The organism is Vibrio rhizosphaerae, assembly GCF_024347095.1.
GTDB lineage: Bacteria > Pseudomonadota > Gammaproteobacteria > Enterobacterales > Vibrionaceae > Vibrio > Vibrio rhizosphaerae.
The window spans coordinates 1,903,161-1,960,831 of record NZ_AP024903.1 but is presented as its reverse complement, the minus strand read 5'-3'; the positions used below and the strand labels follow the sequence as shown (position 1 = coordinate 1,960,831).

The 57,671-nt window shown below is 47.0% G+C and carries 46 protein-coding genes, 2 tRNA genes and 1 pseudogene (2 of these 49 cut by a window edge); 30 read left to right on the top strand and 19 right to left on the bottom strand.

Annotated features, from left to right (window positions below; translation table 11 throughout):
- Positions 1-784 carry the 5' portion of a homoserine O-acetyltransferase MetA gene (metA, locus tag OCV37_RS08340; protein WP_038179678.1) on the bottom strand. Its footprint begins 158 nt before the window's first position, so 784 of the gene's 942 nt are visible here — the first part of the coding sequence; the start codon lies at positions 782-784; its stop codon lies off the left edge, out of view.
- Positions 785-1,071: 287 nt separating this feature from the next.
- On the bottom strand, positions 1,072-1,302 hold the full coding sequence (locus tag OCV37_RS08335) for a hypothetical protein (RefSeq protein ID WP_038179680.1): 231 nt from the start codon (positions 1,300-1,302) through the stop codon (positions 1,072-1,074).
- Between the two features lie 510 nt (positions 1,303-1,812).
- Between OCV37_RS08335 and OCV37_RS08330 the strand changes: the two genes are divergently transcribed.
- Positions 1,813-2,790 (top strand): chemotaxis protein, encoded by a 978-nt coding sequence (locus tag OCV37_RS08330; protein WP_038179682.1) that lies wholly within the window; start codon positions 1,813-1,815, stop codon positions 2,788-2,790.
- A gap of 154 nt (positions 2,791-2,944) precedes the next feature.
- The gene (locus OCV37_RS08325; protein WP_038179683.1) at positions 2,945-3,613 is read left to right on the top strand and encodes a DUF2726 domain-containing protein; all 669 of its coding nucleotides are present in this window, start codon (positions 2,945-2,947) and stop codon (positions 3,611-3,613) included.
- 32 nt (positions 3,614-3,645) lie between these two features.
- Here OCV37_RS08325 and OCV37_RS08320 read toward each other — a convergent pair whose 3' ends face one another.
- Complete coding sequence (locus OCV37_RS08320) at positions 3,646-4,722, bottom strand: GGDEF domain-containing protein (protein ID WP_315973419.1); 1,077 nt, start codon at positions 4,720-4,722, stop codon at positions 3,646-3,648.
- Positions 4,723-4,977: 255 nt separating this feature from the next.
- Between OCV37_RS08320 and OCV37_RS08315 the strand changes: the two genes are divergently transcribed.
- The 4 genes from OCV37_RS08315 to OCV37_RS08300 all read left to right on the top strand — a co-directional run bounded on the left by OCV37_RS08315 (position 4,978) and on the right by OCV37_RS08300 (position 9,124).
- Positions 4,978-5,054, top strand: a tRNA-Val gene (locus tag OCV37_RS08315).
- Positions 5,055-5,075: 21 nt separating this feature from the next.
- A tRNA-Val gene (locus tag OCV37_RS08310) sits at positions 5,076-5,152 on the top strand.
- Positions 5,153-6,014: 862 nt separating this feature from the next.
- On the top strand, positions 6,015-7,547 hold the full coding sequence (locus OCV37_RS08305; RefSeq protein WP_038179684.1) for a sulfatase-like hydrolase/transferase: 1,533 nt from the start codon (positions 6,015-6,017) through the stop codon (positions 7,545-7,547).
- Between the two features lie 137 nt (positions 7,548-7,684).
- The gene (locus tag OCV37_RS08300) at positions 7,685-9,124 is read left to right on the top strand and encodes a sulfatase-like hydrolase/transferase (RefSeq protein WP_051680429.1); all 1,440 of its coding nucleotides are present in this window, start codon (positions 7,685-7,687) and stop codon (positions 9,122-9,124) included.
- Positions 9,125-9,234: 110 nt separating this feature from the next.
- On the opposite strand, the gene OCV37_RS08295 is transcribed toward OCV37_RS08300, so the two are convergent.
- The 4 genes from OCV37_RS08295 to malT all read right to left on the bottom strand — a co-directional run bounded on the left by OCV37_RS08295 (position 9,235) and on the right by malT (position 15,903).
- Complete coding sequence (locus OCV37_RS08295; RefSeq protein WP_169739356.1) at positions 9,235-10,119, bottom strand: LysR family transcriptional regulator; 885 nt, start codon at positions 10,117-10,119, stop codon at positions 9,235-9,237.
- Between the two features lie 176 nt (positions 10,120-10,295).
- Positions 10,296-11,222, bottom strand: coding sequence for a MalM family protein (locus OCV37_RS08290; RefSeq protein ID WP_038179686.1), 927 nt, complete (start codon positions 11,220-11,222; stop codon positions 10,296-10,298).
- A 160-nt stretch (positions 11,223-11,382) separates the two neighbouring features.
- Positions 11,383-12,717, bottom strand: coding sequence for a carbohydrate porin (locus tag OCV37_RS08285; RefSeq protein WP_038179687.1), 1,335 nt, complete (start codon positions 12,715-12,717; stop codon positions 11,383-11,385).
- Positions 12,718-13,194: 477 nt separating this feature from the next.
- Entirely contained in the window at positions 13,195-15,903 is a 2,709-nt protein-coding gene (malT, locus tag OCV37_RS08280) for an HTH-type transcriptional regulator MalT (protein WP_038179689.1), read from the bottom strand.
- Positions 15,904-16,185: 282 nt separating this feature from the next.
- Here malT and OCV37_RS08275 point away from each other — a divergent pair, with 282 nt between their 5' ends.
- Both OCV37_RS08275 and malQ read left to right on the top strand, forming a co-directional pair.
- A complete protein-coding gene (locus OCV37_RS08275; RefSeq protein ID WP_038179690.1) occupies positions 16,186-18,639 on the top strand; it encodes a glycogen/starch/alpha-glucan phosphorylase in 2,454 nt (817 codons plus the stop codon).
- Between the two features lie 162 nt (positions 18,640-18,801).
- Positions 18,802-21,012 carry a 4-alpha-glucanotransferase gene (malQ, locus tag OCV37_RS08270; RefSeq protein ID WP_038179693.1) on the top strand — a complete coding sequence of 737 codons (2,211 nt, stop codon included), beginning with the start codon at positions 18,802-18,804 and terminating at the stop codon, positions 21,010-21,012.
- Positions 21,013-21,095: 83 nt separating this feature from the next.
- Here the strand turns inward: malQ and malK are convergent, their stop codons facing one another.
- Positions 21,096-22,235 carry a maltose/maltodextrin ABC transporter ATP-binding protein MalK gene (gene malK, locus OCV37_RS08265; protein WP_038179695.1) on the bottom strand — a complete coding sequence of 380 codons (1,140 nt, stop codon included), beginning with the start codon at positions 22,233-22,235 and terminating at the stop codon, positions 21,096-21,098.
- A 469-nt stretch (positions 22,236-22,704) separates the two neighbouring features.
- On the opposite strand from malK, the gene malE reads away from it, so the two are divergent.
- From malE to malG, 3 genes are all read left to right on the top strand, one after another.
- Positions 22,705-23,901, top strand: a complete 1,197-nt coding sequence (gene malE / locus OCV37_RS08260; protein ID WP_038179699.1) for a maltose/maltodextrin ABC transporter substrate-binding protein MalE — start codon at positions 22,705-22,707, stop codon at positions 23,899-23,901.
- Positions 23,902-24,006: 105 nt separating this feature from the next.
- On the top strand, positions 24,007-25,572 hold the full coding sequence (gene malF, locus OCV37_RS08255; protein WP_038179701.1) for a maltose ABC transporter permease MalF: 1,566 nt from the start codon (positions 24,007-24,009) through the stop codon (positions 25,570-25,572).
- Positions 25,573-25,586: 14 nt separating this feature from the next.
- On the top strand, positions 25,587-26,477 hold the full coding sequence (gene malG / locus OCV37_RS08250) for a maltose ABC transporter permease MalG (protein ID WP_038179703.1): 891 nt from the start codon (positions 25,587-25,589) through the stop codon (positions 26,475-26,477).
- On the opposite strand, the gene OCV37_RS08245 is transcribed toward malG, so the two are convergent.
- The 3 genes from OCV37_RS08245 to OCV37_RS08235 form a co-directional block, all read right to left on the bottom strand.
- Complete coding sequence (locus tag OCV37_RS08245; RefSeq protein ID WP_051680434.1) at positions 26,439-27,179, bottom strand: aspartate/glutamate racemase family protein; 741 nt, start codon at positions 27,177-27,179, stop codon at positions 26,439-26,441. The genes malG and OCV37_RS08245 overlap by 39 nt on opposite strands.
- A gap of 255 nt (positions 27,180-27,434) precedes the next feature.
- Entirely contained in the window at positions 27,435-28,805 is a 1,371-nt protein-coding gene (gene eat, locus OCV37_RS08240) for an ethanolamine permease (protein WP_038179705.1), read from the bottom strand.
- Positions 28,806-29,225: 420 nt separating this feature from the next.
- Positions 29,226-29,756, bottom strand: coding sequence for a chorismate mutase (locus OCV37_RS08235; protein WP_038179706.1), 531 nt, complete (start codon positions 29,754-29,756; stop codon positions 29,226-29,228).
- Positions 29,757-30,800: 1,044 nt separating this feature from the next.
- Between OCV37_RS08235 and OCV37_RS08230 the strand changes: the two genes are divergently transcribed.
- The 12 genes from OCV37_RS08230 (at position 30,801) to cobU (ending at position 41,661) form a co-directional block, all read left to right on the top strand.
- Positions 30,801-31,085 carry a hypothetical protein gene (locus OCV37_RS08230; protein ID WP_157634913.1) on the top strand — a complete coding sequence of 95 codons (285 nt, stop codon included), beginning with the start codon at positions 30,801-30,803 and terminating at the stop codon, positions 31,083-31,085.
- Between the two features lie 153 nt (positions 31,086-31,238).
- Positions 31,239-31,835 carry a glutathione S-transferase family protein gene (locus tag OCV37_RS08225; protein WP_038179709.1) on the top strand — a complete coding sequence of 199 codons (597 nt, stop codon included), beginning with the start codon at positions 31,239-31,241 and terminating at the stop codon, positions 31,833-31,835.
- Between the two features lie 156 nt (positions 31,836-31,991).
- The gene (locus OCV37_RS08220) at positions 31,992-32,570 is read left to right on the top strand and encodes a hypothetical protein (RefSeq protein WP_038179711.1); all 579 of its coding nucleotides are present in this window, start codon (positions 31,992-31,994) and stop codon (positions 32,568-32,570) included.
- A 9-nt stretch (positions 32,571-32,579) separates the two neighbouring features.
- Positions 32,580-32,843 carry a hypothetical protein gene (locus OCV37_RS08215; RefSeq protein WP_038179713.1) on the top strand — a complete coding sequence of 88 codons (264 nt, stop codon included), beginning with the start codon at positions 32,580-32,582 and terminating at the stop codon, positions 32,841-32,843.
- 924 nt (positions 32,844-33,767) lie between these two features.
- The gene (locus OCV37_RS08210; RefSeq protein ID WP_038179715.1) at positions 33,768-35,267 is read left to right on the top strand and encodes an S-type pyocin domain-containing protein; all 1,500 of its coding nucleotides are present in this window, start codon (positions 33,768-33,770) and stop codon (positions 35,265-35,267) included.
- Between the two features lies 1 nt (position 35,268).
- Positions 35,269-35,505 carry a hypothetical protein gene (locus OCV37_RS08205; protein WP_038179717.1) on the top strand — a complete coding sequence of 79 codons (237 nt, stop codon included), beginning with the start codon at positions 35,269-35,271 and terminating at the stop codon, positions 35,503-35,505.
- A 211-nt stretch (positions 35,506-35,716) separates the two neighbouring features.
- On the top strand, positions 35,717-36,595 hold the full coding sequence (locus OCV37_RS08200; RefSeq protein ID WP_261888068.1) for a HEPN domain-containing protein: 879 nt from the start codon (positions 35,717-35,719) through the stop codon (positions 36,593-36,595).
- Between the two features lie 598 nt (positions 36,596-37,193).
- Positions 37,194-37,475 (top strand): type II toxin-antitoxin system Phd/YefM family antitoxin, encoded by a 282-nt coding sequence (locus OCV37_RS08195; protein ID WP_038179832.1) that lies wholly within the window; start codon positions 37,194-37,196, stop codon positions 37,473-37,475.
- Positions 37,472-37,762 (top strand): type II toxin-antitoxin system RelE/ParE family toxin, encoded by a 291-nt coding sequence (locus OCV37_RS08190; RefSeq protein ID WP_038179721.1) that lies wholly within the window; start codon positions 37,472-37,474, stop codon positions 37,760-37,762. The genes OCV37_RS08195 and OCV37_RS08190 overlap by 4 nt, the downstream gene beginning before the upstream one ends.
- An 893-nt stretch (positions 37,763-38,655) precedes the next feature.
- Entirely contained in the window at positions 38,656-39,630 is a 975-nt protein-coding gene (locus OCV37_RS08185) for a hypothetical protein (RefSeq protein ID WP_038179723.1), read from the top strand.
- A gap of 192 nt (positions 39,631-39,822) precedes the next feature.
- Positions 39,823-40,557 carry an SLATT domain-containing protein gene (locus OCV37_RS08180; RefSeq protein ID WP_038179833.1) on the top strand — a complete coding sequence of 245 codons (735 nt, stop codon included), beginning with the start codon at positions 39,823-39,825 and terminating at the stop codon, positions 40,555-40,557.
- Positions 40,558-41,106: 549 nt separating this feature from the next.
- Entirely contained in the window at positions 41,107-41,661 is a 555-nt protein-coding gene (cobU, locus tag OCV37_RS08175; RefSeq protein ID WP_038179725.1) for a bifunctional adenosylcobinamide kinase/adenosylcobinamide-phosphate guanylyltransferase, read from the top strand.
- Between the two features lie 3 nt (positions 41,662-41,664).
- Here the strand turns inward: cobU and cobD are convergent, their stop codons facing one another.
- From cobD to OCV37_RS08140, 7 genes and pseudogenes are all read right to left on the bottom strand, one after another.
- Positions 41,665-42,771, bottom strand: coding sequence for a threonine-phosphate decarboxylase CobD (gene cobD / locus OCV37_RS08170; protein ID WP_038179727.1), 1,107 nt, complete (start codon positions 42,769-42,771; stop codon positions 41,665-41,667).
- A gap of 68 nt (positions 42,772-42,839) precedes the next feature.
- Positions 42,840-43,544, bottom strand: coding sequence for an HAD family hydrolase (locus OCV37_RS08165; RefSeq protein WP_051680436.1), 705 nt, complete (start codon positions 43,542-43,544; stop codon positions 42,840-42,842).
- Between the two features lies 1 nt (position 43,545).
- Positions 43,546-44,565 (bottom strand): ABC transporter ATP-binding protein, encoded by a 1,020-nt coding sequence (locus OCV37_RS08160; RefSeq protein WP_038179729.1) that lies wholly within the window; start codon positions 44,563-44,565, stop codon positions 43,546-43,548.
- Positions 44,562-45,350 carry an ABC transporter permease gene (locus OCV37_RS08155; RefSeq protein ID WP_038179731.1) on the bottom strand — a complete coding sequence of 263 codons (789 nt, stop codon included), beginning with the start codon at positions 45,348-45,350 and terminating at the stop codon, positions 44,562-44,564. The genes OCV37_RS08160 and OCV37_RS08155 overlap by 4 nt, the downstream gene beginning before the upstream one ends.
- Before the next feature lie 40 nt (positions 45,351-45,390).
- Positions 45,391-46,227 (bottom strand): annotated as a pseudogene (locus OCV37_RS08150) (ABC transporter permease); the annotation flags it as partial.
- Positions 46,228-46,268: 41 nt separating this feature from the next.
- Complete coding sequence (locus tag OCV37_RS08145; protein ID WP_038179733.1) at positions 46,269-47,072, bottom strand: alkaline phosphatase family protein; 804 nt, start codon at positions 47,070-47,072, stop codon at positions 46,269-46,271.
- Between the two features lie 9 nt (positions 47,073-47,081).
- A complete protein-coding gene (locus OCV37_RS08140) occupies positions 47,082-48,092 on the bottom strand; it encodes an ABC transporter substrate-binding protein (RefSeq protein ID WP_370737063.1) in 1,011 nt (336 codons plus the stop codon).
- Between the two features lie 250 nt (positions 48,093-48,342).
- On the opposite strand from OCV37_RS08140, the gene OCV37_RS08135 reads away from it, so the two are divergent.
- The 3 genes from OCV37_RS08135 (at position 48,343) to glk (ending at position 51,069) form a co-directional block, all read left to right on the top strand.
- Entirely contained in the window at positions 48,343-49,059 is a 717-nt protein-coding gene (locus tag OCV37_RS08135; RefSeq protein WP_051680439.1) for a UTRA domain-containing protein, read from the top strand.
- Between the two features lie 315 nt (positions 49,060-49,374).
- Positions 49,375-49,803, top strand: a complete 429-nt coding sequence (locus OCV37_RS08130) for a VOC family protein (RefSeq protein ID WP_038179737.1) — start codon at positions 49,375-49,377, stop codon at positions 49,801-49,803.
- Positions 49,804-50,091: 288 nt separating this feature from the next.
- Entirely contained in the window at positions 50,092-51,069 is a 978-nt protein-coding gene (gene glk / locus OCV37_RS08125) for a glucokinase (RefSeq protein WP_038179739.1), read from the top strand.
- Between the two features lie 268 nt (positions 51,070-51,337).
- Here glk and OCV37_RS08120 read toward each other — a convergent pair whose 3' ends face one another.
- Positions 51,338-52,630 (bottom strand): hypothetical protein, encoded by a 1,293-nt coding sequence (locus tag OCV37_RS08120; protein WP_038179837.1) that lies wholly within the window; start codon positions 52,628-52,630, stop codon positions 51,338-51,340.
- A 581-nt stretch (positions 52,631-53,211) separates the two neighbouring features.
- Between OCV37_RS08120 and OCV37_RS08115 the strand changes: the two genes are divergently transcribed.
- The 4 genes from OCV37_RS08115 to OCV37_RS08100 form a co-directional block, all read left to right on the top strand.
- Positions 53,212-54,456, top strand: a complete 1,245-nt coding sequence (locus tag OCV37_RS08115) for a PqiA/YebS family transporter subunit (protein WP_038179741.1) — start codon at positions 53,212-53,214, stop codon at positions 54,454-54,456.
- Positions 54,453-56,117 (top strand): intermembrane transport protein PqiB, encoded by a 1,665-nt coding sequence (gene pqiB / locus OCV37_RS08110; RefSeq protein WP_038179742.1) that lies wholly within the window; start codon positions 54,453-54,455, stop codon positions 56,115-56,117. Before OCV37_RS08115 ends, pqiB begins: the two co-directional genes overlap by 4 nt.
- Positions 56,114-56,707, top strand: coding sequence for a PqiC family protein (locus OCV37_RS08105; protein ID WP_038179744.1), 594 nt, complete (start codon positions 56,114-56,116; stop codon positions 56,705-56,707). The genes pqiB and OCV37_RS08105 overlap by 4 nt, the downstream gene beginning before the upstream one ends.
- Before the next feature lie 560 nt (positions 56,708-57,267).
- Positions 57,268-57,671, top strand: partial view of a methyl-accepting chemotaxis protein gene (locus tag OCV37_RS08100; protein WP_038179747.1) — the 5' end (the start) only. 1,486 nt of this gene lie beyond the right edge of the window; 404 of the gene's 1,890 nt are visible here — the first part of the coding sequence; it begins with the start codon at positions 57,268-57,270; its stop codon lies beyond the right edge, outside the window.

Sequence of the window (57,671 nt, the reverse complement as noted above, 5' to 3'; positions counted from 1 at the left end):
TGACCGGAATTGTCGGTTCTAAGCCTTCACCCAGATCCCGAACGTACTCACTGTGTAATGTGAAGGCATCATATTCGGGATGACCCGTGACAAACACATGACGTTTATCCGGACTGGTTGCCAGATACATGCCGGCATCTTCAGAAGCAGCAAGGATATCAAGGCTGGTATTTTCCCGGATATAGTCAACCGGAAAATCTGCATATCTGGAATGCGGGGCGAGAAAAGAATCATCAAATCCGCGAATCAGCGGATGAAAGTCTTTCTGCAATGAATGCGTATAGACCCCGGAGAGTTTTTCTTTTCGCGTCAGCTTTGGCAATCCATAGAGGATATTCAGTCCGGCCTGAACCGCCCAGCAGACATATAAAGTCGAAGTGACATGATCTCTGGCCCATTGAATGATGGATTCCAGATGCTGCCAGTAGACCACATCTTCGAAAGCAACCAATCCTAGTGGTGCGCCCGTTACAATTAAGCCGTCGAAGTAACGGTCTTTCACCATCTCAAATTGCCGATAAAACATGTCTAAATGTTCTTCGGGCGTATTGCGGCTCGGACGATCATCGATCCGCAACAGTTCAACATCGACCTGTAGCGGGCTATTCGAGAGCAGCCGTAAGAATTGAGTTTCGGTTTCAATTTTCTTAGGCATCAGATTCAGTATCAGCACTTTGAGCGGTCTGATTTCTTGAGTAGAAGCTCGAGATTCATGCATGACGAAAATGTTCTCTCGAAAAAGAACATCCGTTGCAGGAAGTTGATCAGGAATCTTTATCGGCACAGTATCACTCTCACAATAAATCTATCTGGACGTCTATACATCTAAAGTTAACCGAATCGATCTCATATGTCGAGCAGAAATCAAGGATGCTTAACACGGATCTTTGAATGTTATTGGTGTTTGACTCCAAGTTGCCAGTTGACATTGCGTGATGGATACGCAACATCATAAAAACAGAGATGCCAACCGTCTCCCACAGATAAGTGCCAGCTGCGGAGCGGTTGGCCTATCTGTGGTGACAAGAAATGAGATGACAGACAATGGTCAGATTTATTGATGGAATTTGTTTACTTATGAAAACTGGGGCAGAAGAAATCAGCTCGCCATATCAGTTTGTGTCTGCCTTTCATCGATAATAGGACGTCTTTGCCTTTCATTTGAGGAAATGCAAGCAAAGGAGGCAAATCATCGACATCATTGGCTACGGCTTTATAAGCACGGATACAGGTAAAAGTTGAATCTAAATTGTCTACCAGCATCTCATGGGATAAACAAATACCTAGCTCATCGCGTCTCATTGTATGTTCCTTCTATTTTTGCTCTTCCAATCGTTTTCCAACGGGTACCACATACTGTTCGGATGACTTTTTATAATGATGCAATAGTTTCAACAATCCGTATAAAAAGTATACAATCTATCCGGCAATGCTCAGGGAATAAGTCACCTTTTCTCTGTGATCTTTGCCAAAATTTATGATGAAATTTCTAAAGTTATTTTCGTGATAGCAGCGCTTGTATCTGCCGTGCGTTTCAGTAAATTAGCTGATGATACTGACGCTGACTTAGCTGATGAATTTATTGTTATTTTTTTGAAACCCTGACAATATGAATGACGGAACATCTATGTGATCGGCGCTGCTCTGATGAAAGAGAAAGTTTTGTTTGAGATGAAACAATCAGATACTGGTCATATTCTTTCGTTTATTCACCGATAAAATAACGATAGTCGGGTAGATAAGATCTACAATAACAATGTTAAAGTTGCTGTTTTTACAGCCCGGATCAATCCAGAATAGAAGTAGAGTGGTATGAGTCAAACTAGTACGATCTTGACAGAAAGCGGCACCAATGAACTTGAGATTATCGAGTTTCATATAGAAAAACGTCTACCGAACGGAGGCACTAAAACTTGTTATTACGGCATTAACGTAGCAAAAGTCCGGGAGGTGATTCAGGTTCCGGAAACCACAGATTATCCGAATGCTCAGCCACATATGATTGGTGTATTTTCTTCCCGGGATATCCTCACGCCGTTGGTTGATTTGGCTGGTTGGCTCGGTATTCCGAAGTCACCGGATGTGGAGAGCAAATTTGTTATCGTGACGGATTTTAACCGGATGACAAATGGATTCTTAATCGACAGTGTCAGCAGAATTCACCGGATTTCGTGGAATGATGTTGAATCGCCAAGTCAGTTTCTTGAAGCCGGTGAGCAAGATTGTGTGGTAGCCGTCGTGCGCAAAGAAGGGCATCTGATTATGATTTTGGATTTTGAAAAAATCATTGCAGATATTAACCCTGAACTGAGTATGGAAAAGTATGATGTCAGAGTGGATAAAAGCATCGACCTGAATCAGAAAATGGTCAGTAAAAGAAATGCGAAGACTGTCATGGTCGTTGATGATTCTGCATTTATTCGTAGTCTGATTCAAGACACCCTGAGCTCTGCCGGTTATAACGTCATTGCCTGTAAAGATGGTGGTGAGGCCTTTGAAAAATTAATGAGTATTGAACAAGCCGCCGCGAAGGAAGGTGTTCAGGTTCGGGAGCTGATTGATGCAGTGGTGACAGACGTGGAAATGCCTCGTATGGACGGAATGCACTTGGTGAAACGACTGAGAGATAATAACTCATATCGTGATATTCCAATTGTCATGTTCTCGTCCCTGATGAGTGATGATAACCGTCATAAAGCATTGACATTGGGTGCCAATGACACGATTACCAAACCGGAAATCGGTAAACTCGTGGGCATGATGGATCAGTATATTTTTGAAACGGTATAACCAGACTCAGAACCGTATATCTCTCAGCTGTCGGCGATGATTGATCATTCGGATTGACCGGACACTCTGTTTTATCTGACGGGTTTGTGTGATCGATGGGGATGGCACATGCCTGCTCTGCACTAAAGCGCATCACTGGAGGTATTTCATTCCGATGCTGAACATCTTTATTATTGTTGCATTGTTAGTTTTATTCTTTCTTTTTGCGCAGCGTTACATCATTAAAAAAGATGACAGTCAAGAATATAGTTATCGACGATTCGGCCCGTTGCTCAACCCCGCAGAGAGTATATTTTATCGTGCATTAATTGAAGCGGTTGGGGAGCAGGGGATTGTCTTTGCCAAAGTGAACATGGCGCAGTTATTAGTTCCTACCGGACTGAAAAAGAAAAAAGACATTTTTATTGCCAGCCACAAGATTTCAAAACATAGTTTTCAGTTTGTCGTCTGTGATCCCAGAACATTTGAAGCCCGGGCTGTGATTGAACTCGATAATGGGAAATCATTGAGTAAGACGAAGATTGAACGTGAAAAACTGCTGTTGAGTGTCTGTCGCTCTGCCAATATTCCTTTGATTGGAGCAAACATCAAATATAGCTATCAGGTTAGTCGGTTACGGCGACTTCTGGCGGCTCATATTGATTTGATTGAAGCGGATAAAGAAGTTCGATTCTGTAAAAAATGTGGCAGCCCGATGGTTATTCGGGTCGCGACGCAGGGCGATTATAAGGGACGGCGATTCTTTACCTGTAGTCGCCAGCCACATTGTAACTATACTGAAAATTATAATGTGGTTTATGAAGATAACGATGAGAACGAGTAATCGGAGGCAGTAAGGCATGTAGCAACGCTACATTAAGCTGATTTGTAAACCTCATCGTTCAGCGAGGAGGAATCTGTCTGACAAATTCGTACCTGATTCTTCCCATTTTTCTTCGCTTTATAAAGCTCAATATCGGCCAGTTTCAGGATGTCAGAGAGGTTATCCCCGTTGCGGTAACGACAGATTCCGATACTTAACGTTAACTGTAAACGTTTGTCACCAAAGCTGAACAGGTGATTGCTGATGGTGTGGCGAAGCTTTTCACCGACTTTTTTGGCCTCATCCAAATCGACATCGAATAAGGTAATACAAAACTCTTCTCCGCCAATTCGAAAGAGATTCTCATCACCGACGATACGGCTAATGATCAAACTGGTTTCGATCAAAACCTTATCACCAATGTCATGACCAAACCGGTCGTTAATCTGTTTAAAGTAATCAATGTCAAGAATGAGCAGACTCAAATGTTGTTGCTCTTTTTTCGTCGTCGTAAAACGATAAAACGACGTTGACAGCGATAATCGGTTATGTGTGCCCGTCAACGAATCTCGGGAAGCAAGATACATCAGTGAATTTTCAATATCAGAACGATTGGATTCATAAAGATGTGACACAATCCAGATCCCGAGATAGCAGAGCACCAGATTAAACATGCTTTCTAACATGCTGTAGGTTGCATCCTGACTGAGCTTCATCATGATGATCGCAGATTGAATCACCAAAAACAGGCCGCTGGTATACATGCCGTGTTTGATACCGAGTAATAAGTACAATACGATCGGAGCAAGACAACTCCAGATGAACAGCCCCTGAGCGATTGGTTGAAAGTATGTGCCGGCTAACAGCATAAACATCAGATAGTAAGCATAATAAAGGATGTACTGCTTGGGATAGCGCTTCTGTTTGAGTTGGGTATAAATAAAGTAAGAATAGATCGACAGAATACACTCAGCGAAGGCCAGAAATAAATCGTTGCGATGAATGGCATGGAAGAGGGCAAAGAACAGTGCTATCAACGTTAAAAATAGACTGATACCGGAAAGAACGGACGTTCTGAGCAAGTATGATTTATTAGGTAATCGATCATCCATTTTAAGGGCGTTCTGCATATGTTCTAGCCAATTGAGATATGTTACGCAATCATTGTAATACTTCAACTAGTTTTTTGGGTAAATGTCACAAAATTGGACTCGTATTGCAGTTTGCCGCGACAGAAAAAAGGATGAAATTTCGATCAAGAATGATTCCGATTGCACAAAAAAGATTCATATTGGTGAACTTAAAGGCAATCGGTTCATTTTCAGGGAAATTTTTCTTGCACAACGTTCAGACTGTCGCTAATATCCACTCCGTTCTTGATTGATGCGTCCGTAGCTCAGTTGGTTAGAGTATCGCCTTGACATGGCGGGGGTCGGTGGTTCGAGTCCACTCGGACGCACCATATACAAGAAAACATCAAAATGCGTCTGTAGCTCAGTTGGTTAGAGTATCGCCTTGACATGGCGGGGGTCGGTGGTTCGAGTCCACTCAGACGCACCATATCTGCATTATCTTTCTTCAAAAATCTTCCTGTTATACTCATACCTCTCTGTTTTCAGCACCTGTTATCACATTATCACCTGTTATCACATTATCACCTGTCATGTATTTTTGCTTTCGCACTAAATCACGAAGATGCATCACATAAGTTTGCTCACCTAAAACAAGTTTGCTCACCCAAAGCGTAGCTCGTTGCGGTGACTGTCGTTACGCTGACGTAAAAGTGCCGCTGAAGGAATAACCGTCGGTCTCTAAAATTGAGATATTTATCACTCTGAATTTGAGACGATAGCATTTTTCCTTTGTTTACATCCCAGATACACCAAATGAACAATGATCAGTGAAGTCTGTTTTTGTAAATAAAAAACAACAAAATAAGGAGAAATAGAGAAAATATGACAGATAGTGGCGTTATTTTACTACGTTTTTAAGAAAAAAAAGTCTTCAATAGTGTTATTCAATGAAAAACATAGAATCATTCTATTTCTCTAACGATTACCTTTATTGATAATATGATTGTTAATATTACGGGATATTATCATTTGGTCTTTACCGATAGTGCCAGTCAGGATTCACTCAATTATCTTTTATTTGAAGTAATCCTGTGCATTTAAAGGGATTGTTACCTCAATAGGGCAATACTCAGATTGTGTTAAGCAATGTGATCAGGAATTTATTTAAATTCCGGTCAGGCTTGAACATTTTCGGGTGTTGCCTTTTTTTGTGCGTAAAAAATATTGATGATGATCCTGAAACGTATGTGCCATGGTTTAGTTAAAGTCATGGCATATACATGGTCAATTACATTTTATTCAATGTCGGCATAGTTCTTACTCGAAAATATGTGTCAATGGAGTTTTTCATGAAGAAAACAATATTAGCGACGTTAGTGACGAGCAGTATTTTTTGTCACTCGATCCCTGCAAATGCTACAGCAATATCCACGAATGAACCCGTGAAGAAGCCCAATGTTGTCGTATTATATCTGGATGATGCCGGGTTTTCTGATATCAGTGCCAATGGCGGAAAAGTAACGACTCCGAAGCTGGATGAATTTTCCCGGGCCGGTATCAATTTACAAAGCTTTTATACATCTTCATCGGTGAGTTCACCTTCCAGAGCCGGATTATTTACCGGTCGGCTTGGTAATCGGACGGGTATGTGGGGAAAACACATGCATGTATTGCTCGACTTCGATAAGGATGGATTGCCTCAGAGCGAAACGACACTTGCTGATATATTGGATGACAATGGGTACGACACCGCGCTGTTAGGGAAATGGCATTTGGGTGTCGGAGATCATAATCAGTTTACACCGACCCGACATGGTTTTGATGAATGGTATGGCATTCCCGGTTCTAATGATATGTTCTACAACAAATTTGATAATCAAAAGAACATTGGTGCTCTCCATTGTGGTACGCCTGAAGAACGCAAAGCCGCACTTAAAGAGCGTGCATCGAAGAAAGCTGATCTGATTGGCAATGATGGCCGTGGCAACCAATCTGCTTTTGATGTGCCTGTATATCACTCTTATAAAAATAACGGAAAATTTGATGATAATATCACAGGTATTATGAATCAAAGTGAGTTCACACAGGATATAACAAACAGAGCCGTCCATTATATCGAAGAGCATAAAGACAATCCGTTCTTCTTATTTGTCTCATATCCTCAAACCCATGTGCCTTTATTTACCTCTCCCAAATTTAAAGGGGTTACGGATACAGCATATGGGGATGTCATGAAAGAAATCGATGACTCCGCAGGTCGAATTCTCCGTCAATTACACCAGCAGGGATTAGATGAAGATACCATTGTTATTTTTACATCTGATAATGGACCCTGGCTCGGATATCAAAAGTATGGTGCTGCGGGATCCGCTTTACCTTACCGTGACGGAAAAGCAACAACCTATGAAGGGGGCGTGCGAGTTCCTGCGATTATTCGGTGGTCAGGCCATATCAAACCGGGTCATTCCAATGAGATGTTCTCTGCTTTAGATTTCTTACCGACATTAACCAAATTGACTCATTCCACTTTGCCCAATGTCAATCTGGATGGATTTGATATGTCTCAGATGCTATTGCAAGGTAAAGCATCTCCAAGGCAAGAGATGCCATATTACTATATGGGGGATTTACAAGCTTTTCGAATGGGAAAATGGAAAATTCATTTCATGACATCCTCACATATGGTTAAGAAAAAACTCGATAAACCAGAATTATATAATTTGGATGAAGATGTTGCAGAAAAAAATAATGTCGCAGATAAATATCCGGACATTGTTGCGAAACTAGCAGCGCAAGCAAATAAATATGATAAATCTATTGGTGGATGGGAAGAGCCTCTGTTTGATCTGGATGATCAATATAAAGGGAGCAACTGTAAGTAGTCTATGAATATTATAATCATATGATTTTTCTTGATGAGTTTTCTTATAGATAGGAATGAATCTATACGAGTCAATGATTATGAAATGAATCGGATTATTGATCGTGAAACTCAAATTTGAAATGAAAAGGAATAACCATGAAAGCATTGAAATTGAACCATCCTAAAGCAAAGGCATTATCTTTATGTGTCACCGCAGCATTATCACTTGGTCTGAGTGGGAATTCATTTGCTGCGGAACATGCCAACAGAGTACCGACGGATCATCCGAATGTCATTGTTGTATTAGTCGATGATATGGGGGTTGAGGGCATCAGTCATTTTGGCGGAGAATATTACAGCCCCAACGTTGATCAATTGGCCAGAAGTGGCGTTTCTTTTGATAATGCACATGCAATGCCGCTCAGTTCTCCAACCCGAACACGTTTGATGACCGGGATTGAAAACCGTAAAAATTATAAAGCTTTTGGTTATCTTGGCCCGGACCAAATAACATTTGGTAATACCTTTAAGGAGGCCGGTTACGCCACGGCGATTGCCGGAAAATGGCAATTGAGCGGTAACGGTTTTGATGGGCTGAAAGGCATTACGCCAAGCGGCGCCGGTTTTGAAGAATCATTTGTATGGTTCCGCAATACATTCTCTGACAGAGGCTCACGTTATTGGGCACCGACTCTTTTTTACAATGATAAAAAAGCATCATTTGAAGAAGGTTTCGGGCCGGATATGATCCAAACATTTGCCAAACATTTTATCAATAAAAACCAAGAGAAGCCGTTCTTCCTATACTATCCGATGATGCTGACTCATGACCCATACGTCGTGACACCTGATAGCATGAATGCGGAAGGGGAAAAGAATAAGTTCTCAGGTATGGTTTCGTATATGGATAAACAGGTCGGTGACTTAGTCAAATATGTGGATAGCAAAGGATTGTTAGAGAATACAATCTTCGTGTTTACTGCCGACAATGGTACATTGAGTAAAATCACCTCTTATCGTAACGGCCATAAAGTTAAAGGTGGGAAAGGTTTCCCTACCTTGAATGGTACACACGTTCCAATGGTTGTTTCTTGGAAAGGTCAAATTCAGCCTAAACAGCATGTTAGCGGGCTATTTGATATTATGGATGTGTATCCGACAATCACCGATTTGGCTGGGATAAAAATTAAGCAAGAGATTGACGGTATCAGTCAGGCTCCTGTGCTCAAAGGGAAGAAAGCGTCTGTCAGAGACACCATCTTTATGCACTATGCGCCGATGTGGAACCGGAAGCCGGCAAGCTTCGTTTTCAATCAGGATTGGAAGTTATATAAAGACGGAAAATTTGTTAAATTGAATCCGGGTTCAGGGGAAGAAGTGCTGATTAATTCTCAGAATCAAACGAAAGAGTCAGAAAAACAACTTAAGCTCCTGAAAGCGGCATTTGCTAAAGAAAAAGATACCCCATTAGAAAAAGTCACCGCTCCATTTTGTAAAGGTCATAAATCATTGAAACCGGGCGTTGATTCTACGATTGCTGGTTGTGACCGTTCTAAATTAGGGCTACGTTCAATTACACTGGATTTCCTCGAGTAATCAATAAACCCTCAGTACCATCTTGGCGAATGATTACGCTAAGATGGTACTGCTGACATTATATATCAGCGACAGATGAATGCTTGAATCATATTCATACCGAACCATCATTATCTGTCCTGTTCAAATTTTTCTACAATTTCTTTAGCAATTTCTTTAGCTAAGTTATTTTTCTTTAAATACATCACACCACCATTGAATTCTGGTAGTTTAAATTCAATCGGCAGTGCTTTTAATTGATGGTCATTCGCTAATTTTTCTAACTGTGTAGATAAAACGATCAAGTATTCGGTATCTTTGACCAGATTCAGTGAAATGGTAACGGAGTGGCTGATACAGTGAACGTTTTCTGGGCTGACGATATAGTTATATAAATTATCCATCATGGTGTACTGACTAAGAAACCTGAGTACAACCCATTTGTATTGAATTAAATCCTCCTGCGTAATGCTTGATTTTAAAAATAAGGGATGGTTCTTGTCGGCATAAATAGTCACTTTATTTTTAAATACCGGCACATAATCAATTTCATCATATTGTATTAATCGATTGGGGATAATTCCCATGGCAATATCACAACTGTTTTTGATGAGTTCATCCGGCAAAGACACCATTTCTGCATTATTGATGTTAAATTTTATATGTTGATGTGAGTTGATCACGGTTTTTATTGTTTCGAAAAAATCTGTATGGGTCCAGTTAAACCCACATTTAATCGACAACGTATCTTGTGTATGGTGCTGTAGTTTTTCCGCAACCGAGATTAAACGATCATATGAATGAACGGTTTCAATGGCATTGTTATAGAGGGTTTTTCCGGCTTCGGTCAGTTCAATACCCGTTTTATTTCTGATTAATAAGGTCACACCTAAGGATTGTTCCAAGCGGCTAATATTTTGAGTTAATGTCGGTTGAGAAATACCAATGACTTTACTGGCTTTTGTAATGTTTTTGAGGTCACCAACGACTTTGAACTGATTGAATAGTTTAAACATGGCCTGATACGCATCCTCGGTGAGACCCATCATATACAAAACCCTAAGATAGTTCATTCAGGCCAGAATGATAAGTCATTCAGTTTGTTTAATTGATATTAAACTCAATTCATCAGAGGCAGGCTCAGGGATGTTGAGTCATCCCCGGCCTGAACAAGGTGATCGAATCTGGTTGATCACTTTGGGCATTGTTTGGATTGCATGGTATGGATTGCCCGGATAAAGGTCTGCTGAATATCCGGTATACGCAGTGCCTTTGCTTCATCTAACAATGCCAGTGCTTTGGCGATATCCTGCTGACTCACCGCATGTTCGATGGCTGACTGATAATAGTGCGTGGATTCCGCTTGCGGCGGCGCGGTATGTTGCCACTGACTGGTCTCGATATTTGGTTGTGGGGATGTCGACGGATTGACCGCCGTGCGGTTAGCTGAGATTTGTCGGGCTTGTTGGTGAGAAGAGCGTTGGCGAGAATGCTGACGAATCGACACCGTTTCAACCGTCAGTACCAATGAGCCCTGATAGCCTGTCGTCACTGAGGTATCGGTAACTATCGGCAGCGGGGCACCATCTTCAAGCGCACGTCGTTTGGCTGGGTGGGGAATCGTCATCGTTTGACCGACCTGAGCCGGTTGCGTGAAAATCACCAGATAAGGCGTCTTTTCCGCATTGATCTGATAAGTCTGTTCGAGTCGATCGGATTCAAATACATCACTGAACCGAAGTTGATGCTGGTCGATTTGAACCGTTTGTTGCGGCTGAAAATCGCTATCAAGTAACACCAGTGTCGGCATGAAAATCTGATGATTCAATCTCAGACTTTTGAGCGTCAGTTTGACGGTGCCGGAACGCGGTGAAAATTGAAAGGCACCAAAATATGAACGCCCGCTGCTGAAATCCCGCACCGGAGATGATGAATCAATATTGAGTTTAACCGTGTCGCTGGGATTGAATGGTGTCCAGTAAACATCTTGATAGCGGGTACAACACGTCGCATCTTCAGCCGGCGGCGTCACGGTATGCTGCATCGGTTTTGTTGCGGCGCACCCGGAGACCATCAACAGCGCGAAGGTAAACTGGAGCAGTTGTTGTATTTTTTGCATAGTGACTTCCTGTAGGGGGACTTCCTGTAGGGGACTGCTGTTGACGACTTGCCGTCAATCATTTGCCGTACGTAAGTAGCTGCGTGTCCGTCACCGCCTGTGGTTACGGCGGATTCAGGCAACCCTGCGGTTGCCTGATATCACGAGGGCTTACCGGTGTTCAGAACCAAATTTCAGCTTCAATACCAACCCGTGTTTCAGTGTTATCATCACCGGAGGTCCAGGCATAGCCGTGATCACTTGATTTCATATAGGTAATATAGGGCTTAATCTGTGGTCGGCCCCAGTAATCGGCATTGACGGTCAGAACCGGTGCTAAAGTGGCGGTATAGAATGAGGTATCAGCATCTTCACGTCCCCATGTTCCGGCAGCCCCGAGACTTTCCAGTGCATAGGTCAGAGTCGCTTCCATCCGCAAGTTGTCGTTGACTTGATAAGATGGCGTCACCCCGACAATCAGGCGTGATAGTCCGTCTTTGGAACCCCATACATCATGCGTGGTGTGATTATCCAGCTGCCAATAGGTCACTTCGGTGCCCAATTGAATGTTTTGCGCCAGATTGGCAACCCCATAAGACGTCAGGAAGAGGGAGCGGTCATCTTTTTTCCAGTTGCCGCTCCACTGACCAAAGTTAACGCCCCGGTTGGCAGACACCCCTTTTCCGTAGGTAATCGCTGTGGTTGACCAGCCATCGAAGCCGTAATAGTCGCGATGATATGTGATTGCAGCGCCGAAACCATCTTTCGCGGTACTCGATTCATCAACATGTTTCCGCGAGGTGATCTTCACATCAAAATCGAATTTTCCCCCGAATCCTTCAACGCCATAATAGTAGAAATCAGCCGATGTGAGAGTGGTACTCCGTCCCTGACTGTCTAAAGAGCACTGTTTCGAATTAACGTTTGCCCCTGAGAGGGTACAACTGCCTTCTCCGGGATCCGCTGACATCACGGCAAATCCGGCATCATGGTACTGAACGCCGGCCCCGACACCGGAGGACTGTTTCCAGAACTCCTTAGTAATGATGCCTGACTGGCGGTTGAGGTAACGTTGCCCCGCCCAAAGGCTAAGCCCGTCGGCAAAATAGGATAAGTCACCCAGCTCGATGTAAGCTTCTTTGAATTCCAGCTGACCACTTTCCAAATGCCCTTCATTACCGGAAGAAGAGGTATAGAACCCGCGGCCGTTGCCGCCTTCATTGTTGCCGTACTCCGCTTTCAGGACATATTTCGCCCAAGAGCCGGAATCAAAGTTCTGACCTTTGGTGACGGTAAATTCAACCTGAGTCGGATTACCGGAAAACGCAGCACCGGCGGCATGATAGTCTCGGCGATGGCCATAACTGTCATTTAAAGACAGGGATTCGCCGACATTGTACTGTAAGTGTCCATAACCGTTGACGGTCCAACCTTCATGGACTTTCTCTTCTGCTGAAGACTGCATTGAAAGCAGTGCTCCGGAGATTGCTAATGCAATCAGACTGACCTTCTTCATGTGATTCGCTCCTGTTTATTGTGATGATTCCCAGGCTCTCCGGGGCTCCCATTGATGATGCTGAACCGTCGTGGTGTCGTCGGAGAGGGAAATCGGTGACTGTGGCACTTGAACAAATCCGGAGGTATGACGAATATGTTCTGACTCGAGAACAAGATAAGGAACGGGACGGGGTCTGACTTCCTCTTCCGGCGTGAAATTGGTGGAGGACGTGCCGGGATGAGAAAGGCGGAGAAAAACAGGAATCGAGATACAGTGTTAGCTGAATCACACATCTGGGGCGGAGGCGGGGAAACTATTGTGACGCACGCCCTGTGATCGGGTGATCTTTATCACATTTAACCGGTCAACAAGACCGGAGAGTCGCCGGTATCAATGTGCAAAAATGTGAAATACACCCGATTGGGCGGCGACAACCCGAAACCGGGCGCGTTGCTGTCACCACACGCCCCTTATCGGGGCATTGAGGCCGATCATTCAGTATCCCATTAAGCTCAGTAATCGTTCTGCCGTTTCAATCGCTTCTTTACGGTTGGCCAGATTGAGTTTCTGATAGAGATTTCTGATGTGGGTTTTGATGGTGGTGCCCGCAACTTCGAGTTCCTGAGAGATCTGTTCATTACTGAACCCGGAATAGATCAGGCCCAGCACTTGCCATTCCCGCTGCGTCAATGGGCTGGTGCGCACCAGTTCAGGTACTTTGGGATGATGCAGCAGCTTATCGATAAATTCTTCATCAAAATGCAATGAACGACTGCGCTGTTTCTGAGCGATTTCACGCAGCAGGATTTTGGCACGGTGTTTTGCTAGATCCTCAAGGGTTTCGCCTCGGATCAGTTGTTGTAAGACCGGATATAAATGTTGCCCTTCAATGAGGAAATCCGCCACCATGCCTGTCTGATTGGTCATCTTTAAGGCTTGGCTTAATAGGGTCTCTGCCCGTTGTGGTTGCCGGCAATGTACCGCGAGCACCGCTTCGACGATCAGGTTACGGTTGGTATCGGTAAAGAGTTCGGATTGCTGCGCTTCATGCTGTAAAAACGCCAGACTCTGCTGCGCCTGTTCGAGTTGCCCGGTATAAATCTGAGCGCGGGCGATATTACGCCACTGCAGTTGCAAAAAATGGTTCTTTGCTTCAGAAGGGCGGGAAGCCTGATCCAGCCAGGTTGTGATTGCGTCGGCCTCATCCCGCACTTGCCAGTAGAGCAATAATGCGAACGAGGCATTGGCCGTCCAGTCGATGTGATAGCTGGACTGGTTTAACAGTGTCTCTATCTGCGCGACAAATTTGGCTGCCCGATCAATTTCACCCCGGGCAATCGCAATCCGGGCCAGAATCGAGTAACTGTGCAAATGTTTACTGATATCTAAATTACCCAGCACCCGAATCCCTTTTTGCGCGAAGACTTCCGCTTCATCCAGTGAATTCCAGCACCAGAGAACCTGCGCATGAAGGCGTAACAGAAATTCATGTAACGGCACCTGATGTAATTGCTGGGCTTCAATCAGTTTGAAAGCCGATTCGTGTAGTTCAAAGGCGACCTGCACATACCCCTGCGCGAGCAAAATTTCGCTCTGCTGGATTAAAGCCCATAACGCCTGATGATAAACCTGATGTTGACGGGCTAATTTTTCGGTTTGCTGCATCAAAGACAAGGCACGGTTGAGTTCTCCCTGCACATGATTGACTTCTCCGACAATTGAGGTCGCAATAATCCGGCTACGAAAATCGGTGGTTTCCAACTGACTCAGCGCGAGTTCAGCCAGCTCTGAGGCGAGTTCCGGATCATTATTATTGATGGCTACCTGAGCCCTGAGGGTGTTGATTTGTCCTTGTTCCGGCTGAGAAATCGAGACATTTCTCAGGCGCATCTCCTGCTCGGCGAGGGTTAGCATATCCTCCACCCGGGTATAGCGGTGTTGGCTCTGGGCTAACCAAGCCTGCAGCAACGGCAGTTTCACACCGGCGTAGAGATGACCGGCATCGAGTTCATCGATGGCTGTTTCCAGAATATTTAACTCACCATGATTGAACATTCGCCAGCCGTGAGCGAGCAGAATCTGAGTGGTCAAATCATGGTTGGTGGTTTGCTGAGCGTGTTTCAGGGCCTGATGCGGAATGTCGAGTTTCAGCCAGGCCTGAGCAGCCCGGCAGTGGAGTTGCTCTTCTTCATCAGGAATAATCTTATGCCGCTGGTGGGTCAGAAATTCCGCAAACAGATGATGAAAGCGATACCAGTTCTGTTCACTCTCCAGTCGATGAATGAAGAGACCATACCGATTGAGCGACTCAATCATATTCAATGCATCGCTGCGCTTGGTCAGTTCCGCCACCAGAATATCGTTAAAGGTCTCCAGCACGGCACATTGCATCAGAAATAACCGAGTGTCGCTGTCAATATAGGCAAAGACTTCTTCAATCAAATACTCCCACAGATGATCATGATTAAACCCGGCGACCGATTGGCGGGATTGAGCCAAAGAGCGATTCTGATGTTTGGCTTGTAACGCGATCAACTGGAGGGCTGAGGGCCAGCCTTCGACATAATGTCTCAGTTCGCTGACGGTTTCCGAATCAAACTCATCATGAACCACCTGACTAAAAAAGCGGGTGGTTTCTTCTTCATCAAATGCCAGCATTTCGTGATCAATTTCAATCAGCAGATCGCGCACCCGCAGGTTCGCAATACCCAGCGGCGGACTCGAGCGGCTGGTGACAACGACCGTCAGATTGTCCGGCATGTGTTTAATAAAGAAGCGCACCGCTTCATGGATTTTTTCATCATCGATCAGATGGTAGTCATCCAAGACCAGATAGCAGGGTTGTGTCACGTCCTGAATTTCATGAAAGAGTTCGGCAAACAGCGAAGAGACCGAAGCGTATTGACTGCGCTCGGCAAGGGTCTGGCTATTCGGACAACCATTGCCGGTGGCCATATTAATCGCCTGAATAAAGTAATTGATGAACCGGAACGAATCATTGTCACCCTCATCAATGCTATACCAGCCGACCGCCGGGCTGTCAGCCAGCCACTGAGCTGCCATGGTGGTCTTACCGTAACCGGCCGGTGAGCGAAACAACACGACTTTACATTGATGTGCATGACGCAGGGCATCGAGTACCCGCTGTCGTGAGATTGCATGGTGCAGACGACTTGGACGTGTCAGTTTTGATGGAATCCACATAAATTCTGTATTTTTCTTCGCTTTGCATAAATTCCGGTTAGTTTAGCGTGGAGCATCCGGTTCGGAACTTGATCGACTTCTTAATACACAAATTCCTAACAATTTTGTGAATTGAGTGATGTTCTTTTGAGCTTTTCGGTCAATCATCGGGCTCTACGCCCATTGACTCCTACCATAATTCCCCCACCGCGGGAGGATGTTTCATGACGCAGGACTATGCAGGATATCCCCATACCTTGAGCCCTTAAATGTAAGCAAGATGCTGCAGAGAGTGAGATCGTCATGAACAATGAACCAACCCATCATTTTGAGCCGGAGGCATTCAGACAGAGTGTCTTACATCATTTGAAGACTACCTATTCACAAGACATTGAACAGGCAAGCGCCCGGTCATGGTATCTGGCAATGGTCAGGGCACTGTCTGAAATCACCATTGCCGATATGGTCGATACGGCACATGACCCGCGGGTTCGTCACGCGAAGCATGTGAATTATCTGTCGCTCGAATTTTTGATGGGCCGCCTGACTGGCAATGCACTGATTAACATGAATTTGTATGCACAGGTCGAACATGTCATGCAGATGCTGGGACAATCGCTGTCTGATTTACTGGAACATGAGCGCGATCCTTCGCTCGGCAACGGTGGGTTAGGGCGTTTAGCCGCCTGCTTTATGGATTCCTGCGCGGCGCAGCAATACCCGACCGTCGGATACGGCTTACATTACGAATACGGGCTGTTTAAACAGTCTTTTGTTGCCGGACGACAACAGGAAGCGCCCGATGAGTGGCGCGGAGATGAAGGCTATCCGTGGGAACGGCTGCGGCCGGAACTGACCCGCCGGGTCGGATTCTTCGGCGATGTGGAAACCTATCAGCAACAAGGCAAAACCAAATACCGCTGGCAGCCTGCGCAGATCGTGAAAGCGATCGCGTGGGACATTCCGATTGTCGGCTATAACAGTCACACGGTGTACCCGCTGCGTTTATGGGAATGCCGGGCAGAACAAGGCTTCTCGCTCGATCAGTTTAATCAGGGTGCCTATCTTGAAGCGCAGCAGCGCATGATTGAGGCTGCCAACCTGACCAAAGTGCTGTATCCGAATGATAATCATGAACCGGGCAAAGTGTTGCGTTTGATGCAGCAATATTTTCACAGTGCGGCATCCATCGGTGACATTGTCGATCGGCACGAGCAAGCCGGACGTGACTGGGAAAACTTACCCGACTATGAAACCATTCAGCTCAATGATACCCATCCCGCGATTGCGATTCCTGAATTGATGCGGGTCTTGATCGATGAAAAAGATCTGACGTGGCAAACCGCATGGTCGATTTGTTCACGGGTTTTTGCATATACCAACCATACCCTGATGCCCGAAGCGCTGGAAACATGGCGCAAATCACTGATGACGAAGTTGCTGCCCCGACATATGGCGCTGATTGCGGACATTGATCAGCATGTCCGGCAACTGGTCGAGCAACAGTGGCCGGACGATGCCGAGAAACAAGCAAAACTCGCGATTATCTCCGCCGGGAAAGAGCCGATGGTGAGAATGGCGAACTTGTGTGTCGTCGGCTCTTATGCCGTCAATGGAGTCGCGGCGATGCACACCGAGCTGGTACAAAAAGAGCTGTTTCCTGAATTTAATACATTATTCCCCAACCGGATCCGCAATGTGACCAACGGGATAACACCGCGCCGCTGGTTAACCTATTGCAATCCAGAGCTGGCCAATCTGATTCGTCATAAGATTGGTCACCGCTGGGAAGACAACCTCGACCATCTGGTCGATTTAGCCGCCTATGCCGATCAGGCCGATTTTCAGGCTGCATTTATGGCGACCAAAAGGGCTAATAAAGAACGTCTGGCGCAATGGGTATCGGAGCATCTCGGGCTGGACATCAATCCCAGTGCACTGTTTGACGTCCAAATCAAACGTCTGCATGAGTACAAACGCCAGCATTTGAACCTACTGCATATTTTATCTTTGTATCATCGCCTGTTGCATGAGCCTGACTTTGACATGGTGCCACGGGTGGTCTTTTTTGCCGCGAAAGCCGCTCCCGGCTATCACTTGGCAAAAGAGATTATCTATGCGATCAACCGGGTTGCCGACACCATCAATCACGATGAGCGGGTCAACGATAAACTGAAAGTTGTCTTTATCCCTGACTATCGGGTCAGCATCGCGGAATTAATCATTCCCGCCGCAGACCTGTCTGAGCAGATTTCAACCGCAGGCAAGGAAGCATCCGGCACCGGTAACATGAAACTGGCCCTCAACGGTGCGCTGACCATCGGCACGATGGACGGGGCTAATGTGGAAATTCGTGAAGAAGTCGGCGAGGAGAATATCTTCATCTTTGGCCTGAACGTACATCAGGTGAATCAATGCCTTCGTGACGGTTACGACCCGCATCGTTACTACCAGACCGACCCGTTACTTAAGGCCAGCCTTGACTGGCTCAATACCGACTATTTTACCCCGGGAGAGCCGCACGGCCTGAAGCCGGTTTACGATACTTTGTTACGTGATGGTGACCCATATTTATGTCTGGCTGATTTTCGGGCTTATGTCGATGCTCAGGCTGCGGTTGACCGCCAGTATTGTGATGTACAGGGCTGGGCACGCAAAGCCATTTTAAATACGGCGCTGGTGGGTAAATTCAGTTCGGACCGGTCGATTCGTGATTATGTTGAGACGATCTGGCATCTGCAACCTGTCAAACGTTAAATCAGCAACCGATTCACTTACGGATCCGTTCATCCACGGATCCATTCATCGATGAATCGGTTCATCCAGAAAAAGCATGGCATGGTGTCTCGGCGCCGGGCAGGTGTCTCGGCTCATTTCATCGTCTGAATGCTTATCAATGCAATGTCATTGGAGTGAAACATGATAACAAAATCAACATTGGCACAGGTGGCGGATCTTGCCGGGATTGCGCCATGCTATACCGATGCATGGGGCAATGAAACCGAAGTCCCTGAGCAGACGTTGCGTCAGATTCTTACGATTATGGGCTATGATACGTCTGAGGATGCCCGACTGATGGCATCGGCTGTCAGCAAACATCAATCCCACTTGTCACCGCCGGTCGTGGTTGTCCGCGGAGGCGAGCAACCGGTCGATATTCCCCTCAGAATCGGCCGGGATGTATCCTATGAACATTTCTCGTGGCAAATCCGCACCGAAGACAATCAGCATTTTGAGGGGGCGGTGGCAACACACCTGCTTGCGGAACAGCGAGATGATGACGGCTGTGTGACGCTGCGTATTACCGGGTTAACGCTGGGGTATCATCAGTTGACTGTGAGAGATAACCGCGACGGTCACTTGGAGGAGAGTCTGCTCATCATTGCTCCGGCTGCGTGTTACAAACAGCCCGCGTTATTGTCAGGCCAGAAAATGTGGGGGCTGAGCATTCAGCTTTATACGCTCCGCAGTCAGGCCAACTGGGGCATCGGTGATTTTGGCGACCTGAAACAGCTGGTCAGCGAGGTTGCCGATCACGGTGCTCAGTTTATCGGTCTCAATCCACTGCATACGCTTTTTCCGGTCGATCCGGCGTTTGCCAGTCCTTATAGCCCGTCTTCTCGTTTATGGCTAAATACGCTATATATCGATGTCAGCTCGGTGCCTGAGTTTGTCCTCAGTCATGCCGCACAATCGTTAGTCGGCAGTGCCGGTTTTCAGCACCGGCTGGCGCAGACAAGAGCCAACCCTTGGGTCGATTACCCCGAAGTCAGTGCCCTCAAAATGACCGTATTACCATTGCTGTATCAGGAGTTTCGTCACCGTCATCTGGCCCATCACTCTGAACGGGCTCAGGCCTTTATCCAGTTTGTCAAACAGGGTGGTGAAAGCCTGACTGCGCTGGCGGCCTTTCATGTGTTGTCCGAGACATTTTGTCAGACCGGAGCCGATAGCAATGGGGTGAACCGGCCTTGGGGATGGACGCAGTTTCCGCCTGAATATCAGGATTATCAGAGTGAGACGGTACAAGCTTTTATTGCAACGCATCAGGAAGCGATTTATTTCCATATGTACTTGCAATGGATTGCCGAAAGCCAGTTGAAAGAGATCCAGCATATGGCCCGGGAACGCGGCATGGCGATTGGTTTATATCGGGATTTAGCTGTCGGGGTCAGCAAAAATGGGTGTGATACTTGGGTGGACAGCGCGCATCAGACGTTGGTCAGAACAGCAAGTGTCGGGGCGCCACCGGATATTTTAGGGCCGCTCGGTCAGGACTGGGGACTACCGCCATTTCATCCAGACACGCTCCGGGAACAGGCGTATCGTCCTTTTATTGATCTGCTGCGAGCCAATATGAAGCATTGCGGGGCGCTACGGATCGATCATGTGCTGGGCCTATTGAGACTGTGGTGGATCCCACAAGGAAAAACCGCTAAAGAGGGCGCTTATGTTTACTATCCGGTTGAGCATTTGCTGGCGATTCTGGCATTGGAATCACACCGTCATCAGTGTGCCATTATTGGTGAAGACTTAGGCACCGTTCCGGCGCAGATGGCGGACATTCTGGCAAGCGCGGGGATTCACTCATATAAAGTGTTTTTCTTCGAAAAATCTCAGCAAGGGGTCTATACACCGCCGCCAGACTATCCTTATCAGTCGATGACCGCCTTATGTACGCATGATATGCCGACCCTGAGAGGGTTCTGGCATGGTTGTGACCTGTCATTGGGACAACAACTGGGACTTTATCCCGATGAGGCGCAACTGGAACAATTGCGTCAGGATCGCGCTCAAATGCGTCATGGTGTGTTGCAGGCGCTGGGAATGTTAAATGCACAACAGGCAGTGCGTGCCGGTGCTTCGCCAACCGACTCAGCAGAGACACACCGCGAGATGGATCCATTACTGGGCGAGTTAATTCAGCTGCATGTCGCTTCTGGTCGTTCCGCGTTGGTCAGTATTCAGCTGGAAGATTTACTGGCGATGGATGAGCCGGTTAATGTGCCGGGAACCGTGGAGCAATATCCCAACTGGCGGAGAAAGCTTTGCGCTGATTTAACGACGATTTTCTCAACACCGGCGATTCGCACCATGTTGGATAAGCTCACACAGATTCGGGCGGCCTGACTCGATCTCTGAAAAGCTTGAAAGATCAAAACACCGGTTCTCAAACGAGAACCGGTGTTTTGATGCGGCAAGGCGTCTCCGAGTTAAGACGCATCATCGAAAAGTGTATCGAAATCCACGCCTTTTTCACGATAACGTCTCGGACAAGCCCGGCCATCACTGTGGAATAGATGGCAACGGTTCGGTTCAATACCGATGGTATACGAATCACCGACCGCCACATCCAGGGTATCCATCGCCCGATAAATCACATTGGCATCTGCCCCTTTCAAATGCAGATAGATCTGCGTTTCGTAGCCGAGTTTTTCCACAATCTGCACTTTGCCTGATACGGTGAATGTCGCGGATTCGGCACTGATTAAATGCTCGGGACGAATCCCCAGAGACATTCGTTCGCCCGGACGAACCTGATCGCCTTGAACCGGAATCCAGAAGGTCTCACCATTGGGTAATTGCACCATGACTCGCTCCGGTTCCGCGGCTTCGACATTGACGGTCATAAAATTCATTTTCGGTGAGCCGATAAAACCGGCCACAAAGCGATTTTTCGGATAATGATAGAGTGCCAGCGGCTGACCGACCTGAGCGACAGACCCCGATTGCAGCACCACGATCTTATCCGCCATGGTCATGGCTTCAACCTGATCGTGCGTGACATAAATCATGGTGCAGCCAAGCTGACGCTGTAATTTGGTAATTTCACTGCGCATATTGACCCGTAAAGACGCATCGAGATTCGAAAGCGGTTCATCCAAGAGAAACACATTCGGTCTTGAGACCAAAGTCCGGCCAATCGCAACCCGCTGACGCTGGCCACCGGATAATGCTTTGGGCTGACGGTCCAGCAAGTGGCCGAGCTGAAGGATTTCCGCCGCTTCCACAACGCGTGCGTGAATAGCTTTCTTATCGGCTTTGGCTAGCTTGAGGCCAAACGACATGTTGTCATACAAGTTTAGATGCGGATAAAGGGCATAGGACTGAAAAACCATGCCCACCCCTCTTTTGGATGGCTCAATATCATTGACGCGCTGTTCACCGATATACAAATCACCCGAGGTGATATCTTCCAGACCGGCAATACAGCGTAACAGGGTCGATTTACCGCATCCTGACGGGCCGACGAACACGACAAACTCACCATCGTGGATCTCCAGATTCACATCCTTGGTGATCACGACATCATTATAAGCCTTTGATACATTTTTCAGGGTGACACTTGCCATTCGATCATCCTTAACTCAAATATAGATTTGTGACATGTAAAGGGCTCAGCCATGCTCAGTGGCTAAACCTCATGAGCGGGTGTTGTTTCACCTTGCCTGTACTTTGTATGTACTTTGTACGGACGTTGCTCGGACTGTGCGTCGCAGTGGTGACTTGAGTGTAGTATGCGTGAAAGGATGACGCTGTGCATCCTCCTGTCGGTGAATCCGCGGGGCGGACAACAAAGGATTAGCAACCGTCAAGGGCGGAGGTCTGGGCCGATGCGGGCGGCTCAGAAAGCGGGGGGAATAGTGTTATCTGTCACATTTTATCTATCTTTTCAGGAATTCGGTCACGTAGATGTTGATGGGAGTCACGAAAAGACCGTTATCTCTCAGGGGCGTAGGGCTCAGGATGATGATGAATACAACAATATTTTTCATCATATGGCATCACCTCCTACGACAAGTGAACAATAAGGATAAGCGCATGAAAAAGACCCTACACGCTGTCGCGATATGCACCTGTACGGCTCTGGGCTCGTTGAGTCTGAGTTTGAGCGCACACGCTGCCATTGCGGAAGGACAGCTTACAATCTGGATTAATGGAGATAAGGGCTACAACGGTCTGGCGGAAGTTGGTAAAAAATTTGAACAAGATACCGGGATTCCGGTCACCGTTCTCCACCCGGATGCGTTACAGGATAAATTCCCGCAGACCGCCGCCACCGGCGACGGGCCGGATATCGTTTTTTGGGCTCATGACCGGTTTGGCGGATATGCGGAAGCCGGTTTACTTGCAGAAATTCATCCTTCCCCGGAACTCAAAGCCAACATGTTCGATTTCACCTGGGATGCCGTTAAGTATCATGGCAAATACATCGGTTATCCGGTGGCCGTTGAGTCACTGTCGCTGATTTATAATAAGGATCTGGTACCTGAGCCGCCCAAAAACTGGGAGGATATCGCCAAACTGAATGACAAGCTGAGCAAACAGGGTAAAAGCGCGATTATGTGGAATCTGAAAGAGCCGTACTTTACTTGGCCATTGCTGGCTGCCGATGGCGGGTATGCGTTTAAATTCAGTGATGATAAAGGTTATGACATCCATGATATCGGGGTTAACAAGCCCGGAGTCCGTAAAGCGATGACGTTCCTGAAAGGGCTGGTCGATAGCCATGTCATTTCACCGGATATGGATTACTCGGTGTCTGAGTCCGAGTTTACCAAAGGTAAGACGGCCATGACCATTAACGGGCCGTGGAGTTGGGGCAACATTGATAAATCCGGCATTCATTACGGTGTCACTACGCTGCCGAAGTTAAACGGTCAAAACTCAAAACCGTTTGTCGGGGTTCTTTCTGCCGGAATCAGCACCGCTTCACCGAATAAAGATCTCGCGGTTGAATTTATTGAACACTATCTGTTGACCGATGAGGGGCTGGCGATGGTGAATGCGGATAAACCGCTGGGTGCGGTCGCGTTGAAATCTTATCAGCAAAAACTTTCCAGCGATCCGCGTATTGCTGCCACCATGTACAATGCGACATATGGTGAAATTATGCCAAATATACCGCAGATGAATGCATTCTGGAGCGCGATGAAAAATGCCATCATCAATGTCGTCGATGGTCGTCAGCCGGTTGATGCGGCACTGACTGATGCGCAAAAGCAAATTGCACATTAATGGAAGCGGGTCAGGCAATACTGAGCCGTCATGATTCATCTGTGATGATCCATGAGTGGCGTATCGCCTGACCTGAATTAGCTTGATTAGATTTCAGGAAGTTTTATGCAGTTCGTTCAGAAAGCAGACCCCGGCAGTTTGAGTACCGGTGATAAAATCAAGTGGATCAAATGGGTAACCCTGTTTGCGATAGGTATCCTGAACGGTTATGCCAGTATCATGATGTATGCGCGCGGAGAAATTGCATTTGCTTTGTTAACCATCGTGCTGACAGCGCTGGCACTCTACATCTTTGGCAGTCGGAAAACCTACGCGCATCGCTATATTTATCCCGGGATCGCCGGGATGATCCTGTTTATTCTGTTTCCGCTGGTTTACACCATCGGACTCTCATTCACCAATTACAGTGCCAAAAATCAGCTCTCGCTGGAACGGGCTCAGACCGTGTTACTCGACCAGACTTACCAAAGCGGTCAGAACTATCCTTTTACCCTGTACCATGCGTCAGACGGCTATCGTTTGGTCGTCCGTGACGGAGAGCATTTACTGACCACACCGGTATTTTCACTGGGCCGCCATGTCGCTCAATCGTTGCCATTAACGCCGATGCAACTGCCGCAAGAGTGGCGCAAAGAGTCATTGAAGACGGTGATTCAGCATCGGGATACGCTGGCCGGACTGAAACTAGTCACCCCACAAAAGCAGACCATTCGGATGAATGGGTTGCGGCGATTCTCAGCGATTGCCCCCAGATATCAATTGCTGGATGATGGCGTGACTCTGCGTAACCGGCAAAGTGGTGAATTACTCAAGCCCAATATGGACATCGGTTTTTATCAGCCGGTGGATCAAAACGGTCAGTTTTATCGGGATCCGATTTCTCCCGGATTTATCGTCAACATCGGCGCGACTAATTTTCAACGGGTATGGCAGGATGACGGTATCAAAGAACCCTTCATCAGTATTTTTATCTGGACGGTAGTTTTTTCCGCTCTGACCGTCGGGCTAACTCTAATCATTGGCTTGGTGCTCGCCAGTGTCGTGCAGTGGGAAGCGTTGCGCGGACGGTCGGTCTATCGTGTGCTGCTGATTTTACCTTATGCGGTGCCGGCTTTTATTTCGATCCTGATTTTTAAAGGATTGTTCAATCAAAGTTTCGGTGAAATCAACATGGTGTTGAATGCGCTGTTCGGTCTGAAACCGGCATGGTTTTCCGATCCCATTATGGCGCGGGTGATGGTGATTGCGGTCAACACTTGGCTGGGTTTTCCCTACATGATGATTTTATGTATGGGGTTGCTCAAAGCGATTCCCGAAGACCTCTACGAAGCATCGGCCATCGACGGGGCAGGGCCGCTGTATAATTTTACTAAAATTACCCTGCCATTGATGATCAAGCCGTTAACCCCGCTGTTGATCGCCAGCTTCGCATTCAATTTTAATAATTTCGTGATGATTTATCTGCTGACCGGCGGCGGGCCGAATATGATTGGCACAACCGAGCCGGCCGGCTATACGGATTTGCTGGTCAGCTACACCTACCGGATAGCCTTTGAGGGCAGCGGCGGCCGCGATTTCGGTCTGGCCAGTGCGATTGCGACCCTGATTTTCTTACTGGTGGGTGCATTGGCATTAATCAATCTTCGTTTCACGCGTGCAGGACAGGATTAAGGAGGCGTTGCATTATGGCAATGGTTCAGGGAAAAAGTTTGAAATACCGGGTCTGGGCAACCCATATTGGCTTATGGTTGTTTCTCTCACTGATTATTTTTCCGATGCTGATGATCGTGGCAATCTCATTACGAGAAGGTAACTTTGCCACCGGGAGCCTTATCCCGGAGCATCCGTCTTGGGAGCACTGGAAATTGGCACTGGGGTTTGCGGTGACGCATGCGGACGGTAGCGTCACGCCGCCACCGTTTCCGGTTTTGACTTGGCTGTGGAATTCGGTCAAGGTTGCCACGGTTTCCTCGGTACTGATCGTCGCTCTGTCTACCACATCGGCATACGCGTTTGCCCGGATGAAATTTGGTGGTAAAAGTCTCATTTTAAAGGCGATGATGATCTTCCAGATGTTCCCGGCTGTACTCGCGCTGGTGGCGATTTACGCCCTGTTTGATAGGTTGGGGCAGTATATTCCGTTTCTGGGGTTGAATACCCACGGCGGGCTGATTTTCTCTTATCTCGGTGGTATCGCGCTCCATGTCTGGACCATCAAAGGGTATTTTGAAACCATTGACGGTTCGCTGGAAGAGGCTGCCGCACTCGATGGAGCGACACCGTGGCAGGCCTTCCGTCTGGTGTTGTTACCGCTGTCCGTGCCGATTCTGGCGGTGGTATTCATTCTGTCGTTTATTGCCGCTGTCGGTGAAGTTCCGGTGGCATCGCTGCTACTGTCCGACATCAATCAATACACCCTTGCGGTCGGGATGCAGCAGTATCTGTATCCGCAAAACTACCTGTGGGGAGACTTTGCCGCTGCCGCAGTATTATCGGCACTGCCGATCACTCTGGTGTTCTTGTTAGCACAGCGCTGGTTAGTCGGTGGCCTGACAGCCGGTGGCGTGAAGGGCTGATGCGGTCATTTTCTCAGTCGGTGGCGGTGCGTAGCCGCCCTGACGGGTAGTTTTGACGTTCAGTCTGACCAGACTTTCACACAGCGACACGGCACAAGTAACCCCGTCGAGCACCGGGACTGAGAACTGAGCCGATAACTGTGCCGCCAGATCAACCATCCCGGCACAGCCGAGAACGATTGCTTCTGCGCGATCGTCGCGAAGCGCCAGCTCAATTTCCTGAGCTATTTTGTGGGCGGCCTCTGAGCCGTCCCGTTCTAATTCAAGCACCGGAATGTCAGAAGCACGCACGCGGATGCACTGTCGTTCCATCCCGTAACGCAGTAAATTGTGTTCCAGTGCCGGAACGGAGCGGGACAGCGTGGTGACAACACTGAACTTATTGGCGAGCATCGAGGCCACCCGGTAAGCGGCTTCACCAATCCCAATCACCGGTTTATCCGTGATACAACGGGCTGCATCCAGACCGGTATCATCAAAACAAGCAATCACAACGGCATCGAAATCGTCATGTGCCTGAATCGCCTGAAGCATACCGGGCACAGACATCGCTTCATCGTAATAGCCTTCAATTGAAACCGGGCCGTGTGCCGAAGTCACTGCAATAATTTCAGTGCCTTCCGAGGCCACTTGCCGGGCTGCAAGACATGCTTTTTCAGTCATCGTGGTGGTGGTATTCGGGTTAACAACGAGGATCCGCATTGGTTCATTCTCTCCATGAATTCGGGAACTGGGTGGGTCTTTCAGAGCATGATGCAGATTGTATACAATTTCAAACGCAATTCAATTTTCAACTGAATCTAATTTCAAACGTGCTCTCATTTCAAACATCATGGCTTGTCGGTTTTATGGGATGTGAATTCGTGAGCCGGTGCTGAGGTATTTATCAAACCAAGCGACGGTCTTCGGTTGATCAACGTTGCATCGATCAGCCGAAGGCCGCGCTTAAATCACGGGTCAGACTTGTTCTGAACTCAATACCATGGCTTCGCTGGCTTTGGCACGCTGAGATTTGGTGGCCAGAAAATAGAGATAGCCGACAAACATCATAGCCGCGAATAACAGGGCGATGATGAGATTAAACCAGATCATGGCGATCAGGCAGATTACCGATAAAACCAAAGCAATGGCGGGAACAACCGGATACCCCGGCGCCCGGTAGCTGCGCACCATGTGGGGTTCACTCTGGCGCAGTTTAAACAGACTGAGCATACTCATGATATACATCACAATTGCCCCGAAGACTGCCATAGTGATCATCGCGGCAGTTAAACTCATCCCTTGCAGATTAATGATCCCGTCACTGAAAATCGCAATAATTCCAATAATACCACCGGTGATAATCGCACGTTGCGGGGTCTTGAATGCCGAGAGTTTTGCCAGACCTGCGGGCATGTAACCGGCACGGGCGAGAGCAAAAAACTGGCGGGAATAGCCGAGAATAATGCCGTGGAAACTGGCAATCAGACCAAACAGGCCAATCCAGACCAGCATATGCAGCCAGGTAGAGTTATCGCCGACAATCATTTTCATCGCTTGGGGCAGCGGGTCATTAATCCCTGACAGGGTTTGCCAGTTTCCTGCACCGCCGGCGAATATCATGACACCAATCGCCAGCACAACCAGCGTCAGAATCCCGGAAATATAAGCAACAGGAATGGTTCGTTTCGGATCTTTGGCCTCTTCCGCAGCCATAGCAGCACCCTCGATAGCGAGAAAGAACCAGATCGCAAACGGAATGGCTGCAAACACTCCGGTCATGGCGTGAACACCAAAGGTATCACTACCGGCCCAGCCGTTGGCGGTGAAGTTCGCCAGACTGAATCCGGGGGCGACGACGCCCATAAATACCAATAATTCAATCACCGCTAAAATGGTTACCAAGAGTTCAAAGGTCGCGGCAAGTTTGACACCCAGACAGTTCAGCCCCATGAAGACAATATAAGCGCCGACGGCGGCATATTTGGGATCCAAACCGGGATACTGAACATTGAGATAAGCACCGATGGCCATTGCAATCGCCGGTGGCGCGAAAACGAATTCAATCAGCGTCGCATAACCTGCAATAAGCCCGCCGATTTCGCCGAAAGCGCGTCGGCTATAGGCAAACGGCCCGCCCGCATGTGGAATCGCGGCGGTCAGTTCCGTAAAGCTAAAAATAAAACAGGTATACATGATGGCAATTAAGGCTGTGGTAATCAGGAAGCCGAGTGTTCCGGCTACGCCCCAGCCATAACTCCAGCCAAAATATTCGCCGGAGATCACAAGCCCGACCGCAATTCCCCACAGGTGAATCGTGCCCAGCGTTGGTTTCAATTTTTCGGTCATGATTGCCCTCCATTCATTCCATTTCATGACGATGAGATCCTTTCCCAACATCCATGTTTTCAACAATATGACAGACGTCCAATGCTTAAAGTGTGCCTGAATGGTTTCGGTGGTGTGCAAGGGGGGAAGAGACGGCTGTGGTGATATCCGTGTGGGTAGGTGTGGATTACATCAAACGAGAGAGTGTGGTTGTTTCGTGGGGATTCGATGTGGTGAAACGATCCATATTCCGGCAATTGAGAGCGTCGATGTTATGCCGGAAAAGGCTCGTAAAATCAGTGGGAAGACCGGCCGTCAAGGGGATGATTTGCGCAATGATTGTGCACGGAGAACTGTTTTTGTGCGTTTCTTTCGGTGCATGACCTGAGAATATCCGATCATCGTTAAGCAGGGCACCGGGCGTGCCCTGCATCAAGATCGTTATTGAAGACGGATCTGAGTCAGCGCTTGAAACAGGGCTTTTTTATCTGCGTTAATGAGGTATTTTGAATTGAGCGTGGTTTTAAATGTGGCATAGTCGCTTGCGGAGAAGTGCCCGCCGTCGCGCAGATACGCCGCAATATCGGTATTAATTTGGTTACCGAGTTTGATCAGCGCAGGGCGAATCACCGTTTTTAAGTCTCTGGGTTGCGCGGCCGTCGGCTGGCTTAATAAATCAGCACGATAGCGATACTGTATCGCTTTGGCGGCTGAGATCTGTGCTTTAAAAAATCCGACCACACTCTGTTTATCCAATCCTTTTTGCGCTGCCGACTGGCTCGCCTTGTCAATCACAACCACTTCACGCTCAAGATCTTCAATCGGTTTTCTGTGGATGGCTTTGTACAAGGCGACATCTTCCATATAACTGAGTCGCTGGTTGATGGTTGAAAAAATCTCCGCAGGTGTCGGGGCTGCGAATACATTGAATGATAACAATGCCACGACCAGTACGGTTATCGTTTTAAACATAACTACCTCATATTTTATGAATAAGATTGATTATCATAGAGTGATTTGTCGGTGGCGCAATCGATTTTATGACTGGTGTTGAGGAAAGGGGGCGTCCTAAACACTTGTATTACAAGTTTTATCTTCCCAGCCTTCCGGTGTTGCAGTTTGACGCACAATTGTGTTTTTCGGTTTCAGAGGCATCGGTGCTCTGTGCGCCAGTTCATCTTTCAGAGATGAAAGACGAACCAGAAAATCTTTTTTGTTGGGCTTGGTCGCGGGTTGTCCAGAACCAGCTTTTACGGGCGTCCTGCCCGGAAAAGCCTAATCATTCATCCTTGAATGATTTTCTTTGATTGGTGGTTTGTTTGAGTGAAGTGAAACATGTTTAAAACGAAGCTAAATTGATCGATGCTCTCAGGGTGAAAAATCATGGACGATTTTTCAGGATTGCTTGAGCAGGATGCGAATCAATCCGACCCTGATGACGTGCGCTGAACTCAAACTCTAGGCCTTTTGGGGTACTTTTTCGGCCTTGAAAAAGTACCTGGGGCGCAGTCGGAGATGGCAATGAGATCGAAGAAAGTCATTGCGTCCCAAACTCAGCAGCATCCTTTTACTTTTCCAGCCTCCGGCGTTGCAGTTTGACGCACAATTACGTTTTTCGGTTTCAGAGGCATCGGTGCTCAGTGCGCCAGTTCATCTTTCAGAGATGAAAGACGAACCAGAAAATCTTTTTTGTTGGGCTTGGTCACACGCGTTCCAGAACCGGCTTTTACGGGCGTCCTGCCCGGAAAAGCCTAATCATTCATCCTTGAATGATTTTCTTGGTTGGGTGGTTGATTTGAATAAAGTGAAACATTGAATCAACAAGGCTCAATTGATCGATGCTCTCAGGGTGAAAAATCATGGATGAATTTTCAGGATTGCTTGAGCAGGATGCGAATCAATCCGACCCTGATGGCATGCGCTGAACTCAAACTCTAGGCCTTTTGGGGTACTTTTTCGGCCTTGAAAAAGTACCTGGGGCGCAGTCGGAGATGGCAATGAGATCGAAGAAAGTCATTGCGTCCCAAACTCAGCAGCATTCTTTTACTTTTCCAGCCTTCGGCGTTGCAGTTTGACGCACAATTACGTTTTTCGGTTTCAGAGGCATCGGTGCTCTGTGCGCCAGTTCATCTTTCAGAGATGAAAGACGAACCAGAAAATCTTTTTTGTTTGGCGGCGTCACACGCGTTCCAGAACCAGCTTTTACGGGCGTCCTGCCCGGAAAAGCCTAACCATTCTTCCATGAATGGTTTTCTTTGTTGGGTGGTTGATTTGAGTTGGGTGAAACATAGCAAAAGCTAGATTGATGATAGGACTCGGAGTGAAATTTTTGTTTGATATTGGGACATTGTCAATATTTTTCATGAGTATTTTCAATTCATTGCATGAGGTTTTTATCGAATCGTTCTGTATAATCACGATGACGTGCTACTGAGAATAAAAAGGAGATTTGTCGTGAAGGTCTATGGAGATATCCAATCTGGAAATTGTTACAAGGTAAAACTGTTGCTTTCATTTTTAGGGATTGCGCATGAATGGTGCCACATGAGTGTTTTAAAGGGCGACACTAAAACGGCTGCGTTTTTGTCAATCAACCCGAACGGCAGAATACCAGCAGTTGTCTTGGATGATGGCCGCTTTTTGTCAGAGTCGAACGCCATTCTGGGGTATTTTGCTGATGGGACAGCATTTATTCCTAGTGACAAATATGACAAAGCTAAAATGTATGAATGGTTGTTCTTTGAGCAATATAGCCATGAGCCATTCATCGCAGTAGCGCGTTTTATACAAAAATTTCAAGGTATGCCAGCATCAAGATTAGAGGAGTACCATGCATTGCAGCCCGGTGGTAACAAAGCTTTATCAATTATGGATAGCCAACTAACTCAAACGGATTATCTTGTTGGCAACCAATTGACGCTCGCTGATATTGCGTTGTACGCGTATACGCATGTGGCAAATGAGGGTGGCTTTGACTTATCCCGTTATCCAAACATTCAATTATGGTGTAAACGAATTCAAGCACATGAAAGTTACGTTGGTATGGCCTAAAGCACAGATTAGACTGCACGATAATTTCTGCTTGGCATGATATTACCCTGATTTTTATACGATTATGTGAAATGTTTATTGGACGACAGCAAGTGATAGAGAAGTATTCCTATTGCATGGTTTTGTATCACTTTCTGTTAGCTGTAAAGGAAAAAAATGAAGAAAAAACACTTGATTTATGGATTGGTTGGTTCGCTTGTAATCACTGGTCCGTTAGGTGCTGAAGCAATAGGCGGTCGGTCCGGCACTTTAGACATGCAGATACTGTTTACGATGCTTGCGTTTACTGTCTATAGCATTATCGGTTTGTGTTGTCATGCAACATTGGCAAGCAAATATGCTGATGTTGGTAAGTTTGGTTTAGGCGTTACTTGCTGTGGACTGGTATTTTCTATTGTGACGACTTGGGCAGAATTTCGAATTGAGGATTTTCTTCCATTTCGTTTCACTTTGTTAGTGATCAGTATTTGCTTTGCTCACTGTTCCCTGATGTTGTTAGTAAAAGTTTACAACTCCGCTATCTCAGCAACAAGGATTATCTCGATATCTGCAAGTATACTTTGCGCTTGCATCGCCTTGTCTATGACGGATATTCGTAATCTAAATGTAGAGGTACTTATGCTACTTGGCATCGTTGCTATTGTGGGTTTGATATCAACAATTATCACATCAATATTGTCATTCACAGCGGATAAGTCAAATTACACGGACGACGAAAACGCCACCGATGTTTGAGAAGCGTTAATGTTACAAGGAAGTGCCAATTCCCAAGCTTTAAATATCATCCTTTTATTTTTCCAGCCATCGGCGTTGCAGTTTGACGCACAATTGCGTTCCTCAATTCCAGAGACATCGGTGCTCTGTGCGCCAGTTCATCTTTCAGAGATGAAAGACGAACCAGAAAATCTTTTTTGTTTGGCTTGGTCGCGCGTTGTCCAGAACCAGCTTTTACGGGCGTCCTGCCCGGAAAAGCCTAACCATTCTTCCATGAATGGTTTTCTTGGTTAGGTGGTGAATTTGAGTTAGGTGAAACACTGAATCAATAAAGCTCAATTGATCGATGTTCTCAGGGTAAAATTCACGGATGAATTTTAAGCTTTTCGTGAGCAGGAGCGAATAAAAGCGACCCTGATTACGCGCACCGAACTCAAAAAGATGCTTTTGGTTCCTTTTGACATCCATCAAAAGGAACTGGGGCGCAGTCGGAGATGGCAATGAGATCGAAGAAAGTCATTGCGTCCCAAACTCAGCATCATCCTTTTACTTTCCAGCCATCGGCGTTGCAGTTTGACGCACAATAGCGTTCCCCAATTTCAGAGACATCGGTGTTCTGTGCGCCAGTTACTCTTGCCAAGATGCAAGCGTAACCAGAAAATCTTTTTTGTTTGGTTTGATCAAACGCTTTCCAGAACCAGCTTTTACGGGCGTCCTGCCCGGAAAAGCTTAATCATTCTTCCTTGAATGATTTTCTTGGTTGGGTGGTTGATTTGAATAAAGTGAAACATTGAATCAACGAAGCTCAACTGATCGATGTGCTCAGGGTAAAATTCACGGATGAATTTTAAGCTTTTCGTGAGCAGGAGCGAATAAAAGCGACCCTGATTACGCGCACCGAACTCAAAAAGATGCTTTTGGTTCCTTTTGACATCCATCAAAAGGAACTGGGGCGCAGTCGGAGATGGCAATGAGATCGAAGAAAGTCATTGCGTCCCAAACCAGCAGCATTACCATTCCACACACCAAACCACAATTTAATCACCTCAAGCGAGCTTCCCTGTTACTCCCATTCCAAAAATAACCACTCCTCATCAAAACCCCCAAATTTAAACATGTTTTATAAATCCATTTGAGTATAATTATTGATTCATATGAAAATAATTTTATCAATAAGCATCCATCGATAAAACAATCACGGCTCAGTCAACAACGTCAATGAACTATCAAACCACTCAAATCTACAACCTGATGCGTTATGAATTTGCTCAAGTTGAAGGGGATTTTGCCTCTTTAAGTGAGTCAGAGATGAAATCTGTCATGCCTGCCGGAATGCGCTTTGCTGATTTTCTTGAACAACTTCACTACGGTCATCAAGTGTTACTCAGTGATGTGCCATCGGTTCCGTTGCTGATTCGGGATCGGGATGAATGGGGCAATCAATATTGGCGAGTCAATCCCGGGGTTGAGCCTCATCTCGATTCATTAGCCTTCAAGGCTTATACCGCCAGAGTTGAACTGGTCAATCATGGCATCGGTTCATCTTATTCCGGCAGCGTTAACGCTTCTGTTTCTACCGAGCCTTATGTCGAGCGTGAACCTGTGAAACTCACTTTAGCAGAACGTCTGAACAAGCAGCGTCAGGAGCGACTACGGGAGCTGGATAAAATCCCACTGCCTTCATCCGCATGGCAGAACGTATTTAACAAACCGCCCGTCAAACCCTCCCGTTTCGCCAAATCTGCGCGAGTGCCGAGCGGTACGTGTGACATCGGTACACAAAGAGAGTCGCTTTCTGCGCTGGGGGATTATGCAGCTTATACACTGGCCGTCGGGCAAGGGGTAAGTGCAGCATCTGGAGAAGCCTTTTTAACGCGTATTGGCGGTGCAGCGCTGGCAGAACTGCCGGGAATGGCGATGAAAATCGTCGGGCGAGCTGGCATTCTGGCTGCATTTGTGCCGAACAAATTAGCGGACAGTACGCTCTACAGCGCTGCTGATATGAGTAATAAAGACACGGTTGAAACCAATATTCGCTTGGGTTTCAATACGGAAGGGCGAATTTACGGCTATCACGTCAATGGGGCGAATATCCCTAAGCGTGAAGTAAAACAGGTCGGTGAGCGGTTTGTCGTTGAGTTAGAGCCGGATATCACTATTGAATGGGTGCCGATCAGTGGTGATTTTGGCGGTAAACCGATCCTTGTCAATCCTATCCCGGAGATGGAAAAGTTCGATATCTGGATCCATCCGGAAGCGGAGCAAGGTCAAGAGTTTGATAATACCTACATTACGCCAATTACTGATGCGGATCTGCAAGACTATATTCTGACCTTTCCGGCAGTGACTGGGTTACCGCCGTTGTATGTGGTGTATAGTGAAGATGCTTATTCAGCAGGATTTAAAACAACGCTTTCACCCGATTCATATCCGGGGGTCTCACGGGCTAGACATTTTCAAGAAGCCAATGAAAATTTATTGCAACAAATGGAGAAAGATCCCGAATTTGCAGAAAAAATGAGATTATTAGGTATTCACTTGGAGAGAACACCAAGAGGATTAGCGCCACGTAGACCGCCCGACGGCTGGACTTGGCATCATGAAATCGGGAAAGGGGAAATGATTTTGGTTCCTCGTTCTCAGCATACAATAGGGAGTGAAGAATGGGATGTTCTTCATCCAAAGAATAAAGGGGGTTACGCAATATGGGGAAAATGAGATGACATTGAATGAAATCATACAAAATATCGATGCCTTTGATTCTGAACATACAATATACATTGATAGCAACTGGAATTCGGATTCAGAAGCCATTGTTTGTAATGAGCCTAGTGATGGGCAAGCGCCAGAGGGATATGAATATTTTTTAGAAGTTTTTCTGGTGCAAGAGATTATGAAGGATTTAGGGACATCATCGGTTGATAGAATTATTGCATACGCTCAGAATGATGCTTAAAAACCCCTGCACTGAAAAATAGACCTGTGAAGAAATCATTCCCTCGTTCACAAGACTCGAACTGAAATAAGGAAAGCTATTCGCTACTCCTTTGAATTCCATCGCATTTTTTCTCAATGAACAATGTAAAACGAGTGGTGATGGTGTTCTTTGTCAGCCGCTTCTTTTATGCTAGCGCTATTCATCCACAACGAGCCTCAATACTGCGATTATGAAAACATCCCTCGACCATCTGCCTGAATATAAACAGCGTGAGCTGGCGGACATCTCAATGATTCTGCGCGATACACTGGAAGATTACCTGCAAGGCAAACAGGGCAGTAAGCGTGAGTTTCGCATTCTGAAAATTATTCTGTTCGGCAGCCATGCCAAAGGCAGTTGGGTCAAGGATCCGGTCAATGGTTATATCAGCGATTACGATATTCTGGTGATCGTTAATAAAGCCGCCTTGGTGGAGGATTATGTAGTCTGGCAGAGGGCCGAAGAGCAAATTGATCGCAAAGTGAAATCGGCCCCGTTGGGTTTGATTGTCCACGATTTAAAGGAAGTGAACGAGCGCTTGCAACAGGGTCACTATTTCTTTAAGGATATCCGCGAAGAGGGCATTGAACTGTTTGCCGCGACGCCGAAACCGTTGGCGGAGCCGGGTGATTTGACTGAGGAAGAGCTGCGAGAGATTGCCCGTAAGCATTATGAACACTGGTTTAAGCGTTCATGTAGCGGATTAAAAATGTTTCATTTCGCGTTTGAAAAATCAATGATTCACGATGCCGCTTTTACGCTTCATCAAGTCACAGAAAAACTCTTTGCCTGTACATTACTCACTTGTACCAACTACTTGCCGAAGTCTCACAATATCGAGAAACTCGGTAATCTGTGCGCACAGATTGATCCGGCCTTTGCTGAGATTTTCCCGATGGACAACAAATTCCATCGCCGTAGTTTTCGGCGTCTGCAACGGGCGTATGTTGATGCGCGTTATTCAGCGCACTACGAAATCACTGAAGAAGAGTTGAATTATTTGGTGGCAGAGGTGCAGCGGTTGCAGGCATTAACCGAAGAGGTTTGTCGGGGGAGGATCGGGGATTGAGTGTTGTATTTTGATTCGTAGCTTTTGGCATTTGGATGTGACGCACAATTAAATTTTTCGGTTTCAGAGACATCGGTGTTTTGTGCGCCAGTTACTCTTGCAGAGATGCAAGAGTAACCAGAAGATCTTTTTTGTTTGGCTTGGTCACACGCGTTCCAGAACCAGCTTTTACGGGCGTCCTGCCCGGAAAAGCCTAACCATTCATCCGTGAATGGTTTTCTTTGTTTGGTGGTTGACTTGAATAGCGTGAAACATTGAATCAACAAAGCTCAATTGATCGATGCTCTCAGGGTGAAAAATCATGGACGATTTTTCAGGATTGCTAGAGCAGGATGCGAATCAATCCGACCCTGATTACGTGCGCTGAACTCAAAAAAGATGCTTTTGGTTCCTTTTGCATCCATCAAAAGGAACTGGGGCGCAATCGGAGATGCTAATGAAATTGCAGAGTCTGATTGCGCACCAAACCAACAGATTTACTATTGGTTACACCAAACCACAATTTAATCATTTCAAGCTGGCTTTCCTGTTACCTTGTTTGTTACGGTTGGTTGGACTATTATTTGTACGTAATTATGTACAAATAGAGGCTTTTGCAATGAAACGTATTCGCTTTGACCAAGACATCAAACCGTTATCTGAATTTCGTTCAGGTGTGGCTTCGTTTATCAAACAAATCAATGAGACTCGGCGTCCGTTGGTGATTACTCAAAGGGGCAAGGGGGTTGCTGTGGTTCTGGATGTAGAAGAATATGAAGCAATGCAAGAAAAAATAGAATTACTTGAAGAAATGCGAGCGGCAGAAGCACAACTTGCTTCAGGTATGGGAATTTCTAACGAAGACGCTCGGGCTAATGTACTGGAACGTATTAAAAAATGAATGTTGTTTGGGCGCCATTCGCCCTTGAGAAATTAGGAGATGCGGCAGAATTTATTTCGTTAGACGATCCTGTAGCAGCAGAAAATTGGGTTAATGATGTTTTTGATAAAACGGAATTATTAGGAACTATGCCTGAAATGGGGAGAGTTGTTCCCGAGCTGCCGAATACGAACTATCGAGAAATTATCTTTGGTCACTACCGTATTATTTATAGTTGCTCTATTGAAATACGGATACTCACAGTGAGAAATTGCCGTCAGATATTAACAAAAGATGACGTATGCTGAACTTAAACTTAAGGCATTTTTAATTTGCAGTCTCCGGCTCCCAAATTTGACGCACAATTGCGTTCCTCAATTCTAGAGGCATCGGTGCTCTGTGCGCCAGTTCATCTTTCAGAGATGAAAGACGAACCAGAAAATCTTTTTTGTTTGGCTTGGTCGCACGTTGTCCAGAACCAGCTTTTACGGGCGTCCTGCCCGGAAAAGCCTAACCATTCATCCGTGAATGGTTTTCTTTGTTGAGTGGTTGATTTGAATAGCGTGAAACATTGAATCAACAAAGCTCAACTGATCGATGCTCTCAGGGTGAAAAATCATGGACGATTTTTCAGGATTGCTTGAGCAGGATGCGAATCAATCCGACCCTGATGACGCGCGCTGAACTCAACCCCTAGGCCTTTTGGGGTACTTTTTCGGCCGTGAAAAAGTACCTGGGGCGCAGTCGAAGATGTGATTGAAACCGATGAACTTGATTGCGTCCCAAACCAACAGCGTTACTGCTTCGTGTACCAAACCTCTTCATCACACCTTACTGATTGTTTAAACACTGCAATTTCTTGCAAACCTTACCTACATCAAAGAATGTCATATCTGTGTTAATTTTTTCTGGATGTTTTCTGTAACCTATTCAATGCTATGTAGCGTGTTTAGATGCTTATTCGAGATATATGATAAGAGGACGTATGGCGGTAACGTGGGTGAATCAGTTGTGCGCAGGTTAGACGGCACAGAGCTGTAATTTCTGCTTGGGATATTTTTCATCCGTGTTTTCATAAGATTATGTGAAGTATTCTATTGGATGACAGCAGGTTATACAGAAGTATTCTTATAGAGTGGTTCTATATAATAAATTATTAGGCTTCTGGCGGTAATTACCTCCGAAATTAAAAAAGGAAGATATGAAACCAATAATTATTGATGCTGCAACGATATTTGACCCAGCTAGATTATTAGCAGTATTGGCTTCAGTTGATATAAGGCACTCGGAGGTTTGGGTGTCGCAACGCTATGACCACTTTAAAGAGAAAGACTTTATTACTGGATTTGGTACAGATAGCAAGTTTGCACTTCTGCCAGATGCCAATGGACGGTACAAGACCGATCCATTGGAAATCCCTTCTATTAACGAAAAGTTGAATCCTAAATCATGGGTTACAGGCCCTAAAATACTGCGCTGGGCTCTTGATAAGGGTATGGTTGTTCCAAAAGATTTGTATAAATACGAAGAACTTGCCATCGAACTTGAGAAGGAAAATCAAATTAGTAATTTGTCCGAAGCAATTATGCTCGGACCTCCTTCGGAATACGATATTCGAGCGGGAAAAGAAAGAACAGAGGAATATCTAAAACGGACTGGGCAAAAAAGTCTAGGCGCTGAATATGCTTGGAGGCTGGAGCCCTACGGTATAGGGCATGGGCTGGGTTTGATTTTGGCAGCGGCACAAGAAGATGGCGTCGAACCATTTCTAAGTCACCCCAATTTCCGAGACAATCAATCAACATATAATTATTCTTTCTATAAGCGCGATCTGTCGCTCGGATTTGCGCTTGAGGATAAACCCCAGAGCCCAGAAGCAGTAATTGAAATTGAAGCAGCCTTAAAAGATGCATCGAGGTTACTTAAGAGCCCTGAGCCTATAGTACTTTCTGAAGTGGCTTTCTATCTTGAGCAAAAGGAAAGAATTGAGTCAATTACGGGAATTATCACGGCCTCCAAAGATCTGGAGTCGAGAAATAAAGATATTGGTATCATAACTGGAAAGTATGCTGGAACTGTAATCGCAGACGGTGCTTTCTTTGGAGGCATACCAGTAACGACCACATTAGTATCTCTGTATGATGTGGGCATCAGGTATTTCAAATCAAAGAAATGAGCTTGTCATATAAGCCTAACAATCCAATGCACGCGGAGCCAGCTACGTTGCGCAATTTGTGTGGTGTCGCTTCGCTCTTTTACCACAAAAATAGCTGGCCCGGTGAGTGGAGCGTTAGCCGTAAAAATTTATATCGAGTACAATTTGAAAAAGTTCTGTTTGCTAAAAATTTATTTGAGGAGTAATGAGTTCGTGAAGTGGCTTTTTGAAACCTTAATTGTTAACCCTTTGATTTGGTTGTTTTCATTTCGACCAGAAGAAAAACAGGAAAAAGATCCTTCCCAAAAGCTGCTAAACAGTATGAGAATTACTGCAAAGTGCAGATTTAATGCATCTGTTAGGCTGGAAAGGGCTAGTACCTATTCCTTTTTAACCACGACAGTGTTGTCTCTGGGTCTTATTTTTATCCCTCTTTATCAGAACTCTGGCTTAGAAATATCCTATAGTGAGCAAGTACTAAGTATGTTGCAAATATTCTTAGCTGTAGCCGTTTTGGTATACTCTGTGGTTATTGGTACTTCTAAACATGACCTACGTTCAGCTGCGCTTGACCGTTGTGGCGTTGGTATCAAAGAACTTATACGAAAGTTAAGAAATGAGATATCAGAATCAAAAGTTAGTGGAGTTAGTATTGATTTAGAAAAATATCATGCTGACTATCATGAAATATCCACCGAACCAGAGAATCATGTTCGTGTAGACTATTTGTTCGCTGTATTAGAGTCGAGGTCAGACTTTGATATTACGGGGGTGAAGAGACTGTATTTATTGGGTAAAGCTTACCTTATGTACTCTATTCCTTATGTCATTCCTACAGCTATGATGTTGTTTGAAGTATTGTTTATTTTGGATGTTTTAGGTGTAACAAACTGCTTTACTGATATTTTTGGGATTGCTAAATCAACCACATCGGTTAATCACGGCTAACAAGATAATTGGACTCCCGCTCTAATGACCGACTAACCTTTTTAGGCAAGTCAAAACTTTAGGAGAACAACATGGGTACTACGATCATTGGTGTTGACCTAGCCACTAAGGCTATCTAAGTATGCGTTTATTCGAACTCAAAGGTACTTTCTAATAGGGTGACACCTCAGTAATTTAGTGAATTCTTGCGTCAACAATCTCCATGTGCCGTGGTATTCGAATCTTGTAGTGGTTCTAACTATTGGGCTCAATACTGTCGTTCTGTTGGACATCAGGCCAAACTCATTTCTACTTGGCTAGTTATGGCGACAATGGCGTCAATAGTTAATTTTTCGCCATATCCGCATCCCACATAGTGCCATACCTTAACATTGAATTTAATATCACATCATTTTTTCACATAGCTAATGACTTTTCGGCTGACCAATATTCGTAAGCCTCTGATAAAGTGTTTAAAAATAAAACTATAAAAGGATATATAAGGAAGAATGGCAATTGCTTTTCCCCCTCGTTCGGGCAAAATCACAAGCTCACTATGCGGAGGAATCTATGGCGACATCTCTTTTTATTGGCGGGGCGCGGAGCGGGAAGTCGAGCTATGCGGAGCGTCAGGCGTTGGCGTTGTTGCAGCAGCGCTTGGATGAAGGGTGTGCGGCTCGGCTGCATTATGTTGCGACCGCGATTGCGTTTGATCAGGAGATGCAGCAGCGGATTGAACAGCATCAGCTTCGCCGCGGGCCGGAGTGGTGTCAGCATGAATCGCCCGTGATGCTGGCGCAGACGCTGGCACAGTTTCAGCAGCAGGATATCGTGCTGGTCGATTGCCTGACCTTGTGGCTCAATAACGTTATTTATAACGATGGTGAAACCGCCACCAAAGCACAGATTGAACAGTATGTTCGGGCTTTGGTCACCGCGCTGCGCGACTCTCCGGCGACGATTTTATGTGTCTCCAACGAAGTCGGTCTCGGCATTATCCCGATGGGTGAAATTTCCCGCCTGTATGTTGATCATGCCGGGTGGATGAATCAGGCGATTGCGGCGTTAGCCGAACAGGTGACCTTTATGGCGGCCGGTTTGCCGATACAACTGAAAGGTGCTTAACGGTTAGTCAGGCGCAAGCACGTCGCGGAGTGCCTGTAGCAATTGCTGGTTCTCTGCTCGGGCGCGAATGGCGACGCGGTAGTATTGTGGCGATAAGCCCCGGTAGTTGGCGCAGTGGCGGATCAGGATGTTGCGCTGCATCAGGGCGTGTTGTAAATCGAAATCAGCCCGGTGCAGGCGAAAGAAAATATAGTTGGCCGCGGGCGGATAAACCGTCAACCCCGGTAACTGAGACAAGCCTTGGAACAGGTAAGATTGCTCGCTGTGCAGCCAGTGATAAGTCTGTTCCGCATACCCATCGTCTGCAAACAGGATTTCTCCGGCCAGTGCTGCGAAGGCGTTAATCGTCCACGGTTCACGTTGATTGCGCAGTGCAGCCAGAACCGGCTGATTGGCTGACAACAAATAGCCGAGCCGCAGCCCGGGAATGGCGTAAAACTTGGTCATCGAACGCAACACAAACAGGTGCGGATGGTGTTCCAGCACATCGGTCAGCCCCCGATGCTGCGGTAAAAAATCAATAAATGACTCATCCACAAACAGCCTGATCCCCAACTGAGCGGTGCGTGTGACGATGCGTTGCAGTAAATCAGCTTGTGGCATCAGCCCGGTCGGGTTATTCGGGGTGCAGAGGAACAGACAGTCCAGCCCTTGATGCAATGCATCCAGTAAACGCTCAGTGAGCACAAACCCTTCACTCTCCTGCAAGACAAACCCTTCAATCTCACACCCGACCCGGGTCAGCGCTTGGCGATATTCGGCAAATGTCGGTTCGACAATCAAGGCGTGGCGCGGCTGCGTGTGCAGTACCCACTGATAAATCAACTCGGTCGCACCATTGCCTGCGACCACATAACTGGCCGGAAAACCGCCTTCAGAACGGTGGGTCTGAGTGGCATGGTGACGGGCAATCGCCTGATGGAGGTGCTGGTAATCAATATCCGGGTAGCGTTCGACACAATCGATCTGAGCGATCAGGGCTGCGCGTAACGCTGGCGGCATACCGAGCGGATTGATATTGGCGCTAAAGTCCAGTATCTCTGCTGCGGTTTGGCCGTATTTCTCTGCCATTTCCCGGGTGTTCCCGCCATGTTGTCCGCTTTTTGCCATTGAATCGTCTGTGTTATGTCTGTCATCAATGGCTGACAATGTAGCGGATTCGCGATTGAAGCGCCAGCTCAGGCCGATGCTGTCGGTGCGTCGGGTGTTGCTGACGAGGTTTGGCCCCAGTGATAAATGGTCCAGTTTGGTTTGCCTTCGGCCTGCTGCGCAAGCGCCGGGGCCGGGTTGATCAGATAGACATAATCGGCGTGTCGGCACAGTGGTAAGTCGTTGATGGAATCGGTATAGAAATGCACGGCAGAGAAAGATTGCGATTGACTCGCGAGCCAGTCGTCCAGTCGGCGGACTTTGCCTTCCCGATAGCTGGCAATACCATCAATCTCGGCGGTGTAACGTTGATCGACGGTGACCAGATCAATGCCTAACGCATCGGGGATGCCGATTTTTTGCGCCAGTGGGCGGACGATAAAACTGACCGTGGCCGAGATGACGAGCATCGGAATCTGTTGGGTGATGAGGTCGCTGATCAGTTGCTGTGCCTCATTGAACAGCCGCGGCAGAATTTGAGTTGTCACGCAGGTTTCGGCCAGCGCATCGACGGTGGTTTGCGGCAACTTGGTGAGTGGAGCAAGAGTAAAATTCAGATAGGTCGCCATATCCATCTTGCCGGCGGCATATAAAGCCATCATCTCGCGATCCCGCGCCAGAAAGTCAGGGTCGGTGACGATACCTTGCTCGACTAAAAACGTATTCCAGATCATGGCACTGTCGCCGTCAATCAGGGTGTCATCCATGTCGAACACATATAAAGGGTTGGCCATCTTAATCTCTCACCGGTTGAATTTCGTTTAAGTTAAATAAAAGTTCCAGCGGATGTCCAACCGGAAATAATCGTTCTGAAGAGCGGTTGAGCAGATCAACGGTCAGGTGTTGATCGCCGATTGCGGCGGTATAGCGAATCACGTTTCCCAGTAGCTGATGGCTGACGACGGTTGCCGCCCGCGGCGCTGAAATGTGTGCGTCATACTGACGGCCCGGCTCTTTGACATAAATGGACTCGGGACGAATCGCGACCTGACCGGTGCTCTCAATCCCGAACCAAGTATGGGCTGTCAGGGCGTCAAGCAGATTGTAATGCCCCATAAATTGCGCCACAAAAGTATTGGCCGGTTGGGTGTAAATCTGTTCCGGGCTGCCTTGCTGCACGATCTCGCCCTGATTCATCAGAAAGATTCGATCAGACAGTTGCATGGCTTCTTCCTGATCGTGAGTGACGAAAATCGTCGTCAGGTTGAGTTCTTTCTGAATGGCGCGGATTTGCTGGCGCAGCACCTTTCTGATTTTGGCATCGAGCGCAGAGAGCGGTTCATCCAACAGCAGAATACGGGGCCGGACGATTAACGCTCTGGCTAACGCAACCCGTTGCCGCTGTCCGCCGGAGAGTTCATGAGGATACTGTTTTTCTTTGCCTTGTAATTCGACAAGTTCGATAAAGCGTTGTGTTTCCTGGGCAATGGTTGGCTTATCGAGGCCTTTCATCTTCAGGCCGAAACCAATATTGTCGGCCACCGTCATGTTGGGGAACAGCGCATAAGACTGAAACACCATACCGATTTCCCGTTGCTGCGGTACCTGACGGGAGATCTCGTGGTTATCGACCCAGATCTCTCCCTGATCGATGGCTTCAAGCCCGGCGATACAACGTAACAGAGTCGATTTTCCGCAGCCGCTGGGGCCGAGCAGGGTAATGAATTCCCCTTGTTCAATGGTGAAATCAATCGCTTGAAATACGGCATGCTCGCCGAACACTTTGGTGAGTTGATTGACATGGACATAACTCATAGTTGAACTCCCCGGTTAAAGCGGCTGGCAAGCCAGGTACAGATAAAAATAAACAAGAAATAGGTCATCACCAGTGCTGAGGTAAAGTGACCGCTGGTCTGACGCATGTTGTACAAATACACCTGCAACGTTTCGTAACGGGTGCCGACCAGAATGTTGGCAAACACGAATTCACCGAGCAGGAATGAAAAAGAGAGAAACAGGGACGCCATCAGGCCTTTTTTTAAATTGGGCAAAATAATATACCAAAATGCTTTGGTGGTGCTGGCACCGAGCAGGTGAGCAGCATCAATCAGGTCGCGCAGGTGAATCGCCATCATATTGTTGGCAATGGCGCGGTACATAAATGGCAGCGCGATGGTGAAGTTGGTGCCGATCAGAATCCACGGCGTGCCGACCAGAACGATGTCGCTGTCGGCATAGCGCTGGAGCAGCCCGACCGAAGAAACCACCGGCGGCACGGCAAACGGCAACAAAATCAGAATATTCATGACTTTATCCAGCTTCGGATAGTAATAAAAAATCACGAATATCATTGGCAGAATCAGCACGGTTGCCAGCAGCAGTGCCGAGAGACAGACAAATAATGATCGGCCGAATGCTGCCAGAAAACGCGGATCGCTGAGGAGCTGAATATACCAATGCAGGGTAAACCCTTCGGGGAGGATCGAGGCTCCCCAGCGGGCGGAGAGCGCATAGGCAAATGTGGCTGCGATGGGGATCAGCAGGATAAAGAGGATCCCGTATACCACACTTTTATGATAGATCTGATGCGTGTTTTGCATGCGCTTTCCTTCTCATCGAACGGGGTGTGGCGGAACGGCGTTTGGTCTGGCCGGTGTGGTTACTTTGGGCGATCAGCCATTGATTGATGATGGTGACGAAAGCCAGAATCGCAATCAGTAACACAGAAATCGCCGCGGCAAGATTGGGTTCGAGAAACAGATCACCGGAAACCAGACTGGCAATGCGGATGGTGATCAGATTGTAATTGCCGAGGGTGAGGGCATACGCACTGGCATAGGCCCCGATAGCATTGGCGAATAGGATAATAAATGTCCCGAACAGCGCCGGAGCCAGTACGGGCAGGGCGATTCTCACCCAGTATTGACGTGTATTGGCCCCGAGCAGTGCAGCCGCTTCCTGCCAGTCTTTTTTCAGGGCATCAAATGCCGGATAGAGTAACAAAGCGCCGAGTGGGATTTGAAAATAGGTATAAATCGCCAGCAGTCCCCAGCGGCCATAGAGGTTGAATTCATCGAGAATACCGAGTTGGCGCAGAATCAGCGTCAGTGCGCCATTGGTGCCGAGAATAATGATAAAAGCAAACGCGAGCGGCACACCGACAAAGTTACTGCTCATATTGGTAAAGGCAATCACGGCATCGCGGATGCGGCTGTTGAGATGACGCAGCGATGAAACCAGCACGGCTGCGATCAGCAAGCCGATTAAACTTGACCAGAGAGCCAGCCATAAACTGTTGCTAAACCCTTGCTGAATAAAGGGCGAGTCTAAAATTTCCCGGTAATTGTCCAGCGAGAACTGAGTGCCGTCACTGAAACTATTGGTGATGACCCACGTCAGCGGCGAAACCTGAAAAAGGTAGAACACGACCGCAAACGGTACTAACCAGAGTAACGGCCGCCATTGTTTCAGCCGCATGAGAACGGTGTCGGGCGATCTTTGGGATGGTGAAGACAAACTCATCGAAGAACACCTCCCGCGATGGATTTTTGGTGGGTCAGTCCCAGTAATTCACAAATCACACCACAAATATCGGTCTGGGCGATTTGAGCCGCTTGGTGGCTAAAATGGTCACCGATCACCAACAGCGGGACTTCGCGCTCTTCCGGCAAGGTGCCACCGTGCGAACGGTCATTGTTCATGCCGTGGTCACTGGTGATCAAAATCTGATATCCCGCTGCCATCCATTGTGGCAAGTGGTCCGATAAAATCATATCGGCTTTGCGGGCGGTATTGCGATAATGAGCAGAATCGAGACCGGCGTGATGACCGGCATCATCAATATTCATCGGGTGGATCAGCAAAAAATCCGGGTCATAGTGACGGCGCAGGTATTCGGCATCGAGAAACAGTGCTTCGTCGGGGTAGTGATCCCAGTGATAAAAAATGCCGTGCTGAATATTCAGGGTCGGGTCGTTGGTAAAGCGATCTTCGACCGGATGGTAGGGGGAACGGTTATACAGTTCGCTAAACCAATGATAGGCCGCCGCGGCCGTTTTTTTGCCTTGCTGGCTTGCCAGACTGAACACCGATTCATGATGGGAACGGCGGTTGATCTGATTGTGCACGATGCCGCTTGCGACCGGCGGAACGCCCGTCAGTAAACATTCATAAAGTGGCCGGGATAATGAGGGCAGTTCACAGGTGAGCGGGTATAAGGTGGCTTGCTGCGAGGCGATCAGACCATTCAGGTAGCCCAGACACTGCCGGGCTACTGAAAGGTTGAGGCCATCCAGAACAACAAGGATAACTTTATTGTTCATCGGGTTGCCTTACTGCTGGTGGATGAGGACATTTTCCTGCCATTGACGCGGCAGGCGGCGGGCGGATTTTTCCCATGCATCGAAATTTTTAATCGGATGCACATGTTCGTACTGTTTGTTATCAAGTAATTTGGCTTTGGTTTCTGCCGGTAGCGCAATATTGGTGCGGATCGGGCGCGCATAACCGTTGGCAAGGTTGATTTGCCCTTGATCACTGAAGATATATTCACGGGTCAGTTTTGCCGCATTCGGATGTTTCGCGTATTTATTGATGATGGTGGTATAGCCGGAAATGACTGAACCGTCCTGAGGAATACTGACCGTGAAGCGAGAGCGGTCAATTTTATCGCGGTAGTTGAGTGCGTTGAAGTCCCATAATACCGCGACTTCCACTTCACCTTTTTCCAGATTTGCCAGACTCGGTGCGGTAAAAGACAGACGGCCTTGTTCAGCCAGTTTGGCGAAGAACTTGAGAGCCGGTTTTAGATTCGATTCATTACCGCCGTTGGCAAATGCAGCGGCTAACACCGCATTGTTGGCTTGCGAGGCAACACCGACATCACCGATGGTGACTTTATACTTGCCAGTGAGCAGATCAGCCCATGTCTTGGGTGGGTTTTTGACCAGATTATTGTTCGACATAAAGGCGATGGTGCCGGTATAGGCAAGCGCCCAGTAACCGTCTTTATCTTTTGCCCAGTCAGGAATCTCGTTCCAAGTCGATGGTTTGTAAGGCTGAGCGACACCTTTTTGTACCGCAACACGGCCGAACGCGAAGCCGACATCACCGATATCGGCAGTGGCATTGTGTTTTTCCGCCGCAAATTTGGCAACTTCTTGCGCTGAACTCATATCGGTATCCTGATGTTGCAGGTGATATTTGCTATTCAGATCGCGCCAGGTATCTTTCCAGTTGGCCCAGCTGTCGGGCATACCGACACTGTAGACTTGTCCTTCCGCTTTGGCGGCTTTCACCAATTCATCAAGCGACTGGGTTTTTGCTGTTGCATGAAAGGCCATTGCAAGGGAAAGCAACGATGTAGTTGCCATTATCATTCGGGGAGTACGACGTAATTTCATAAAGCCATCCTTTGGACTAGTTCAGTTTGCTTGCATTTCATCCTATTGAGCAAATGTGACGATTCCTTGGCTGTTTTCTAAATTATTTATGACAGATTGATGAAGATTTCAGTGCCTGTCTTGCTTGGATGGCAGGCTACCCTTACATTGAACGGTGTTCATTTGGACTAGTTCAGGTAAAGATAAATTAATGACACAACTGACTAAAATTAAAGATGTTATTCGGGAGCAGATTCGCGGCGGGACGATTAGCAGCCGCCAGAAATTGCCGTCGGAGCGAGAGTTATGTGCGCTGTTTTCAACCACGCGGATTACGGTCAAAGATTCGTTGGCATCTCTGGAAACCGAAGGCTTAATCTACCGGGAAGAACGCCGGGGCTGGTTTGTGTCCCCGCCCCGCATCCATTACAACCCGCTGTCCCGCAGTCACTTTCATCAGATGATCAGCGAGCAGAACCGGATTGCGGAAACCCATTTAATTCAAGTTGAAAGCCGCGTGGCGAGTAGTGAGGAAGCCAAGTTACTGGCACGCAATGAAATGACGCCGCTGCATATTATTCGCCGGTTGCGTTTGATTGACGGGCGCGTGGTGCTGTATGTAGAAAACTGCCTGATTGCCCATTGGTTTCCGGGGATTCTTGAAGAAAATCTCACTCAGTCACTGACCGGACTATACCGGGAAAAATATGGCTATGTGACCAGCCGCTCCCGCTTTGATGTGATTTCAACCGCAGCAACGCCTGAAGTGGCGAAAGCATTAAATATTGCTGCCGGTCAGCAGGTCCTGAAAATTTGTCGCGTGAATTATAAACAAGACGGGGCGATCATCGATTGTGAGTTTGAGTATTGGCGGCCCGATGCCGTCATGATTACCATCGATAGTCATACTGACAAGGCATCATGTTAACACTGCGTATTTTATAAAATGATGAGTCTGTCAGTGATCGACTACAAGAGTGTAGGAGCGCGTCTATTTGTCATCGTGCGGTTCAACCACCAAAGTCGATTGATAATCATATGGGTTTAGTTGCATTTTTATCATTAAGATGGGTGAATTTTTTGAGAACATTGCTGATTATTTTCATTTTTACGATGTTTTTTCATGGATTTGCTAGGCTAAAATAGTCAGGGTCTTATCTCACAACCATGTGTATACCAAGGATTGATTGCGAATACATGGTCGCGTGGTATATGAAGTGATTGATATATCAAGGAGCATTCGGTGGAACCAAGGATTAGTATTATCACACTCGGTGTGAAAAATTTAGAAACTTCATATAACTTTTATGCTGCACTCGGCTTTACTTCCCCTCAGAAACCGGCAGACGGGATTATTTTCTTTAAGACGGGTGGTGCCTGCCTTGCGCTTTATCCGCTGGAAGAACTGGCGGATGATGTTTCTCCTGAACTGGCTGCTCAATGTTCGGGGTTCTCTGGTATTACGTTAGCCCATAATACGCGTTCAAGAGAGGAAGTTGATGAAGTCTTGGCACTGGCAGTCAGTGTCGGTGCCAAGTTAGAAAAGCCCGCTAAGGATGCATTTTGGGGGGGCTATAGCGGTTATTTTTCTGATCCTGATGGTCACTTATGGGAAGTGGCTTATGGCGACTGCTGGGATTTTCATGAAGATGGCAGTCTGGTGATCCAGTAGCAAAACCGCTCTTTCGCATGCGCCGTCGGAGCCGCACGGGATTGCGTTTGGAATGACAAAACATCGGTTTGCATATTGATTGGCTCAGATATCCGATCAATATGCATAAAAATTCGTGTTAATTGAGTCGTTTATCTCCCAGCTTTGACCAACATCTCAGGTTCGCCGGGCCGAAGTCGCTAGAATGTCACCAGTATCGGACGGTTGTCGATTCGAGTTATTTTTTGATGTTGGCGTCTGCCAGCATTTTTTAATTTTTTGGATTTGAAATTTTTAATGGAGGATTTTATGCCTTATCAATTTGCGTTGATTGGCGATATTGGCGGCACAAATGCCCGTTTGGCATTATGTGAACTGGCATCAGGGAAAGTCAGTCAGGCAAAAACGTATCCTTGTGCCGAATATCCGAGCCTTGAGTCAGTAATCAAGCATTATATTGAAGCATCAGATGTGGCTATTCAGCAAGCCTGTATTGCAATTGCTTGTCCGGTGCAGGGTGACTGGGTATCGATGACCAATCATAGCTGGGCGTTTTCCATCGAAACCCTGCAACATAACCTTGGCCTTGAAACATTTCAGGTGATCAATGATTTTACTGCTGTCTCAATGGCGATTCCGGTACTTGCTGAATCGGACGTGGTGAAAGTGGGTCAGGGCGCAGTGGTCAAAGGGAAGCCGGTTGCGGTTTATGGTGCAGGAACCGGACTGGGCGTGGCGCATTTACTGCCGGTGAACGATCAATGGCTCAGTCTGCCCGGAGAAGGCGGTCATGTGGATTTGGCGCCGGGGAGTCAGGAAGAAGACCAGATTTTAGCGGAGTTACGCAAAGAGTTTGGTCGTGTTTCAGCGGAACGATGTCTGTCGGGACAAGGCATTGTCAATCTGTACAATGCGGTGGTGCGTGCCGACGGACGGACGCCGGAAGCATACATGCCGAAAGATGTGGTTGAACAGGCTCAGGCCAACACGCAAGCGGATTGTCGCAAAGCGCTGGAACTGTTTTGTGTTCTGATGGGGCGCTTTGCCGGAAATCTGGCACTGAATCTTGAAACTTTGGGTGGTGTTTACATTGCCGGTGGCGTTGTGCCCCGTTTTGTCGACTTCTTGCTCGATTCACCATACCGCACTGCATTTGAAGATAAAGGGCGGTTCAAGACTTATTTAGAGAACATTCCTGTCTTTGTTATCACCCATAAAGAACCGGGATTATTAGGTGCCGGTGCTTATCTGAGACAGTCGCTCGGTTTGTCTTTATCTGCGCAGTAATGTCTGATGAAGTGAGCAACGAATAAAGTGATCGACTGATCAAGCGATCAATGCAAAAGAAAGTACCGATGAAGGGCAGCGTTCATATCAGGACGCTGCCTTTGTTATTTTAATTAAAGTTGTTTCACTTCAGGGTGATATCGCCCCGACCAGCTGCCTGAATTGGGCATTACTGGTTGTTTTTTGATCGCTGGCTCATATTTTCAGGAAAGTGTACTGCGCGTTTAGTGGCATGAGGCGCTGATTTTTGGTTTTACTGCTCGCGCGCTCAGTGCGAAAACTGATAGAACCACAGCAAGGCAAAACACAGCAATAGCATCGTAATTGCGTAACGCCAGTTCATTTTAAGCAGGCTGATCGCACTGATGTCATAGCGAGACTGAATACTGAGCTGAACCCCTGAGAATGGCGAGAGTAAAATACCAAGTGACCAGCCCATCAATAACGTCATACCTAACAGGTTGGGATCATGAACCGATGGGGCAAGTAAGCTCCCGGCGAGCACCACGCTGGTGACCGGATGCATCCCCGTCATTGCCAGTGCAACCAGAATCATCACGGTAATGCTGGCTTCCAGCGAGCCGAAATGCGGTGGGGCAAGGTGGATATTTAGTGATGATAGCGTTGCCGCGGTTCCGGCCGCTAACAACGCTGCGGCTGCAAATAAAGCGACTTCACCGGCAGAGCCGACAATACCTGACTCGATATGTTGTTTAAAACGGAATAATCCGCTGAGTCCGTCACTGGTGAGTAACCAAATAAAAATAAACAGGATAGCCGTCAGGGTGACCAGTGTCAGAACGCTGATTTGCGGTTGCCATTCATGCATGCCGATGACAATGAATGCCAGCAAGCAAGGCATCCACAGTGAATGCCGGGCAATCGGATAACCGTGCAGATCTCCGGCGTCCGGCTGCCGGAGAATTTCCCATGCACTAAAAGCGATGGCGGCAATACTGATTGGAATACCATACAGCACCAGTGTGCTGAGTTGCGCTCCCGGAGAACTGATCAGTGCCAGTCCCATCGCAGCAAAAAAAGGCGACCAGAATGCGCAGATACAGAATGCCCGGAGCAATAATATTCCCTGCAAAGGGGTCATACGACGCTGACTGGCAAGCCGATCGCCGACAATAATCACAGAAGACATATTTAACACAGCCCCGAAGAGGTGTGTCCCCAGTAAGGTCCGAAGTAATGCGCCTTTCCCTTTGGGTAAGTTCTCTTGACTGTGAATGCTTGCGGTGGCAAAAATTTTCAAAAAACCGACCCCAATCAGCATATTAATCACTTTTTGATTGGCTTCTATCGCCTTGAAGATGTAACTGATGTCAGCCTGATTCAATAGTCCGAATAGCAAACCGGCGAATCCGATCCCCAGTAAAATGAATATTTGCCTTTTTTGAGTCGTTTTCAGGGTTGGGATTAACACGCAGGAAACCAGCCAGATCGGGACGCCAGCCCAGTAGGCGGGGACAGAATCACTGAAGGTGGAGGCGACGGAGAGGATCAGACTGAGCATCAACATCCAGCCACAGATTGCTGCTATTTTTTCTTTCATGGTTGAATCTACCGCAACACATATACGCATCGTACATCGCTGTCGGTGTGCGCTGAACCGCATCACCACAGGCATATACACGGGTTGACACTGATGCATAAAAACCGAGACACAGCAATATCAAACGAACAGAGATGATAAGAATTTGATCTCATATGATTCAGTGCATACCGGCAATCATACGCATTGATAAACAACACAGCAATAAATTCTTTAGCGATGACTCGCGTTTTTTGACAACATTTTATAATGACCATCGCTGCTTTAAGCATAAAAAGTTACAAGTAAGAAGCTACAAATAAAAAGCTGAGAATAAAACGGGTATATAACCCAAACGGCGTGGTGGTCTTGCATCTGTCCATCTGAGCAATGTATGGAACCGTGATCAGGCGCCGTGGTCTGGAAAAGTGCTGTCCACAAAAGTGTATTTATCGTCCATTTAATGGCATAACAGACTGCGCACATTTGTGATAACAATTACTTTTACAGACTTCCATGACGTAGGTAAACTCGATGATAAAACCGAATGATTCACGTATACCGGCTGATAGGAAACCAAATGGTGTAATCGAGGGACAGGGATGAGTAGCGGAAAATGTCTTGAACAAGCCACAGCTTGTGATCATTGTGACTGGGTCAATGTGATGCCAGCCATGCAAGCCGGAGAAGAACTGCATTGTGCCCGTTGTGGTCATTTGATTGTCACATGTCGTCCGAACGTCCCGCAGTTGCTATTGAGTAATGGGTTATCAGCCGTGCTGATGTTCATTATGTCGCTCTGTTTTGTTTTTCTTGGGTTCTCTTCACAAGGCAGCCATCAGCGAATCTCCTTATTGGATTGTATTTATGGTCTGATGGGCGAACATTACATCTCTCTCGGGATTATTGTGACCCTGACTTTGTTGGTGTTACCGGTGGTTTATCTGAGTGCAGTATTGTTGACTGCTCTGGCAATGCGTCAGGGCAAGCTCCGCTCGGTTCATTATGGATTGACGCACACGCTCAATGCGCTGAAACCCTGGCTGATGGTGGATGTTTTTCTCCTCGGCGGGCTGGTGGCTTTAGTGAAACTGCAAAGCTTGGCGGAAATTGAGCTGGGGCTGTCTTTCTGGGCTTTTTGTGGCTTTACGATTTGCTTATTCAGGACGGTCTCTTTGGTCGATAAGCGCTGGATTTGGCACGGTTTATGTGGCCCGGCCCCGGCGGTCGCCGTTCGCTCCGGCTCGGCATTGTCTCAAGGATTAAAGGGGTGTCAGTATTGTGGGGCGCTGATGAGCGCAGAGACGCATCAGTGTACGCGCTGTCACCATATTCTGCATCAGCGTAAACTCGGTAGCCTGAACAATACGCTAGCGTTACTGATTGCATCTTGTGCCTTGTACCTGCCTGCCAATCTGTTTCCGATTATGATTACGACGTTTCTGGGAACCAGTGAGCCTTCAACCATCATGGGCGGCGTGATTCTATTGTGGGGAATGAAGTCATATCTTGTGGCCAGTGTGATTTTTGTTGCCAGTATTTTGGTGCCGGTAATGAAGATTTTGATGTTATTTTGGTTGTGCTGGCAAATCCGTTTTGGCCGCGGAGAGCATGAAAAACCGACCCAACGTATTTATCACATCACAGAATTTATCGGGCGTTGGTCAATGGTTGATGTGTTTGTGGTCGCAATTTTGTCTGCGTTGGTTCAGCTCGGTGCCATGATGAATATCATTCCCGGTGTTGCTGCTGTTTCGTTTGCTGCTGTGGTGATCCTGACCATGCTGGCAGCTATGTCGTTTGATTCCCGCCTGATTTGGGATAAATCTGAGGAGATCACCATTTGAGTCACTCATCATCTGCTACAGAATCCGCTCACCGGATGCACTTTAATTCAATCTGGTTCGTGCCTTTAATTGCTGCCATTGTCGCTGGATGGATGTTAATTGAAAACTGGTCTCGGCAAGGGCCGGAGATTATTGTTGTCGCAGAAAATGCCGATGGATTAGTCGCCGGAAAAACCAAAGTGAAAGCGCATAATGTGGATGTCGGTGAAGTGACCGATATTCAGCTTAGTCCTGACTTTAATCATGCGATTATTCATATCCGAATGGAGCAGGGCTCTGAAGCCATGTTGAACAGTAAAAGCCAGTTCTGGGTGGTGAAACCCAGAGTCGGGAAAGAAGGGATCAGCGGACTGGGCACCATTCTTTCCGGTGCGTTTATCAACGTCAATCCGGGCAAAAATGGTGAAAAACGCGAACGCTTTACGATGTTGAAACAACCACCGTTATCGACGGCTGATAATCAGGGGATTCGTCTGACACTTTACTCGACCGATAACGCAAAGATGGAGGTGGGTTCTCCCGTCCATTTCCGCGGGTTTGAAGTCGGTTATATCGAGAATGTTGATTTCGATATCAAACGCAAAGCAATTACTTACCACATTTTTATCAAAGCGCCTTATGATGCGCTGGTCCACAGCAATGTACAGTTCTGGATGACACCGGGGCTCTTGATTGAAGGCACCGCAAAAGGGTTGGAAGTGCGGATGGACTCACTGCAGACGTTGTTCTCCGGCGGGATTTCATTTGGCACGACGACAGATAACCAGAATTCCGGCACTCCCGTCAAAGACTTAACTGAGTTTCGTCTTTTTTCTTCTAAAGAGGCCGCAGCCAATAACCGCTATGACAAATACATTGATTACATCATGTTAGTGCAGGGTAGCATCAGTGGCCTGCTACCGGGCGCACCGCTGGAATACAATGGCGTTCGTCTGGGGACGGTGGAAGAAGTTCCGTATCATGGGGCTGGCATTGAAACCGCCGGGGATATTCGTATGCAGTCCATCCCGATACTGGTTCGTCTGGAGCCTCAGAGAATCGCCTCTCATTTGAGTGATAAAATGATTGATCTGGATGAGTGGCGCAAGATGTTTGCTCAAGGATTTGACCGGGGAATGCGGGCGACGCTGACGAGCAGTAATCTGTTAACCGGTGCCAAAGTGGTGTCGATTATGTTTGTGAAAGATCCTCAGCCGGTGACTGACACAACGTACCACGGATATCCGGTTTTCCCGACGGTAAGTAATGCTCTGGCATCGATTCAGGAAAAAATCACCGTGATTCTCGATCGTCTGGCCGCACTACCGATGGACAAAACCGTGGACCAACTGAATCAAACACTGGTTTCTGCGGATGATACGTTCAAAGAGCTTCATGAAGCGAGCAAGAATTTGAAAAAACTGCTGTCACAAGAAAAGACTCAGGCGATCCCGGATCGGTTAGTGAGCACATTGGAAACCTTGAATGAAACATTAAATGATTATCAGGCTCAAGGTGCGGTAGGGCAGAATATTCAGCAAAGTCTTGATGCCATACAACGTAACCTTGAAACATTATATCCATTACTACAGGACTTACGCAGACAGCCGAACTCGATTATTTTCGGCAAGCAGAGTGAACAGGATATCGAGCCGAAAGTGACCAAAGGGAGTACAAAATGAGATTGACAGGACGTGTGGTATTACTATCGCTCATGCTGGTATTACTCGGCGGGTGTTCGGGCCGTACTGCATTGGAAACGACACAATATTTGCTACCGATGCCGGAGCAGGTGCCGGCTCTGAAATCATCCCCCCGGATCGACCTGCCGATTCAGATTAAAACGATTAAAATGCCGGGATATCTGGACAAGCCCAATATTGCGATGGTTGATCCTGACGGGCAGGTCTATCTGGCATCACAACATTTATGGGCTGAATCACTGAGTTCTCAGCTGGAAAAGATGACGTTAAGACGGCTGAAAGAACGGCTACCGACACTCACTTGGATTCCGTCTTATCAGTATATTCGCCCCAACTTATTGCTGGATATTGAAGTCTATCGTTTTCATGCCGACAGAGGTGGCAAAATCATCGCCTCCGGACACTGGTCGCTCTGGTCAGCGTCGAAACAGTTGCTCTATGAAGCGTCATTTGAAAAAGTTGCCATGATGCAACAGAGTGGCTACCCGGCCATGACTCAGCAACTTGCCCAAATTTGGCTGACACAAATTGTGGATCCGATTGCCACTACATTAGCAACTCGCCCGTAAATGATGTCTGACTCCGGACCTGAAAGGGTCCGGGGCTTATCCTTTCTGTCTGATGCTGTTTTGATCGCATTACTCATCACCATCGCATGACGATCTTATGATCAGCAATGTTCCTGAACATCGATGAATTCGCTTTGTGACCGATCCGACCCCCATCGATGAATCGCTTCTTTTCTTGATATTTTGATTAAAGAAAAAGTGATAGATGTCGTTAAAATGATGTAATCATGACTTTTTATTTCATGATTTTGGGGCGAAGGTAGAATGAAATCTTGATTCCGCTCCCAAATGACCTATGGGTATATGGTTCGGAATACATCGCAGATACGTGATAAGCGTCGTTTAATATTTGATTTCAGACGTCTTTCACAGAACTTTCATTCTGTTTTTGTAAGGTTCACCTATAGTTAGAAGTAAGTCAGAAACAGAAAAAAATAATTCCAAAAATAAGTCAGTAGAAAAATAGGGCATATGACCGAAATCCAATTTCTGTCATATGTGATGCATTACACATTAAAGTAACAATGAAGATTGTTTCATAAACTTAGGGAGTACTTCCTATGCAATTGAGTTTGAAGAGGAAGATCGTTCTTTCTGTCGTCGCTGCGATTACTTTAACGGCCACCATTTTAGTGATCATTAGTTACCAGTCGTTTAAGCAAGACAGTTGGCGGGCTATTCAGAGTGAGAGCCGCAATACACTGATGGCCTATGCAAAAGGGATCGGTGCATGGTTTTATGATAAGCAATTAGCAATTACGGGCCTAAAAGATGAAATCGAACAGAATCCATCCTTAGATGTTGTTCCTCATTTAAGACAAACGTTTACATCCGGCGGATTCGGTTTGAGTTATTACGGTAATGAGAAAGGGGAGATGTACAGACAAGACCCCGCTTTGAACAAACCTGGTTATGATCCACGCGTCAGAGGCTGGTATAAGCTGGCGAAGTCAAAGAACGCAGC

What these genes read in the sequence shown, in the direction of transcription:
- OCV37_RS08335 (WP_038179680.1), bottom strand. Translation starts at nt 1,302, where the DNA reads ATGAGACGCGATGAGCTAGGTATTTGTTTATCCCATGAGATGCTGGTA.
- OCV37_RS08330 (WP_038179682.1), top strand. Translation starts at nt 1,813, where the DNA reads ATGAGTCAAACTAGTACGATCTTGACAGAAAGCGGCACCAATGAACTT.
- OCV37_RS08325 (WP_038179683.1), top strand. Translation starts at nt 2,945, where the DNA reads ATGCTGAACATCTTTATTATTGTTGCATTGTTAGTTTTATTCTTTCTT.
- OCV37_RS08320 (WP_315973419.1), bottom strand. Translation starts at nt 4,722, where the DNA reads ATGCAGAACGCCCTTAAAATGGATGATCGATTACCTAATAAATCATAC.
- OCV37_RS08305 (WP_038179684.1), top strand. Translation starts at nt 6,015, where the DNA reads ATGAAGAAAACAATATTAGCGACGTTAGTGACGAGCAGTATTTTTTGT.
- OCV37_RS08300 (WP_051680429.1), top strand. Translation starts at nt 7,685, where the DNA reads ATGAAAGCATTGAAATTGAACCATCCTAAAGCAAAGGCATTATCTTTA.
- OCV37_RS08295 (WP_169739356.1), bottom strand. Translation starts at nt 10,119, where the DNA reads ATGTTTAAACTATTCAATCAGTTCAAAGTCGTTGGTGACCTCAAAAAC.
- OCV37_RS08290 (WP_038179686.1), bottom strand. Translation starts at nt 11,222, where the DNA reads ATGCAAAAAATACAACAACTGCTCCAGTTTACCTTCGCGCTGTTGATG.
- OCV37_RS08285 (WP_038179687.1), bottom strand. Translation starts at nt 12,717, where the DNA reads ATGAAGAAGGTCAGTCTGATTGCATTAGCAATCTCCGGAGCACTGCTT.
- malT (WP_038179689.1), bottom strand. Translation starts at nt 15,903, where the DNA reads ATGTGGATTCCATCAAAACTGACACGTCCAAGTCGTCTGCACCATGCA.
- OCV37_RS08275 (WP_038179690.1), top strand. Translation starts at nt 16,186, where the DNA reads ATGAACAATGAACCAACCCATCATTTTGAGCCGGAGGCATTCAGACAG.
- malQ (WP_038179693.1), top strand. Translation starts at nt 18,802, where the DNA reads ATGATAACAAAATCAACATTGGCACAGGTGGCGGATCTTGCCGGGATT.
- malK (WP_038179695.1), bottom strand. Translation starts at nt 22,235, where the DNA reads ATGGCAAGTGTCACCCTGAAAAATGTATCAAAGGCTTATAATGATGTC.
- malE (WP_038179699.1), top strand. Translation starts at nt 22,705, where the DNA reads ATGAAAAAGACCCTACACGCTGTCGCGATATGCACCTGTACGGCTCTG.
- malF (WP_038179701.1), top strand. Translation starts at nt 24,007, where the DNA reads ATGCAGTTCGTTCAGAAAGCAGACCCCGGCAGTTTGAGTACCGGTGAT.
- malG (WP_038179703.1), top strand. Translation starts at nt 25,587, where the DNA reads ATGGCAATGGTTCAGGGAAAAAGTTTGAAATACCGGGTCTGGGCAACC.
- OCV37_RS08245 (WP_051680434.1), bottom strand. Translation starts at nt 27,179, where the DNA reads ATGCGGATCCTCGTTGTTAACCCGAATACCACCACCACGATGACTGAA.
- eat (WP_038179705.1), bottom strand. Translation starts at nt 28,805, where the DNA reads ATGACCGAAAAATTGAAACCAACGCTGGGCACGATTCACCTGTGGGGA.
- OCV37_RS08235 (WP_038179706.1), bottom strand. Translation starts at nt 29,756, where the DNA reads ATGTTTAAAACGATAACCGTACTGGTCGTGGCATTGTTATCATTCAAT.
- OCV37_RS08220 (WP_038179711.1), top strand. Translation starts at nt 31,992, where the DNA reads ATGAAGAAAAAACACTTGATTTATGGATTGGTTGGTTCGCTTGTAATC.
- OCV37_RS08215 (WP_038179713.1), top strand. Translation starts at nt 32,580, where the DNA reads ATGTTACAAGGAAGTGCCAATTCCCAAGCTTTAAATATCATCCTTTTA.
- OCV37_RS08210 (WP_038179715.1), top strand. Translation starts at nt 33,768, where the DNA reads ATGAACTATCAAACCACTCAAATCTACAACCTGATGCGTTATGAATTT.
- OCV37_RS08205 (WP_038179717.1), top strand. Translation starts at nt 35,269, where the DNA reads ATGACATTGAATGAAATCATACAAAATATCGATGCCTTTGATTCTGAA.
- OCV37_RS08200 (WP_261888068.1), top strand. Translation starts at nt 35,717, where the DNA reads ATGAAAACATCCCTCGACCATCTGCCTGAATATAAACAGCGTGAGCTG.
- OCV37_RS08195 (WP_038179832.1), top strand. Translation starts at nt 37,194, where the DNA reads ATGAAACGTATTCGCTTTGACCAAGACATCAAACCGTTATCTGAATTT.
- OCV37_RS08190 (WP_038179721.1), top strand. Translation starts at nt 37,472, where the DNA reads ATGAATGTTGTTTGGGCGCCATTCGCCCTTGAGAAATTAGGAGATGCG.
- OCV37_RS08185 (WP_038179723.1), top strand. Translation starts at nt 38,656, where the DNA reads ATGAAACCAATAATTATTGATGCTGCAACGATATTTGACCCAGCTAGA.
- cobU (WP_038179725.1), top strand. Translation starts at nt 41,107, where the DNA reads ATGGCGACATCTCTTTTTATTGGCGGGGCGCGGAGCGGGAAGTCGAGC.
- cobD (WP_038179727.1), bottom strand. Translation starts at nt 42,771, where the DNA reads ATGGCAAAAAGCGGACAACATGGCGGGAACACCCGGGAAATGGCAGAG.
- OCV37_RS08165 (WP_051680436.1), bottom strand. Translation starts at nt 43,544, where the DNA reads ATGGCCAACCCTTTATATGTGTTCGACATGGATGACACCCTGATTGAC.
- OCV37_RS08160 (WP_038179729.1), bottom strand. Translation starts at nt 44,565, where the DNA reads ATGAGTTATGTCCATGTCAATCAACTCACCAAAGTGTTCGGCGAGCAT.
- OCV37_RS08155 (WP_038179731.1), bottom strand. Translation starts at nt 45,350, where the DNA reads ATGCAAAACACGCATCAGATCTATCATAAAAGTGTGGTATACGGGATC.
- OCV37_RS08145 (WP_038179733.1), bottom strand. Translation starts at nt 47,072, where the DNA reads ATGAACAATAAAGTTATCCTTGTTGTTCTGGATGGCCTCAACCTTTCA.
- OCV37_RS08140 (WP_370737063.1), bottom strand. Translation starts at nt 48,092, where the DNA reads ATGGCCTTTCATGCAACAGCAAAAACCCAGTCGCTTGATGAATTGGTG.
- OCV37_RS08135 (WP_051680439.1), top strand. Translation starts at nt 48,343, where the DNA reads ATGACACAACTGACTAAAATTAAAGATGTTATTCGGGAGCAGATTCGC.
- glk (WP_038179739.1), top strand. Translation starts at nt 50,092, where the DNA reads ATGCCTTATCAATTTGCGTTGATTGGCGATATTGGCGGCACAAATGCC.
- OCV37_RS08120 (WP_038179837.1), bottom strand. Translation starts at nt 52,630, where the DNA reads ATGAAAGAAAAAATAGCAGCAATCTGTGGCTGGATGTTGATGCTCAGT.
- OCV37_RS08115 (WP_038179741.1), top strand. Translation starts at nt 53,212, where the DNA reads ATGAGTAGCGGAAAATGTCTTGAACAAGCCACAGCTTGTGATCATTGT.
- OCV37_RS08105 (WP_038179744.1), top strand. Translation starts at nt 56,114, where the DNA reads ATGAGATTGACAGGACGTGTGGTATTACTATCGCTCATGCTGGTATTA.